Source organism: Pantoea sp. ANP04, assembly GCF_041982285.1.
GTDB classification, from domain to species: domain Bacteria; phylum Pseudomonadota; class Gammaproteobacteria; order Enterobacterales; family Enterobacteriaceae; genus Pantoea; species Pantoea eucalypti.
In genome coordinates this window covers 1-56896 of sequence record NZ_JAUTYS010000020.1, presented here as the reverse complement: position 1 = coordinate 56896, position 56896 = coordinate 1, and the positions used below count along the sequence as shown (strand labels likewise).

General features: G+C 55.2%; 54 protein-coding genes. 14 read left to right on the top strand and 40 right to left on the bottom strand.

Translation table 11 applies throughout. The annotated features are described in order from the left end of the window. The first annotated feature begins 13 nt into the window (after positions 1-13). Positions 14-913, top strand: coding sequence for a LysR family transcriptional regulator (locus Q7C21_RS21195; RefSeq protein WP_003855535.1), 900 nt, complete (start codon positions 14-16; stop codon positions 911-913). 4 nt (positions 914-917) lie between these two features. Here the strand turns inward: Q7C21_RS21195 and Q7C21_RS21190 are convergent, their stop codons facing one another. From Q7C21_RS21190 to pmbA, 11 genes are all read right to left on the bottom strand, one after another. Then, the gene (locus tag Q7C21_RS21190) at positions 918-2828 is read right to left on the bottom strand and encodes a BglG family transcription antiterminator (RefSeq protein WP_375151081.1); all 1911 of its coding nucleotides are present in this window, start codon (positions 2826-2828) and stop codon (positions 918-920) included. Between the two features lie 104 nt (positions 2829-2932). After that, entirely contained in the window at positions 2933-3676 is a 744-nt protein-coding gene (locus Q7C21_RS21185) for a KDGP aldolase family protein (protein ID WP_105100036.1), read from the bottom strand. After that, positions 3673-4794, bottom strand: coding sequence for a DgaE family pyridoxal phosphate-dependent ammonia lyase (locus Q7C21_RS21180; protein ID WP_140034123.1), 1122 nt, complete (start codon positions 4792-4794; stop codon positions 3673-3675). The genes Q7C21_RS21185 and Q7C21_RS21180 overlap by 4 nt, the downstream gene beginning before the upstream one ends. After that, a complete protein-coding gene (locus Q7C21_RS21175) occupies positions 4778-5908 on the bottom strand; it encodes an amidohydrolase/deacetylase family metallohydrolase (RefSeq protein WP_110410969.1) in 1131 nt (376 codons plus the stop codon). Before Q7C21_RS21175 ends, Q7C21_RS21180 begins: the two co-directional genes overlap by 17 nt. 43 nt (positions 5909-5951) lie before the next feature. Then, on the bottom strand, positions 5952-6593 hold the full coding sequence (locus tag Q7C21_RS21170; protein ID WP_008925779.1) for a DUF4310 family protein: 642 nt from the start codon (positions 6591-6593) through the stop codon (positions 5952-5954). Positions 6594-6604: 11 nt separating this feature from the next. Next, complete coding sequence (locus Q7C21_RS21165) at positions 6605-7381, bottom strand: DUF4311 domain-containing protein (RefSeq protein WP_008925780.1); 777 nt, start codon at positions 7379-7381, stop codon at positions 6605-6607. A 127-nt stretch (positions 7382-7508) separates the two neighbouring features. Beyond that, positions 7509-7808, bottom strand: a complete 300-nt coding sequence (locus tag Q7C21_RS21160) for a DUF4312 family protein (RefSeq protein WP_003855530.1) — start codon at positions 7806-7808, stop codon at positions 7509-7511. 2 nt (positions 7809-7810) lie between these two features. After that, positions 7811-8167, bottom strand: coding sequence for an SFCGS family glycine-rich protein (locus Q7C21_RS21155; RefSeq protein ID WP_003855529.1), 357 nt, complete (start codon positions 8165-8167; stop codon positions 7811-7813). 13 nt (positions 8168-8180) lie between these two features. Beyond that, positions 8181-8516: a glycine dehydrogenase gene (locus tag Q7C21_RS21150; protein ID WP_375151080.1), complete on the bottom strand. Its 336-nt coding sequence runs from the start codon at positions 8514-8516 to the stop codon at positions 8181-8183. A 294-nt stretch (positions 8517-8810) separates the two neighbouring features. Further along, positions 8811-9197 carry a cytochrome b562 gene (gene cybC / locus Q7C21_RS21145; protein WP_003855527.1) on the bottom strand — a complete coding sequence of 129 codons (387 nt, stop codon included), beginning with the start codon at positions 9195-9197 and terminating at the stop codon, positions 8811-8813. 62 nt (positions 9198-9259) lie between these two features. Further along, entirely contained in the window at positions 9260-10600 is a 1341-nt protein-coding gene (pmbA, locus tag Q7C21_RS21140) for a metalloprotease PmbA (protein ID WP_375151079.1), read from the bottom strand. Between the two features lie 114 nt (positions 10601-10714). Between pmbA and yjgA the strand changes: the two genes are divergently transcribed. Then, entirely contained in the window at positions 10715-11260 is a 546-nt protein-coding gene (yjgA, locus tag Q7C21_RS21135) for a ribosome biogenesis factor YjgA (RefSeq protein ID WP_003855525.1), read from the top strand. Positions 11261-11390: 130 nt separating this feature from the next. Here yjgA and mpl read toward each other — a convergent pair whose 3' ends face one another. Beyond that, positions 11391-12743: a UDP-N-acetylmuramate:L-alanyl-gamma-D-glutamyl-meso-diaminopimelate ligase gene (gene mpl, locus Q7C21_RS21130; protein WP_375151078.1), complete on the bottom strand. Its 1353-nt coding sequence runs from the start codon at positions 12741-12743 to the stop codon at positions 11391-11393. A 168-nt stretch (positions 12744-12911) separates the two neighbouring features. On the opposite strand from mpl, the gene fbp reads away from it, so the two are divergent. After that, positions 12912-13919 carry a class 1 fructose-bisphosphatase gene (gene fbp, locus Q7C21_RS21125; RefSeq protein WP_003855523.1) on the top strand — a complete coding sequence of 336 codons (1008 nt, stop codon included), beginning with the start codon at positions 12912-12914 and terminating at the stop codon, positions 13917-13919. 62 nt (positions 13920-13981) lie between these two features. Here fbp and Q7C21_RS21120 read toward each other — a convergent pair whose 3' ends face one another. Next, the gene (locus Q7C21_RS21120; RefSeq protein ID WP_187513273.1) at positions 13982-14635 is read right to left on the bottom strand and encodes a hypothetical protein; all 654 of its coding nucleotides are present in this window, start codon (positions 14633-14635) and stop codon (positions 13982-13984) included. Positions 14636-14790: 155 nt separating this feature from the next. Next, positions 14791-16350: a methyl-accepting chemotaxis protein gene (locus Q7C21_RS21115; RefSeq protein ID WP_078805010.1), complete on the bottom strand. Its 1560-nt coding sequence runs from the start codon at positions 16348-16350 to the stop codon at positions 14791-14793. Positions 16351-16518: 168 nt separating this feature from the next. Here Q7C21_RS21115 and Q7C21_RS21110 point away from each other — a divergent pair, with 168 nt between their 5' ends. The 3 genes from Q7C21_RS21110 (at position 16519) to ppa (ending at position 18071) form a co-directional block, all read left to right on the top strand. Beyond that, positions 16519-16929, top strand: a complete 411-nt coding sequence (locus Q7C21_RS21110) for a lysozyme inhibitor LprI family protein (RefSeq protein WP_078805011.1) — start codon at positions 16519-16521, stop codon at positions 16927-16929. A gap of 61 nt (positions 16930-16990) precedes the next feature. After that, complete coding sequence (locus tag Q7C21_RS21105; protein ID WP_003855520.1) at positions 16991-17440, top strand: DUF441 domain-containing protein; 450 nt, start codon at positions 16991-16993, stop codon at positions 17438-17440. A 100-nt stretch (positions 17441-17540) separates the two neighbouring features. Then, the gene (gene ppa, locus Q7C21_RS21100) at positions 17541-18071 is read left to right on the top strand and encodes an inorganic diphosphatase (RefSeq protein ID WP_003855519.1); all 531 of its coding nucleotides are present in this window, start codon (positions 17541-17543) and stop codon (positions 18069-18071) included. Positions 18072-18132: 61 nt separating this feature from the next. On the opposite strand, the gene Q7C21_RS21095 is transcribed toward ppa, so the two are convergent. From Q7C21_RS21095 to Q7C21_RS21085, 3 genes are read right to left on the bottom strand one after another with little or no spacing between them, the layout of a single operon-like run. Beyond that, positions 18133-18486, bottom strand: coding sequence for a gamma-glutamylcyclotransferase (locus tag Q7C21_RS21095; protein ID WP_008925784.1), 354 nt, complete (start codon positions 18484-18486; stop codon positions 18133-18135). Positions 18487-18488: 2 nt separating this feature from the next. Beyond that, the gene (locus Q7C21_RS21090) at positions 18489-22256 is read right to left on the bottom strand and encodes a translocation/assembly module TamB domain-containing protein (RefSeq protein ID WP_375151077.1); all 3768 of its coding nucleotides are present in this window, start codon (positions 22254-22256) and stop codon (positions 18489-18491) included. Beyond that, entirely contained in the window at positions 22253-23992 is a 1740-nt protein-coding gene (locus Q7C21_RS21085; protein ID WP_140916440.1) for an autotransporter assembly complex family protein, read from the bottom strand. Before Q7C21_RS21085 ends, Q7C21_RS21090 begins: the two co-directional genes overlap by 4 nt. A 491-nt stretch (positions 23993-24483) precedes the next feature. Between Q7C21_RS21085 and Q7C21_RS21080 the strand changes: the two genes are divergently transcribed. Continuing rightward, positions 24484-25806, top strand: a complete 1323-nt coding sequence (locus Q7C21_RS21080; RefSeq protein WP_008925787.1) for a hemolysin family protein — start codon at positions 24484-24486, stop codon at positions 25804-25806. Between the two features lie 179 nt (positions 25807-25985). Here Q7C21_RS21080 and Q7C21_RS21075 read toward each other — a convergent pair whose 3' ends face one another. Next, positions 25986-26192: a DUF1107 domain-containing protein gene (locus Q7C21_RS21075; protein WP_003855513.1), complete on the bottom strand. Its 207-nt coding sequence runs from the start codon at positions 26190-26192 to the stop codon at positions 25986-25988. A gap of 314 nt (positions 26193-26506) precedes the next feature. On the opposite strand from Q7C21_RS21075, the gene Q7C21_RS21070 reads away from it, so the two are divergent. Further along, the gene (locus Q7C21_RS21070) at positions 26507-27064 is read left to right on the top strand and encodes a YtfJ family protein (RefSeq protein ID WP_154926744.1); all 558 of its coding nucleotides are present in this window, start codon (positions 26507-26509) and stop codon (positions 27062-27064) included. Positions 27065-27120: 56 nt separating this feature from the next. Here the strand turns inward: Q7C21_RS21070 and cysQ are convergent, their stop codons facing one another. Continuing rightward, entirely contained in the window at positions 27121-27864 is a 744-nt protein-coding gene (cysQ, locus tag Q7C21_RS21065; RefSeq protein ID WP_003855511.1) for a 3'(2'),5'-bisphosphate nucleotidase CysQ, read from the bottom strand. A 295-nt stretch (positions 27865-28159) separates the two neighbouring features. Here cysQ and Q7C21_RS21060 point away from each other — a divergent pair, with 295 nt between their 5' ends. After that, positions 28160-30103, top strand: coding sequence for a bifunctional 2',3'-cyclic-nucleotide 2'-phosphodiesterase/3'-nucleotidase (locus tag Q7C21_RS21060; protein ID WP_154926743.1), 1944 nt, complete (start codon positions 28160-28162; stop codon positions 30101-30103). Between the two features lie 44 nt (positions 30104-30147). On the opposite strand, the gene fklB is transcribed toward Q7C21_RS21060, so the two are convergent. Next, a complete protein-coding gene (fklB, locus tag Q7C21_RS21055; RefSeq protein WP_003855508.1) occupies positions 30148-30768 on the bottom strand; it encodes an FKBP-type peptidyl-prolyl cis-trans isomerase in 621 nt (206 codons plus the stop codon). A 220-nt stretch (positions 30769-30988) separates the two neighbouring features. Between fklB and Q7C21_RS21050 the strand changes: the two genes are divergently transcribed. Next, entirely contained in the window at positions 30989-31663 is a 675-nt protein-coding gene (locus Q7C21_RS21050) for an OapA family protein (protein ID WP_164913074.1), read from the top strand. Positions 31664-31745: 82 nt separating this feature from the next. Here the strand turns inward: Q7C21_RS21050 and rplI are convergent, their stop codons facing one another. The 4 genes from rplI to rpsF are packed head-to-tail and all read right to left on the bottom strand — an operon-like array spanning position 31746 to position 33186. Then, positions 31746-32195 carry a 50S ribosomal protein L9 gene (gene rplI, locus Q7C21_RS21045; RefSeq protein ID WP_003855506.1) on the bottom strand — a complete coding sequence of 150 codons (450 nt, stop codon included), beginning with the start codon at positions 32193-32195 and terminating at the stop codon, positions 31746-31748. A gap of 39 nt (positions 32196-32234) precedes the next feature. After that, complete coding sequence (gene rpsR / locus Q7C21_RS21040; protein WP_002210155.1) at positions 32235-32462, bottom strand: 30S ribosomal protein S18; 228 nt, start codon at positions 32460-32462, stop codon at positions 32235-32237. Between the two features lie 4 nt (positions 32463-32466). Continuing rightward, on the bottom strand, positions 32467-32784 hold the full coding sequence (gene priB, locus Q7C21_RS21035) for a primosomal replication protein N (RefSeq protein WP_010256154.1): 318 nt from the start codon (positions 32782-32784) through the stop codon (positions 32467-32469). Between the two features lie 6 nt (positions 32785-32790). Beyond that, positions 32791-33186 carry a 30S ribosomal protein S6 gene (gene rpsF, locus Q7C21_RS21030; protein WP_003855334.1) on the bottom strand — a complete coding sequence of 132 codons (396 nt, stop codon included), beginning with the start codon at positions 33184-33186 and terminating at the stop codon, positions 32791-32793. A 404-nt stretch (positions 33187-33590) separates the two neighbouring features. Here rpsF and Q7C21_RS21025 point away from each other — a divergent pair, with 404 nt between their 5' ends. Then, positions 33591-33797, top strand: a complete 207-nt coding sequence (locus Q7C21_RS21025) for a hypothetical protein (RefSeq protein ID WP_003855333.1) — start codon at positions 33591-33593, stop codon at positions 33795-33797. Between the two features lie 49 nt (positions 33798-33846). Here the strand turns inward: Q7C21_RS21025 and yjfP are convergent, their stop codons facing one another. Continuing rightward, the gene (yjfP, locus tag Q7C21_RS21020) at positions 33847-34596 is read right to left on the bottom strand and encodes an esterase (RefSeq protein ID WP_187513279.1); all 750 of its coding nucleotides are present in this window, start codon (positions 34594-34596) and stop codon (positions 33847-33849) included. 159 nt (positions 34597-34755) lie between these two features. Between yjfP and Q7C21_RS21015 the strand changes: the two genes are divergently transcribed. Both Q7C21_RS21015 and bsmA read left to right on the top strand, forming a co-directional pair. Beyond that, positions 34756-36687, top strand: coding sequence for a methyl-accepting chemotaxis protein (locus Q7C21_RS21015; protein ID WP_008925792.1), 1932 nt, complete (start codon positions 34756-34758; stop codon positions 36685-36687). Positions 36688-36743: 56 nt separating this feature from the next. Then, entirely contained in the window at positions 36744-37070 is a 327-nt protein-coding gene (gene bsmA / locus Q7C21_RS21010) for a biofilm peroxide resistance protein BsmA (RefSeq protein WP_003855330.1), read from the top strand. Here the strand turns inward: bsmA and Q7C21_RS21005 are convergent. The 15 genes from Q7C21_RS21005 to nnr all read right to left on the bottom strand — a co-directional run bounded on the left by Q7C21_RS21005 (position 37044) and on the right by nnr (position 55337). After that, positions 37044-38672 (bottom strand): isovaleryl-CoA dehydrogenase, encoded by a 1629-nt coding sequence (locus tag Q7C21_RS21005; RefSeq protein ID WP_039659428.1) that lies wholly within the window; start codon positions 38670-38672, stop codon positions 37044-37046. The two genes, bsmA and Q7C21_RS21005, sit on opposite strands and share 27 nt — an antisense overlap. A 220-nt stretch (positions 38673-38892) precedes the next feature. Continuing rightward, a complete protein-coding gene (rlmB, locus tag Q7C21_RS21000; protein WP_003855328.1) occupies positions 38893-39627 on the bottom strand; it encodes a 23S rRNA (guanosine(2251)-2'-O)-methyltransferase RlmB in 735 nt (244 codons plus the stop codon). A 68-nt stretch (positions 39628-39695) separates the two neighbouring features. Further along, positions 39696-42185: a ribonuclease R gene (gene rnr, locus Q7C21_RS20995; RefSeq protein WP_039659429.1), complete on the bottom strand. Its 2490-nt coding sequence runs from the start codon at positions 42183-42185 to the stop codon at positions 39696-39698. 16 nt (positions 42186-42201) lie between these two features. Further along, positions 42202-42645, bottom strand: a complete 444-nt coding sequence (gene nsrR, locus Q7C21_RS20990) for a nitric oxide-sensing transcriptional repressor NsrR (protein ID WP_003855325.1) — start codon at positions 42643-42645, stop codon at positions 42202-42204. A 218-nt stretch (positions 42646-42863) separates the two neighbouring features. Next, positions 42864-44162: an adenylosuccinate synthase gene (locus Q7C21_RS20985; RefSeq protein WP_008925795.1), complete on the bottom strand. Its 1299-nt coding sequence runs from the start codon at positions 44160-44162 to the stop codon at positions 42864-42866. A 164-nt stretch (positions 44163-44326) separates the two neighbouring features. After that, positions 44327-44527 carry a DUF2065 domain-containing protein gene (locus Q7C21_RS20980; protein WP_033743145.1) on the bottom strand — a complete coding sequence of 67 codons (201 nt, stop codon included), beginning with the start codon at positions 44525-44527 and terminating at the stop codon, positions 44327-44329. A 56-nt stretch (positions 44528-44583) separates the two neighbouring features. Next, on the bottom strand, positions 44584-45588 hold the full coding sequence (gene hflC, locus Q7C21_RS20975; RefSeq protein ID WP_003855319.1) for a protease modulator HflC: 1005 nt from the start codon (positions 45586-45588) through the stop codon (positions 44584-44586). Between the two features lie 3 nt (positions 45589-45591). Beyond that, the gene (gene hflK / locus Q7C21_RS20970) at positions 45592-46830 is read right to left on the bottom strand and encodes an FtsH protease activity modulator HflK (protein ID WP_003855318.1); all 1239 of its coding nucleotides are present in this window, start codon (positions 46828-46830) and stop codon (positions 45592-45594) included. A gap of 224 nt (positions 46831-47054) precedes the next feature. Continuing rightward, positions 47055-48335, bottom strand: a complete 1281-nt coding sequence (gene hflX, locus Q7C21_RS20965) for a ribosome rescue GTPase HflX (RefSeq protein ID WP_003855317.1) — start codon at positions 48333-48335, stop codon at positions 47055-47057. Between the two features lie 71 nt (positions 48336-48406). Continuing rightward, positions 48407-48718 carry an RNA chaperone Hfq gene (gene hfq, locus Q7C21_RS20960; protein ID WP_182630137.1) on the bottom strand — a complete coding sequence of 104 codons (312 nt, stop codon included), beginning with the start codon at positions 48716-48718 and terminating at the stop codon, positions 48407-48409. Between the two features lie 103 nt (positions 48719-48821). Further along, positions 48822-49772, bottom strand: a complete 951-nt coding sequence (miaA, locus tag Q7C21_RS20955; protein ID WP_033743148.1) for a tRNA (adenosine(37)-N6)-dimethylallyltransferase MiaA — start codon at positions 49770-49772, stop codon at positions 48822-48824. Further along, complete coding sequence (gene mutL, locus Q7C21_RS20950; RefSeq protein ID WP_375151076.1) at positions 49765-51630, bottom strand: DNA mismatch repair endonuclease MutL; 1866 nt, start codon at positions 51628-51630, stop codon at positions 49765-49767. The genes miaA and mutL overlap by 8 nt, the downstream gene beginning before the upstream one ends. A 46-nt stretch (positions 51631-51676) precedes the next feature. Then, positions 51677-53347: an N-acetylmuramoyl-L-alanine amidase AmiB gene (gene amiB, locus Q7C21_RS20945; RefSeq protein WP_003855309.1), complete on the bottom strand. Its 1671-nt coding sequence runs from the start codon at positions 53345-53347 to the stop codon at positions 51677-51679. After that, positions 53344-53820, bottom strand: a complete 477-nt coding sequence (tsaE, locus tag Q7C21_RS20940; RefSeq protein ID WP_003855306.1) for a tRNA (adenosine(37)-N6)-threonylcarbamoyltransferase complex ATPase subunit type 1 TsaE — start codon at positions 53818-53820, stop codon at positions 53344-53346. The genes amiB and tsaE overlap by 4 nt, the downstream gene beginning before the upstream one ends. Then, complete coding sequence (gene nnr, locus Q7C21_RS20935) at positions 53817-55337, bottom strand: bifunctional ADP-dependent NAD(P)H-hydrate dehydratase/NAD(P)H-hydrate epimerase (protein WP_003855303.1); 1521 nt, start codon at positions 55335-55337, stop codon at positions 53817-53819. The genes tsaE and nnr overlap by 4 nt, the downstream gene beginning before the upstream one ends. Between nnr and queG the strand changes: the two genes are divergently transcribed. Then, positions 55336-56475 carry a tRNA epoxyqueuosine(34) reductase QueG gene (gene queG / locus Q7C21_RS20930; RefSeq protein WP_033763336.1) on the top strand — a complete coding sequence of 380 codons (1140 nt, stop codon included), beginning with the start codon at positions 55336-55338 and terminating at the stop codon, positions 56473-56475. The genes nnr and queG overlap by 2 nt on opposite strands. Positions 56476-56896 lie beyond the last annotated feature (421 nt).

Genomic DNA, 56896 nt, shown 5'->3' with positions numbered 1-56896 from the left:
ACAGAGAACCGGGATGGCCAAAGAGCGTGCGTTAACCCTTGAATCTTTACGCGTTATGGATGCGATTGATCGACGTGGCAGTTTTGCAGCAGCAGCAGATGAACTGGGGCGTGTCCCTTCAGCCCTCAGCTACACCATGCAAAAGCTGGAAGAGGAGCTGGATGTGGTGCTGTTTGACCGCTCCGGTCACCGCACTAAATTTACCAACGTGGGACGCATGCTGCTGGAGCGTGGCCGGGTACTGCTGGAAGCGGCCGATAAGCTCACCACCGATGCGGAAGCGCTGGCGCGTGGCTGGGAAACCCATCTGACCATCGTTACTGAAGCGCTGGTGCCCATTGATGCACTGTTTCCGCTGGTGACAAAGCTGGCTGACAAAGCCAATACACAATTTTCGCTGGTTACCGAAGTATTGGCAGGCGCGTGGGAGCGGCTGGAACAGGGCCGTGCCGATATCGTGATCGCCCCCGATATGCACTTCCGTGCCTCCACCGAGATCAATACCCGTAAGCTCTACACCATGATGAGTGTTTACGTCGCCAGTGCTGACCACCCGATTCATAACGAGCCTGAACCTCAGTCTGAAGTGACGCGGGTGAAATACCGGGGCATTGCAGTGGCAGATACCGCGCGTGAGCGCCCGGTGCTGACCGTGCAGTTACTGGATAAACAGCAGCGCCTGACCGTAAGCAGCATGGATGATAAGCGCCGTGCCCTGCTGGCGGGGCTGGGTGTCGCAACCATGCCCTATTCACTGGTGGAGCAGGATATCGCGGAAGGCCGTCTGCGCGTGGTGAGTCCGGAATACACTCGCGAGGTTGATATTATTATGGCGTGGCGGCGCGACAGCATGGGCGAAGCCAAATCCTGGTGCCTGCGCGAGATCCCCCGCCTGCTGGCGAAGAAAAACTAAAAGCCTATGGCCGACTCAGGCAATCCATCGCCACCGCCCTGAAGCAGGTGAAATCGGTGCAGTCCCGCAGTCGGGTCATCGCCCTTTCACGCAGGAACGTCACAAACAGATCGTATATCGCCATCGCCTCTTCATATTCACTTTTGCTGATCGCCAGCAGGAAGATGACATAGGCGGTATCGTCTCCCCAGGGAATACCGTGTGGGGCCAGCACGGTATAGACCACGGTTTTCTTTGCCAGGAGTCCCAGCGAGTGCGGCAGCGCAATGCCTTCGCCCAGCATGGTGCTGACAATCGCTTCACGCTCTTCGACCGACGGATAGAACGCCTCATCCACAAACCCCTCCTCCTGCAGCTGATCGCTCAGCTGGCGAAACAGCTCAGACCGGGTCGTCGGCTGGTCGACAATATGAAAGTGCTGGACATCAAAAAATTTCGCCAACATATAGGGCCGGGTACGATCGACCAGCACCAGCTTGCCAATCTGCTCCAGCTGAAAACCGGTGGGAAACGGTGACATCACCACCACGGGTTTCTCTTTTTCGCTGAGCCGGATGGTTGAGATGACAAAATCTTCGTCAATGCGACTGCGCGCCTCATACTCGCGCTGTGACAGGCGGGCCGTGACCTGCAACTGCGGATATTTTCGCAGCAACATCGCTTCAATCATGCGCAGCGTGGAGTTACCGCTGTCGCACACCAGCAGCACCTGTGGATGACGCTGATAGCCCACGTCATAGTGGCGCTCCAGTCCGACACCAATATGCAGCACCAGAAAGCCAATCTCATTCTCGGTAATGACGTAAGGCGTATATTTCCCCCAGCTGGTCACCGCCGCCAGGGTGACATCATAGGCCATCGGATAGTGCTGCTTGATGTTGCTGAGCAGCGGGTTAGGGATGTGAATCTGATAGCGCACCCGGGTAATCATGGTTTTGATGTGGGTAAGCAGATCGGCTCGCAGCTGTTGATCGTTTTGCAGATTGAAGTTGTAGTGCGTGTTGATAAAGCTGAGCAGGTAATCCACCAGCGCGTCGGCATCATCGGCATTGATGGCGCTGGGAGCGATCGCCTGAATGCGCCGCGCGGCAATGTTAACCCGCAGCCAGTTTTCTTCAGCGGGTGAAATTGGTTTGCTGACCAGTGGACGCATCAGATTAATCAGCTGATGTGCCGCTTCACGCACCTCATCGCCAATCTCCTCAGCACCGGGATCGTTAAGCGGATAACCTTCGCTGATGCGACGCACAGCAACGGCGCAATAGAGCCGCAGATAGCGCTCGCCCTCATCACTGAGGCGAATGTTGTGCTGCGCAAAACAGCTTTGCAGCAGCGGACGCAGCGTCTCCAGCATGCCGCTGTTCAGCGCTTCAATAGTCAGCAGCGGACTCTCTGGCATCGCCTGATCGATTTGCCATAACAGGTCGGTGAGACAGGTCCGAATCGCCACTTCGCTGCCAAATAGCTTCATGCCGTAGTGCGGTTTACTCTCAATGGTGAGGTGATAGCGCCCCAGCCACTCGCGCACCTCGGCCATATCGTTCTGCAGGGTCGCGCGGCTGACAAACCACTCTTCCGCCAGCTCTTCAAGTTTCAGTGAATAGGCAGCGGTAAGAAAACGGGTCAGGAGGTAGCGAACCCGGTCCTGCGAGGTACGCGGCACCCGCAGCGGTGAGGCAGTATGCTGCTGCAGATGCTGAAAGCGCTGAGCATCCTCGATCTTCAGCTGATAACCCGCGCCACGGCTCAGGATAAACTGCGCACCATGATCTGCCAGCAGCGCATTCAGCGCCGTAATATCGGTACGCACGGTGCGTGTCGAGACAGCAAAACGCCGCGCCAGCTCATCCTGAGGCAGCGTTTCGTTTTGCAGGGCATCGAACAGTTGCGCAAGGCGCTGATTGGGAAATCTCACAAGCGTTACCTGTTTGCTGGCAGAGAGTGAAAACTTCAGCCTACGGCGTTCGTCACGCAACGTCCATGCTGCACGATCTGCCTGTCAAAGGCAGATCGTGTCGATCACCGGGCCAGTACTGTTTTACAGATGGCCAGCAGCTGCTTCACATCGTCAATGCGGGTCTCTCCGCTGGCTTTGTCAATGATCGAACTGTAGACGTGCGGGATCACTTTGCTGACGCCCGCGTCCAGCGCAATGCGCACGATCTCGCCGACGTTTTCCAGATCGATGCCGCCGGTGGGCTCCAGCCAGAAATCCTGTTTTGCACAGGCTACCGCCACAGCGCGGTACTCATCCACCGCCTGCAGACCGCCCATCGGGAAATATTTCACCGAGCTACCGCCCATATCCTGCAGCATCGCAATCGCCGTTTCGATGGACACAATCCCATCCTGCCGTTTTGCGCTGCGCGGTCCGGTAGAAATTTTTACCTGACCTGGCGTGCCGGTTGGCGAGACCAGACCGTTCACAATAGTCTGTGACTGACCCAGCAGCGCACGACTGGTGGCGACACCGGTAAAGACCTGATTCACATGCTGCGGTTGCAGCACCGCCGAAATCTCACTGACCATCTGTGACTGATTTGGATCGCCCGCGCCCAGGCCCACCGAGAGTGCATTATCGATCAGCGCAGCATATTCATGCATATCAGCGATAGCGGCGTCATTGCTGGTGTAGTTTTTTGACAGCACGCCGACCAGCACGTGTCCTTCTGCTGCCTGCCAGATAGCGCGCGCATTCTCTTTTGATCCCGCAAGGACGTTAAGGCAGAGACGATCCTGATAAAAATTAGGTGTCAGCGTCATGCGTGTTTCTCCCCGTTTAACAGTGCCTGAATGCGGGTAAAAATAGTGTGCAGTTGATCGGCGCTGACGCTGCGCACATCCGCTTCAATGATTCCTTCGTTGGCTTTATAGCCGCGGAAATAGATCGCTACATCGCCCTTTTTCAGCGCCTGCACCAGATCGCCGGTGCGTTGCTGAATCGCGGCTTCATCGAACTTAATTTCAGCGCGGGCGATATCGCGTCCGGCACTGTCCCACACGACGCGGGCCGTCACGCCGTTCAGGCTGTTAAGCTGTTCAATAAACGGCGTCATTTTTTCCACCATCTGCGCGCCGCTGATTTTTGGCTGTGACAGATAATTTTCAATCGCCTGGGTCAGCCCCAGAATCCCCTCTTTGCCCACTTTCATTGCGCGGCCAATGCCGTTGGTCTGGCGTTTGACCCACTCAACGTAGTGGTGTCTGCCAATCACCAGCCCGCTGGTCGGCCCTTCAATCGCTTTTGCGCCGCTGTAGATCACCAGATCGGCGCCCGCCTGGTAGTAGCATTGCAAATCCTCTTCTGCTGCCGCATCGACGATAAGCGGGAGGCCATGCTCACGCGCAACCGTCGCGGCCTGCGCCACATCAAGATGGCTCTTCTGTACGCAGTGGTGCGATTTCACATAGAGGATCGCCGCCGTCTGTGGCGTGATCGCCGCCGCCAGCTGGGCAGGTGAGCATTCGTTGCTGTAACCCGCTTCCACCAGTTGCCCGCCACCCAGCGCCACCATGCTGCCGACCGGCGCGCCATAGTTCACGTTGTGCCCTTTCGGCACCACAATCTGGTGCGGAACGGTCAGCGGCGCGGCGTGCAGGTTATCCACCAGCCAGTCGTTGTCTTTTACAATCACCGCCGCCACGCACTGGGCGATTCCGGCCGAGGCGCATGAGACCACCAGCGCGTTCTCCACTTTCAGCAGACCGGCGATATACGCACCGGTCTTATCCACCAGATCTTTCATTTCGAAGTAGTGATCGAGGCCATACTTCACCGTATCGACCACGTCACTCGATGGGGTCGATACGCCGAGGATCGTCATACGGCCAGAGGCGTTAATCACCGGCTTCAGGCCATACTTTTCATAAACCGAGGTCATGCGCTATTCCTTCTTCAGTGGCGATCCACGTACCAGCGACCACCGCCGCCAGCGGAACCAGTTGCTTCTCACCGGCGACCTCTTCACCTTCGGAATCGATAAAGGGCCGGGTTTCCTCTTTGATGCTAAAAACAGTCAGATCGGCGTCGTAGCCGACTTTCAGCTGGCCTTTACGCAGCAGGCGCAATCCGGCGGCCGCGTTTATCGTCACGCAGTCGATGACCTGCGGCAACGTCATGCCGACGCTGAAAAATTTCGACATCACATGCGCCAGGCTGTGAACCGGCCCGGCCAGACGATTGCGGCAGTAAATGTCAGAGCTGATGGTGTCGGGCAGAATGCCCTGCGCAATCGCCACCCGGGCGACCTCAAAGCTGAAGCTGGCGCTGCCGTGGCCGACATCAAGTTTTACGCCGCGCGCAATGGCATGTTTAACCGCTGCTTTGAGTTCACCCTGCGGCGTCAGAATGCGGTTGGGTTTGCCATTAAAGCAGTGCGTGATGATGTCGCCCGTGGTGAGCAGATCGGCAATCTGGTCAAGATTGGGCGGATTATTGCCAATATGAACCATCAGTGGCAGACCGCCGCTCGCCTGTTGAATAGCCTTCGCTTTTATCAGTGGCTGGACGCCGTTCTGACCGACCACGCTGCTGCTGATGCGCGCCTTAAGGCCGACGATAAAATCCGGCAGTCGCGCTACAGCCTGCTTCACCGCCTCCCCGTCGATCTGCGTCATGTCGGCCAGCTCATTCTGAGTGACGATGCCGGTGCGGGCGATATTAATCAGCGCATACACCTGGGTCTGTGCTGCGCGCGTCAGCTGGTAGAAATCATCGATGTGCTCTGCGCCGGTGCTGCCTGCATCGACCACCGTGGTGACACCGTGCGCTACGCCAATCGCGTCCGCTTCATCATGATAAAGGGGAGATTTGGGATAGCAGTGAACGTGGGAGTCGATCCAGCCCGCACTGAGGTAGAAGCGAGCCGCCAGATCGCGCTCGCGCCGTGCCGTGCCCTGCACGTTGCCCACGGCGGCGATGCGGCCATCCTGCAGCGCAATGTCGACCACCTGCTCATCGCTAAGGCGCGCATTGCGGATAATCAAGTCGTACATGGTTTCTCCTTAACGGCAGCCCGCTGCCGGGCTGCCGGTGAGATCAGAGAGCAATCGGGAACAGCGCACCCAGGATCATCGCGCCGAGAATCGCACCGCCGGTGATCGGCTTGTTCCAGAGATAGAACAGCAGCGCACCCAGCAGCGAACCCAGACCAATCGGAATCGAGGCCGCCATGGCGGACAGGATAATCAGCGGACCCAGAAAGCGCCCTGAGGCATTACCGGCTCCCATCATCACGTCTGCGCCGTAGGTGGAGTCGCTCTGATTGATGGTGAATTTACGCGCCAGAATAATCAGGTAGCCAATCGCCACACCAATCACCAGGCCCGTCACCAGCGAGGCCGCAAAATTCGCTACCGGAAAGACGATGCCCGCGCCCAGCAGCAGTGCCGGCACGCCCAGGCCGACGCCGGTCTGAATCGCCCCGCCGATATCCAGAATGCCCACCAGTGAACCTTCAATAATGCGGGCAAACAGGAAACTGGCACCAAAAGCGGCGACTGCGCCGTAGACGCCGGTCTCCATGCCTGCGCGCAGCATCGACACAAATGCCACCTCGTTGAACGCGCCGATGCCGTAGAGGTAATACATGTGCGTCCCGGCAAAGACGCCCGAGGAGAGCAGGCCAACAAAGATCGGGAAAGACCAGTCGGCATACCAGAAGCCTTTATTTTCGTTCATCGCATCGCCTCTTATTTGCCGCTGACTGAGTTGTGGATCATGTCGAGCCAGCCGGGAATGCCGAGCTGGAAGGACTGCAACAGCTTCATATCGAAACCACGGAAGAAGCCGCTCAGCACAAACAGCAGCACGATAGCGGTCATCATCACTTTGGTAACCCGATTCCAGCCGCTCTCTTCCACCCCTTTGCCGATCAGGATACCCAGCACCAGCCCAGGCACGGCATTGCCCATGATTAGCTGTGCCAGACCGCCAAAAATGGTGGCCCAGAAGCCTGACTTTTTACCTGCGTCGATTGCTGCCAGCCAGAAGATTACCGGCATCACCGTGTTCACCAGCAGGTTAGCGGCGGGCACCAGCACTTTGACTGCGGTAACCTGCAGCGCTGCGGGAACAGCTGACGCGGTAGAGTTGAGAAAGGCAACGACGATCATGCCGATAATGCCGCAGGCGATGGCCATTTTTTTCGGGTCGTGCAGCGTCTCTGCCACATTACGATTCTTCACCATCAGCGCGGCCGCGCCCCAGTTTGGGATGATGCGGTGATCGACATCCTGCGTGAATGAACCGGCTGCAACCGACGATGCCCAGGCATTGAAAAAGAAGCCAAGACCAAAGGAGAAATGAGAGGCCGGATCGCCTTCGCACGAGTTCAGCTCGCCCAGCGTACGAAAGGCGCCCATGCCCTGGGTGGTGGGCGCGTGGAACATGCGTGCAGCACCCGCCCCCACACCCACACCGACCAGTCCGCCAATGATCAACGACTTAAACAAAATGATTAAAAACATGTTGTTGTACCTTGTTGTCGTTTTTACCCATCCTGCCTCAGCGCCCGCGTCGCTCCGGTCTTAGCGTCGCGCTATCGCGACAGCTGAGATTCGGTTCAGTAGCGGGCTGATGTAAACAGGGTCTGTTTTACGATGCCGCCGTAAACGTCACCCGTTCGGTGTCGAAAACGGTGACGCTGACAGTGATCTCCAGGGTGACGCTGAAGCTTCGCCGCTGACGTGCCAGAAAGAAGAAGAGAAACTTCTCGGTTTTGACGCTCTCCTGCGCGCACAGCACCCGGACATCCTGCGGTTCGATGCGCAGCAGAATTTTTTGCGTCGCGCGCAGAACCTGGTTTTGCACCCGACTCAGCGCGTCTGCAAAGGCTTTCGCTTTGGTATCGCCTTTGCCTTCGACCGTCACCTGAGTAACGTATTGTTCTTTCATAATCAGCTGCCGTGCTTCTTGTTCCAGGCCTGCACCAGCCGCTCGCCTAACTCTTCTTTATCCATGAAACCAAAACCCAGTACCGTGGCACCTTCATTAATGGCGGTGACGCCCTCATCGATAGAGCGCATACCATGCTTTGCTTTGTAGCCATATTTGTTCTGGGCGGTAATGGCGCCAGCGCCGCCGCTGCCGCAGAAGGAGATACCGAAATCGGCATTTTCTGCCTTCATCACGTCACCCAGTTTCATATCAGCCGCCACACCGGGTACCACAACAGCACGGCCACCCGCTTTTTCGATGCCAATAGCCACTTTCTGGCCTTTACCTAAACGATCGCCAATCACTACTGTTACCATGTTGTCTTCCTCTCTAGTTGTTGGATCGCGCGACTTCAATATGCACTGACAGCAGCCAGGCCTCTTCCCGGGGCAGATTGCCAAACAGATCGACCACCTGCTGCGCCAGTGCCACGGTTTCCGGTGGAATATCTTCAAACAGCTCCGCTTCCACGTCCGGCAGCGGCTCTCCGCTCAGCGAGCGTGACGCCATGGCGCCGACATGGGATTGCAGCATCTGCTGCTGGACCGCGTTGGACTGAATGCCATGCTGCTGATAGAGCGCCGCAATCTGCGTCATTACGCTGTCAGCCAGTTGCTGCACTTTCTCCGGTGACGCTTCATACACCGGGACGCCCTTATTGCTCACCTTGCTACTCCTGTTAAACCGGATAATTCGCGTTAAAAATAAATTAACGGTCATCACCCCGACTGTGGAGAGGCAACATTTCCAGCAGTAAGTGGAAATTGACGTGAAGGTTGTGCGTCAGATCGCAGCCTGCACGCTTTGTGCGACAGGCGTCGCATAATGCGCAAAATGCGGGTTTTAACAGGTAAAGACGACGATGTTGTGCGGCAACAGGCGCGTTGCAAGAGGCTTTACGGCGCGGTAATAAGCAGAAGTGATGGTAAAAATCGCCGGTCAGGGTGACCGGCGATCTGATTAACGGAATTTCTTATGGTTGGTATTGCGGATGTCATCAAATTTAGCAGCTTCGCGCTTAGCGCCATCCACGTTGTTGGCTTTCGCCAGTGCACTGACCACGTCGATCTGCGCAATCAGCGAATCGAGGCCCGCCTGATAATCTTTGACCTGCGCGCTGTCAGCAGGCTGACCTTCCAGCTTATCCGGCGTTGATTTTTTGGCATCCTGCGCCGCGGCACGCATTTTGGTTAACGCCTGCTGCATCTCCTGAGCATTGTCACTTTTCTTGACGATTTTCAGGTTCGCATTCAGCGTGTCCATATCCTTTTCCAGATCCGCCGCATAGAGGCTGACGCTGGAGAACAACAGAGAAGCCGACAACATTGCAATCACATGCTTACGCATCATTATTTCCTTTTTATTGTGATGAAAAAAAAGCAGCCTGCAGGCTGCTTCAGAAATCCATCTTATTGTCCCGCTATTTTCATCTCAGGCAGTAACACGGAACCGCACTGGATATTACTGCGGGTTTCAATATCGTCACCAATGGTCACCATGTTGCGCCACATCTCTTTGAGATTTCCGGCGATAGTGACTTCGCTGACCGGGTACTGAATAATGCCATTCTCGACCCAGAAACCGGCTGCACCGCGTGAGTAGTCCCCAGTAATGGCGCTGACGCCCTGGCCCATCAGTTCAGTCACCACTAATCCGGTGCCCATCTGCTTCAGCAGTTCGTCAAAGCTGTGGCCCTGGCCCGCAATGCGCCAGTTATGGATGCCACCAGCATGACCGGTGCTGGTCAGGCCCAGTTTACGGGCTGAATAGCTGGTCAACAGCCAGGTCTGCAGCACACCATCTTTGATGATGTCGCGCGCCTGAGTCCGCACCCCTTCGCTGTCGAATGGCGTGGAGGCGAGCCCTTTCAGCAGATGCGGCTGCTCATTAATAGTGAGCCACTCCGGCAGGATCTGCTGCCCCATGGAATCCAGCAGGAAGGTCGATTTACGGTACACGCTGCCACCGCTGATCGCGCCCACCAGATGACCAAACAAGCCGGTCGCCACTTCAGAAGCAAAAATCACCGGGGCTTTCATGGTCGGCAGTTTACGCGGAGCCAGACGGGAGAGCGTACGGCGTGCGCACTCTGCACCTACCCACTCCGGGCTTTTCAGATCCTCAAACGCACGGCCAATGGTATAAGCGTAATCACGCTCCATATTGCCATCCTGCTCGGCAATGACGCTGCTGGAGAGCGAGTGGCGGCTTGAGCAATAGCTCTGCAACATACCGTGGCTGTTGCCAAAGACTTTGATGCCGACGTGGCTATTGAAACTGCCCCCTTCGGTGTTCGTAATACGCTTGTCTGCACGCAGCGACGCCTGCTCCGCCTGTGCCGCCAGTTCAATGGCGCGGTCGGCGTCAATCTCCCACGGATGGTAGAGATCCAGGTCCGGCGCATCATACGCGAGTAACTCCGCGTCAGCCGGGCCGGCAAACGGATCGGGCGACGTGTAGCGCGCAATATCAATCGCCGCCTGCACGGTGCGTTTGATGGCGTCCGGACTGAGGTCGGTCGATGAGGCGCTGCCTTTACGATTCTGATGATAGACGGTGATGCCCAGCGCACCATCGCTGTTGAATTCGACGTTTTCCACTTCGCCATAGCGGGTGCTGACCCCGATGCCGGTAGTTTTACTTACTGCCACTTCCGCGCTGTCAGTGCTTGCTTTAGCCAGTTCAAGTGCCTGCGCAATGGCCTGCTCCAGGACTTTTCGCTGTTCTGCAACCTGAGTAGATACGTTCATCGACCTGCCCATAATCTTATGTGTGAATGATTTGAGTCTATCAGAGTCAGAGAACAATTTCGCAGTCACCCGATAAACTGGTACGATTAGCCTCTTTTTTTTGGGAGCCCGGAAATGACCAAACAGCCCGATGAGTGGCTCGACGATGTGCCAGATAATGACGAAGAAGAAGATGAAGAGATTATCTGGGTCAGTAAGAGTGAAATTAAACGCGATGCAGAAGAGTTAAAGCGCCTGGGTGCCGAACTGGTTGATCTGGGTAAAAACTCGCTGGATAAAATCCCGCTGGATGAGCGCCTGCGTAACGAAGTTGAACTGGCGCAGCGCATTAAGAAAGAGGGTCGCCGCCGTCAGCTGCAGCTGATCGGTAAACTGCTGCGCAGTATAGATGTGGAGCCGATTCGTGTTGCGCTGGACAAGCTCAATAATCGCCACAATCAGCAGGTTGCACTGTTCCATAAACTGGAAATGTTGCGCGATCGTCTGATTGAGCAGGGCGATGAGGCGATGGGCGATGTGATCGCGCTCTATCCCGAAGCCGATCGTCAGCAGTTACGCAGCATGATTCGTAACGCGCAGAAAGAGAAAGCGGGCAATAAGCCGCCGAAGTCTGCACGTCAGATTTTCCAGTATCTGCGCGAGCTGGCCGAAGCGAAGTAATGCCATGGCAGACGTGCTCAGACGGCGCACGGCCAGGGCAGGAAGTCTGAGCGGATTTGTAACGGCAAGAGATGAAAGGATTTACCAGGATTTTCCTGCAAAATAAGCGCCCTGTCGGGCGCCTGTCATATCAGGCCAGCCTGTCCAGCAGCTTCTGATGAATACCGCCGAACCCGCCGTTGCTCATGACCAGAATCGTGTCGCCTGGCTGAGCGGCTTTGACCACCATTTCGACCAGGGTATCGATATCCGCACTCCAGTGCGCAGGCGGTATACACGCTTCTGCCACGTCTGAAACCTGCCACGGAATATGGTGAGGCTGGAACAGGAAGACCTCATCAGCCCGCGCCAGAGACGGGGCCAGATCGTTTTTGCTGACGCCCATCTTCATCGTGTTGGAGCGTGGCTCCAGTACCGCCAGGATACGTGCTCTGCCGCCCACTTTACTGCGCAGCGCAGCCAGTGTTGCCAGAATCGCGGTCGGATGATGCGCGAAGTCATCATAGACTTTGATGCTGTTCACTTCACCGCGCAGCTCCAGCCGGCGACGTGCATTGATAAAGGTGTTCAGCGCCTGGCCTGCATCTTCCGGCTTCACACCGACATGCCGCGCGGCCGCAATCGCCATCAGGCCATTGTGCATGTTGTGTTCGCCAACCAGGCCCCAGTTCACTTCCCCGACTTTTTCGCCGTCGAGCCAGATTTCCCAGTGAGAGGCATCGTTGGTCAGCTTCTTCGCCTGCCAGCGCCCGTGCTCGCCAACGCTCTCCTGCTCACTCCAGCAGCCCATCGCCATTACCTGTTTGAGGTTAGGATCATGTTCCGGCAACAGGATCTTGCCCTGACCCGGCACGATCCGCACCAGATGGTGGAACTGCTTCTGGATCGCCCGCAGATCATCAAAGATGTCAGCATGATCAAACTCAAGGTTGTTGAGGATCAGGGTACGCGGACAGTAATGGACGAACTTGGAACGCTTGTCGAAAAACGCGCAGTCATACTCATCCGCTTCAATGACGAAGAATGGACTTTTTCCTAATTTTGCTGAGACATCGAAGTTTCCTGGTACACCACCAATAATGAAGCCGGGTTCAAGGCCGCATGCCTCGAGAATCCACGCTGCCATGCCTGCTGTGGTGGTTTTACCGTGGGTTCCGGCCACTGCCAGTACCCAGCGATCGCGCAGCACAAAATCGTGCAGCCACTGTGGGCCAGAGAGGTAGGGAATGTTGCGTTCCAGTACGGCTTCCACGCAAGGATTACCCCGCGTCATCGCATTGCCGATGATGACTAAGTCAGGCATCGGATCCAGCTGGCTGGCGTCATAACCTTCCGTTAATTCAATGCCTTGCTGTTCGAGCAGGTTACTCATTGGCGGATAAACGTTGGCGTCTGAACCGGTCACCTGATGACCAAGTGAACGTGCCAGCATCGCCAGACCGCCCATAAAAGTGCCACAAATCCCGAGGATGTGAATGCGCATAACATGATCCATTACTCAAAAGTTCGGCGCACAGTGTAACGCCGCTCGCAGACGGAAGAAACGGATTAGGACTATGGTTTTTGAAGTTCATTCGGCTAAACTGCGTACGCATCCGTTGGCAGACTGTTACGCGTGCTGCCACTCCATCGAAGATTCAGGGAATGTGTTATGAAAACGTTGGGCGAATTTATCGTCGAGAAGCAGCACGACTTTCCGCACGCCACAGGTGAACTGACGGCGCTGATTTCAGCTATCAAGCTGGGTGCCAAAATTATCCACCGCGACATCAACAAAGCCGGTTTAGTGGATATTCTCGGTGCCAGCGGCGTGGAGAATATTCAGGGTGAACAGCAGATGAAGCTTGATCTGTTTGCCAACGAAAAACTGAAGGCAGCACTGAAAGCACGTGGCATCGTCGCCGGTATCGCTTCTGAGGAAGAAGACGAGTTCGTTATCTTTGAAGGTGAGGAAAACGGTAAGTACGTGGTGTTAATGGATCCACTGGATGGTTCTTCTAACATCGACGTTAACGTTTCCGTCGGCACCATTTTCTCTATTTATCATCGCGTTAGCGAGCCCGGCACGCCAGTGGTTGAAGCGGACTTCATGCAGCCAGGCAACAAGCAGGTTGCTGCCGGTTACGTGGTCTACGGCTCATCCACCATGATGGTTTATACCACCGGCGCAGGTGTGCATGCGTTTACTTATGATCCGTCACTGGGTGTATTCTGCCTCAGTCACGAACGTATGACCTATCCGCCAACCGGATACACCTATTCGATCAACGAAGGTAACTACATTCGTTTCCCGCAGGGTGTGAAGAAATATCTGAAGTTCTGTCAGGAAGAGGATCTGCCAACGCATCGTCCTTATACCTCACGTTACATCGGCTCGCTGGTTGCGGATTTCCACCGTAATCTGCTGAAAGGCGGTATCTACCTCTATCCAAGTACCGCCAGCCATCCTCAGGGCAAGCTGCGTTTGCTGTATGAGTGCAACCCGATGGCGTTCCTGGCCGAGCAGGCGGGCGGTAAAGCGACCGACGGTCAGAGACGTATTCTGGATATTCCACCGGTCACGCTGCATCAGCGTTGCCCGTTTTACTGCGGTAATGAGGCGATGGTGAACGACGTTGAGCGTTTCCTGGCTGAGTTCCCGGATTGCCGTCAGGGTTAATCAAACTCTGACCTGATAATCTTCATAAAAGCCTGCTCAATGCAGGCTTTTTTATTATTCCGCTAATTTCGCGTGTCAATCGCATCGCGATGCTGGTAATAATGGGCTATCTCTTTTTCAGCACGTTTGCGCATACCTGAATTAGCGGGAAAATGAACTAATCCTGCAAAATATGAAAGCAGCCCCAGGAAACTGATGAGTAAGCCAAAAAAGGATCCAGCAGAAATTATGAATATTCCCAGTGCCAGTGCTGCCAGACCTGTAACTAAGAGCATAGAAGCAGTGAAAATTCGGGATATTATCTTTGATTTGTTAAAATATAACTTACCATCTTTGTCGACGCTCAAAACATATTGATGGACAGCAAAATATTTAAAATCTGTTATTTCACTCGAACAGTTAATTACGCCGATAACTTCCCGCTGAATAATCCTGTTTTTTATACCGTAAACCCTCTGGTTTAGCAGCGTCGCATAACGTTTTTTTAGATGCTCCGCTTCTTCCTCTTCAATAAATTCGTTATTAATTTCATTTTTCAGAAGTTTAATTTTATTGCTAAGTGTATGCTGAAAAACATGTTCAATCTTAATGTTTTTAGCAATCCGGCGAATCACATAAAATATAGTAAGTAATATCACAGCCATCACGACATCCAGAGGCGAACGTTCCAGCAGGGAAGTTAGCCTTTCAATGCTTTCAACGAATAAGGTATCCATATTCTCACTCCTGAAAATTTATAATAATCATTAAAGATCCATGGTAACTAAAAAGCATATGAGATAAACATATTTAGACTTGAAAAAAATTTAATATGTCGACTTCAGCAAAAATGAGAAAAAGAATGAGCGCATCATAAATGCGCTCACCATTTTTACGCCGTCTGCAATCTGAACTGTGCCATAGTTGCCTGAAGCTGATCGGACTGCGCTTCCAGCGACTGGGTCGCGGCGGTTGCCTGCTCAACCAGCGCGGCGTTCTGCTGCGCCGCCGCATCCATCTGAGTGACGGCCAGATTGACCTGCTCAATGCCACGGCTCTGCTCGTCGGAGGCCATCGAGATCTCTTTCATCAGTGCGGTTACGCGCATCACTTCACCAGAAATCTCATCCATGGTTTCCCCGGCGCGCGTCGCCATCTCGCTGCCCTCTTTGACCCGCGACTGTGAATCACTGATCAGCGTACGGATCTCTTTAGCCGCGTTAGCACTGCGCTGTGCCAGCGTGCGCACTTCATTTGCCACAACCGCAAAGCCCCGGCCCTGCTCGCCTGCCCGCGCCGCTTCCACGGCGGCGTTGAGCGCCAGAATGTTGGTCTGGAAGGCAATGCCGTCAATCACGCTAAGAATGTCGCCGATGCGATTGGCGCTGTCGGTAATCTCATTCATTTTTTCCATCACGTAGCTGACCACCTCAGCGCCGCGATCGGCGGTCTCGGAGACCGCGCTAGCCAGCTGATTCGCTTGCTGAGCATTCGTGGCGTTAAGGCGCACCGTGGCCGTGAGCTGCTCCATGCTGGCCGCCGTCTGCTCCAGCGAGGCGGCGGACTCTTCGGTGCGCTGCGACAGATTGACGTTACCGGCCGCCAGTTCACGGCTGCCGATGTCGATCTGCATACTCGCTTCGCGCACCTGATTCACCGAAGTGCGTAACGACTGCTGCATCCCGCTCAGGGCATGGTTAAGCCGACCCAGCTCATTGTTGCTGGACGGTGGCAGCGCCTGGGACAGATCGCCCGCCGCGATCTGCTCAAGATGGACAATCGCCAGGTTCAGCGGCTGCAGCAGCATCCGGCGTAGCAGTTGCCAGGCGAGCACCAGCAGCAAGAGGGTTAAGACTCCCGCCACGGCGATCAGGATTTTCATTTTGGTCTCGTTGTGGGCCGCCTCTGCCAGCTGGGCCTGGGTGATTTGATCCGCCAGTTGACTGAAGTCATTGACCGCCTTATCGTAACTGGCCGCCAGCGTTGCCAGGTTGCCTTCCAGCAGCTGGTAATATTCGTCGGTATATTGCTTGTCCAGCGCGTCCATCATCGGTTTGATGCCCTGGTCGAGATAGGCTTTATAACTGGCTGAAACCGCATCCGCCAGCATTTTGCCGTGCGCCGTCACCGTTCCGGCGTCCACAAAACGCTTCAGGTGTTTCTGCGATGACACCACATCCGCCTGCGACAGTTTTGTGACTGCCGCGCCCTCTTCCAGCATACCAATTTCAATTTTACGTACCGCCAGCGCCGCGTTAGCGCGGGCCCGCATCAGGTCTGAATTACTCTTATAAAGGCTGTTCAGCTCGATCCCCTGAATGCGGTTGATCACATCCAGCGAGCGATTCCCTTTGTTAATAGCCACGATACCCATAAAACTCACCGCCAACAGCAGCAGTGTCATAAATGCCAGCAATGCCAGCAACCCCGTGCGAAGTGATAACTGTTTCATCCTGATAGTTTCCGTGTATGTGAAAAGGCGAATTTCAAGCGGCCCTAAAGCGGAGGAGTTATCGGCAGTAACGGTCTGAAACTTTAACTGTGATGAGTGTTAACAACTTGATCATCACAGAAACATCCATCAAGCTGATCGTCGCCCTTCCGTTACCCCGAGAAAAGAATGAAATCAGGATTGTTTTTGATGCTGCTGTGCCTTAGCACATCGGCGCTGGCAGAGGATATGCCGTCAGATGCCTCACCTGATCGCTGCCTCAATAATGCCTCGACCACCCTTACCATGAACCAGTGCTACGCGGCGGCAAACAAGGTCTGGGATCAGGAGATGAATAAGCAGTACAGCAAGCTGATGAAAACGCTCTCCGGCGAACCGAAAAACAAACTTCGTGCCGCTCAGCGTGCCTGGCTGCGCTACCGCGACAGCTGGCTTGAGGCGAGCCGCAGTCAGCTTAGTTCTCAGGGAACGCTGGGTAGCGTAGCCCTGAGCGCCCAGAGTCTGAGCCTGGTGCGTAATCAGGCGCTGATGCTGCAGTCATGGGCTAAAGGCAGCTGTGCTAACCCCGATGACTGCTGATCGATAACCGGCTTTTACGCTGGCGGAAGTCAGTGCTTTCAATAATCTTCAGGGAGAAACCATGGCTGCATATGCCTCGACCATCATTCTGATTTGCCTCGCCGTGCTGAGTTATTTCGTGCACAACAACGCGGTCACGATTTCGATTCTGGTGCTGCTGGCGATTAAAATTACCCCGCTGGCTCAGTTCTTCCCCTACGTCGAAAAACAGGGCATTACCTTAGGCATCATTATTCTTACCGTGGCGGTGATGGCTCCGCTGGCCAGCGGCTCATTGCCCGCCTCTGCCCTGATCAAATCCTTTGCTAACTGGAAATCGATTGTGGCGATTCTGGTAGGGATCTTTGTCGCCTGGCTGGGTGGTCGTGGCGTGAATTTTATGAGCGTGCAGCCTTCGGTGATCGGGGGTCTGCTGATTGGTACAGTGATTGGGGTGGCATTCTTCCGGGGCGTGCCGGTAGGGCCACTGATTGCCGCAGGCATTGTTTCGCTGTTTGTGGCGGCTAAGTAGCGTTTGGGCGCATTCCGAAACGCCAAAAAGGGGGCATACATTCAGAGTCAGTTGGCTATAATAGCCGACACTCAACATACGACTATTGAAGGAATGCCAGATGAGTTTGAACCAGGTGCCAGCAGGTAAAGACCTGCCAGAAGATATCTACGTTGTCATTGAGATCCCGGCGAATGCTGATCCGATCAAATATGAAGTTGATAAAGAGTCTGGTGCCCTGTTTGTAGACCGTTTCATGTCTACCGCCATGTTCTATCCGTGCAACTACGGCTACATCAACCATACCCTTTCTCTGGATGGTGATCCGGTTGACGTACTGGTTCCGACCCCGTACCCACTGGTCCCAGGCTCCGTGATCCGCTGCCGTCCGGTTGGCGTGCTGAAAATGACCGACGAGTCTGGTGAAGATGCCAAACTGGTTGCCGTTCCGCACACCAAGCTTTCTAAAGAGTACGATCACATCAAAGATGTGAACGACCTGCCAGAACTGCTGCGTGCACAGATCACCCACTTCTTTGAACACTACAAAGATCTGGAAAAAGGCAAATGGGTGAAAGTGGATGGCTGGGATAACGCCGAAGCCGCTAAAGCTGAAATCATCTCCTCTTATGAGCGCGCACAGAAGAAGTAATTCTGCTGCCGGTTTGTAAGTCGAAAAAAAAAAACACCGTCCAAATGGACGGTGTTTTTGTTCAGGCCTCTGGCTCCTCATCACGCTTTAGCCAGTCACCACTCATAATGCGCTGGCGTCCTGCCACTGAGCGTTGATAAACATAAAGCCATGCACTGCCAAACGGCGTCTGAGTCAGAAATCGTTTGTACTCTCCCCCTTTGGTGCGAAGCGCATCCAGCTCCGCCAGGGTTGAGGCATCAATGCGGTACACCTCACAATGTACCGCTCCATTGCCCTCTATAACGCCGGGATAATGGCCCAGACTATAAAGCTCAAAGCCTTCAATCTGGTGATCACCCAGCCACTGCGCATTGGTCATCCAGTGACTGTTTCCCTGTTTGCGCCGTAAACTGCCGTAGACAATTATTCGCATTGCTAAAACTCAAACTGATAGAGCAAATCGAGAGCCTGATCCACACCGGACACGGCTTCCAGATAGAGCTTAGGCATCAGGCGGTAACGCAAGGTTAACGTCGCCAGTGAATCAAATATGCCAACACCGTATTTTACCTGCAGACCCGGTAGCACGTAGCCGCTGACCTGCACCTGCTGGCTATCGCCAACACCGGCAGTATCAACGGCGAGATTGCTGACACCGAAGGTCTCTCCGATTTTACCCACAACCTGACCACTTTGTGCAACCCCTAAGCCAACAAGTGCCGACGTTAGAGCGTTACTGTCGCCGTCGCTGCCTAATCCCTGACCACGCAGCAGGTAGGAAAGCGCTTCCTGTTGCGACATCGCCGGATCGGAGAAGACTTCCGCTTTAGGTTCATCGGCAAGGCCGGTCACGCGCAGACCGGCAGTGACGCCATCTTCCGTCGCATCCGGGTTACGAATGGCTTCCAGGTTAACGTAAGGCTGATCAGGCGGCCCGGCAAACTGCAGCTCACCTTTACGCACAATCAGATCCTGACCATAGGCGTGGAAGCGACCGGATGGAATGTTGATCTGGCCGTTTAAGCCCAGTCCTGACTTATCCTGCACCATTTTCAGATCGCCATTCAGCTTCGCTTTCAGACCAAATGCAGACAGGCGCACATCGTTGCCGACGTGGATCACCAGGTTACTGTTAATCGGAATCGCAGCGGTTTGCGGTGCAATTGGCTTCAGCTGTTTATCCAGCATCACCTCATCTGACGAGACGCCCGTCGCGCTTTCCGGCACTTCCTGCACCGTGATGCGCGCCCACGGAATATCGACGCTGCCATCAAGGTTAAAGGCGGCTGGCGTCGCTTCAAATACCAGATCCGGCGAGACATCCATACGCACCATCGGCGGAACGGTGACGCGAACCCGACTGCCCTGCGCCGCGATGCGCGCACGCCAGTTATCGAGCTGGCTCCAGTCGGCGTTACCGCTAAGATTGATGTTGCCCTGTGCAGTCTGGACCAGTCCGTTCAAAGTAGAACTCATACCGTTGAACACCAGATTCAGGTTGGCGGCGGTCAGATCGACCGGCATAAAGTTGCCATCCACATCCACACCCGTCAGACCCAACTGCCCAAACACCTGCGGCTGCTGCACACTTCCCCCCAGGCGAAGGCTGCTGTTCAGGCTGCCTTTGATCTTCTCGCCCTGCATCAGCGCAGGATTGATCATCGCCAGCGAGATATTGCGGATGTTCACGTTACCGCCCAGCGTGCGGCGATTTTGCGGATCGTCGATCTGCACGTTGCCATCCAGCTGCCCGTTTTTGGCAATGCGGATCAGCCAGTCGAGCTGTGCGCGACCGTTTCGCAGTGCGGCATTCAGGTTAAGCGTGTCAAAGGCGATCGGCAGGCTGTTGCCCTGAACATCCTGCACCACTTTTACGCCGTTACCCTTCAGCGCCACAGTACCGGTTGGCAGGCTGCCATCCGCCGTCCAGTTAACGCGTACATCGCCACTGAACAGGCCGCTGAGCTGGGTTGCCTCCGGCATAAATGGCTTGACCATCGCAAGGTCAAAACGGTTCAGCACCACATGCGCCTTACCTGCCGGGCCCGCTTCAATCGGCTCCGGTACACAAATTTGTGCATTGGGGTTCTGCCAGCAATGCGGCCCGATGGTCGCCGTCTGACGGCTGTTCAGATAGTCGATGGCCATGGCGCGGGTCAGACGCCACTCGCCCACGGGCGTGTCAAAGCGGGTATCGTTTAGCGAGCCTTTCCAGCGCTCGGTCTGGCGATCAAAGCTGCCGTTGAGCGCCAGCTGACCCGAGACCGGTTTGCCCTGCACAATCAGCTTCATCTGATGCTGACGCTCATTCCCCTCTGCATTCAGCGTCAGCAGGCCGATGTTCAGCGCATCCTGCTTCAGTTGCTCAACGCGAAGTTGCAGTTTACCGGCGACCTGTTCGCCGGAGCGGACATCGCCATTCAGGGTGACGCGATTAATCTGCATCTGCTGCCAGCGCAGACCACGGGCATTGAGATCGGCCAGCAGCTGCGGTGTCTTCAGAGTGCCACGCGCTTTAATCGTGCCGTTGACCACGCCGCCCAGACCCGGCAGCGCATTATCGAGCTGTGGCGCATCAATACTGGCATCAAGATCCAGACTGTCGCCCAGCGCCCCTTTGACATCCAGATGGTTGCGTCCCAGCGCCAGCTTAATACCCGGCACCGTCCACTGGTTGTAGCTGTTACCGGTCAGTGAGCCGTCAGCGGTTACGGCATTCTTTTTCACGTTACCTTTTAGCTGAAGCTGCGGCACGCTCAGCTGCCAGGTGCCGCCATACAGACTGCCGCGCGTGGTGATTTTGCCATCCAGCCGCGCGGGCCAGTCAGGATACTGTTTCGCAGTATTGATCCCTGCCAGCGTCAGCTCACTGCGCCAGCTGATTGCCTTACTCCAGTCCAGCAGCGCGGTGAGATCGATATTGCCCTGCAGCGCGGCTACGCGCAGGCGATCGAGGCTGAACTGCTCAACGTTACCTTTACCCGTCAGCGAGACATTGGCCGGTGGCACAGATTCGCCCTTCACGGCGGTCTGCAGTGACATCACATAGTCGGTGGCTTTGCCTTTGAACTGATAGTCCAGGTTATCGGCCTGATACTGTATCGGTCCGGTTAGCGGCCAGCGCAGTTGCGGACTGGTCAGCTGAAGTGACAGCGGCAGTCCCGCGACAGCCAGTTGGGTCGTCGCATCCAGCTGCGCATTGACCGGACCTGAGAGATTCAGGCCCAGCTTCAGCGTGTCGCGCATCGCGCCGTTAAGTTTCAGCGCCAGCTTTTCGCCTTTAATCGGATCGGTATTGACCGTGCCATTCAGGGAGAAATCGACCGGCCAGTTATCCGCCAGCGTCGCCTGCCCACTCCCCGTCAGATTGCCCAGATTCGAGTCCACTTCCAGCGTCGTTAACTGCATCTGCCGATCGGCGGTTTTGGCTTTCAGCAACAACCGGCTGACAGCGATATCGGTGTCGCCGGTCACGCGCAGCTGCTCGCCCAGAATCTGCTGTACGTCAATATCCAGCGGCAGACGGAAATCAGGCAATGCCGGTAGCAGCGGTTGCGCAAACATCGCCTGCAGCGTTTCGCCCAGCGGTTTCTCAGCGGGATGCGGCTGCTGAACTTTCGGATCGACCACCTCTTCCTTCACCACTTTTGCCGCTTTTGGCAGCGCAATCAGCAGGCTTTGGATATGGGTCGGATTCAGCGTCAGCGCACGATCCTGCCACTGCAGGCCCGTGGTGAAATCAAGCAGCGAGATCGCGGTGTCATCAACCTTCACATTGATGTTGTGCAGGCCAAGATGACGCAGCGTGATGGGGTATGGTGTGCTGAGGTTAGTGTTGCTACTCTCCTCTTCCGGTGCGGCGGCGGCAGGTGCCATTTTCTTGCTGTCGACGACCACGCTGATATCGCGCAGGGAGACATCGTTGACGCACACGGAGGAGTGCAGCAGGCAGTTGAGATCCACCGCCAGGTGAATCTGCCCGGCATCAACACTGACGCCGGGCATCTCAAAGCGCAGACCGTTAAGGGTCAGGTTACGCCAGCCGCCATCGACCTGTTTGATCGACAGGCCAGGCACCCAGCGCGATGCGCCCTTGAGCACTAAATGCAGTCCCGGCGTGGTCCCGATTAAAAATGCCACGCCACCCAACAGCACAACCAGAAAGATCAGAATACCGATCAGGACCTTTTTCCACAGCTTCATAGTTCAGGCCCCAGTCCTACGTAAAATTGCAATCCATGCTCCTCGTCATCCCCGATAGGTCTGGCGATATCAAATTTGATGGGGCCAACCGGTGAAGACCAGCGCACACCGACACCCGCACCGGTTTTGATATTGCTCTGTTTAATGTCGTTAACCGCTTCGCCTGAGTCGACAAACACCGCGCCCCACCATTTACCGGTGACGTTGTACTGATATTCCAGCGATCCGGTGGCGAGTTTTGATGCCCCGGTGAGTTTGCCGTCGTCGTCACGCGGTGAAATATTTTTGTATTTGTAACCGCGAATACTGCGGTCACCACCGGCGAAGAAGCGCAGATCCGGTGGCACCTTGTCGAAGTCGTTGGTTTCAATCCAGCCAAGATTGCCGCGCGCCACAAAGCGATGACTGTCACCGAGAGTGCGAATCCAGACGTTTTGCGCCTGCAGAATCAGGAAGTCGACGTCGGAGCCCCATGTCGTATCGGAAACGTCGACGGAGTAGCGCTGTGAGTCGCCCCAGGTCGGCATCAGACCGCCGCGCGAGCGGGTGCGGTTTACGCTGACGCCGGGATAGAGCAGCATGGTGGTATTGGTCACACTGCCCTGCGTAAAGTGATCCAGGCTCCAGCGCAGGTTGACCGCCTTCTGCCAGCCGCTGCTGCTGTCCCAGTTGCGCGACATCGCAAGCGTGGTGGTGTCGGCTTTGGTGTCGTTAAGGTCGGTACGCTTGAGGCCTCCGGAGAAGGTGTAGTACTGCTCCAGTGGGCTCTTCAGTAACGGGACTTTATAGCTGAGGTCGACCTGCTGTTCCGGCGCAGACACGTAGGCGCTGGCTGTCAGGCTGTGGCCGCTGTCGTTGATCCACGGTTTTTTCCACGTTCCTTTCAGCCGCGGACCGACGTCAGTTGAGTAGCCGACGCCGGTTTCAATAGTGTTTTCGGTGCGGGGTGACATCACGGCACTCAGCGGCAGCACTTTAGTCTGTCGTCCCTTGCTGAATTCCGGCGCGACCACCACCGAATTAAACCAGCCGGTGGCGGAGAGGCGGCGATTCAGTTCGGCCAGATCGCGTGAGCTGTAGTAATCCCCTTCTTTAAAGGGCACCAGATTTTGCAGATACTCTTCACGAATCTGCGATCCCTGAAAAGTGACGTCCCCAAAGCGATAGCGCTCGCCGCTGTCGTAGTCGATATCCCAGAACGCTTCATGGCGCTCAACCGAAACGCCGAGCTGACTTTTTTTAAAGGTGCCGTCGAAGTAGCCGTTACGCAGCGCAAGATTAGAGAAGCCGCTTTTAAATTTGTCATACTGCCCATGGTTAAGCTGCGTGCCCACTTTGGGCCGTCCCTGCTTCACCCAGGCTTTGTAATCAGGATCATTGCGCGCATCACCTTCCACCACAATGGTGCTGCCGCCAATTTTGACAGCCTCGCCCGGCGTCACATGTGCGATTAATACCGGCCGTCCTCCCTTCGCAGGCGCGGGGCGGGATTCGAAGTCGATGGTCGGCTCGTAATAACCAAGGGCGCGCAGCCCCTCTTTTATTGCAACAGAGACACGTGCACGAAAACGGCCATCATTCGAGACCTCGTCGCTGCCGATGGTGGAAAGGCGCGCTCTGACATTCTTTTGCAGATCCCCGGTTAAGCCATCTACCTGTAATCGCACGGTCGCCGCCTCAAGGGCGGGCGCGGCAAGCAGCAGGCCAGCTATGCAATAAACATAAAATCGTGGCACCTGTACTCCTGTTAATCATGCCGGCCCCTTTTCCGCGGGGCACTTATTAATCATCTTTGCCCGCACTACCGCAACGGCAACATCCTCATCATAGCCGCACTTTATGGCAAACGGCGGCGCAAAATCGACTTCTAACTCAAATAACGCGGCTATTGTCGGTAAATGGGGGGATTGATACAACTCCTGCAGGCGGGAATGAGCGGTCCAAAATGATTCACTCAGATAAATCTGAGTCGATAACGTACCATTCTGCCTGCTAATCCTGAGGGAAGCGGCAGATTGCCCTCTGGCGGCCCGATGAGCGCTCCTGCTATAATCTGCCACCACAGGCATTCCGCCTGTTTTCATTTCTGCCCCGACATGTACGTTGTCGAACTGGCGCAGACATTTTTGGCACGGATAGCTCTGTTTCACGGATAAACCAACTCTGTTTGCGCTTACCCACGCTGCCCAGGCCAAAAATGACAAGTGGATAACCCTTTGGATCTCATATGTTAGATAGCTTGCTTGTCATTTTATTGCTGATTGTAATCAGTGCCTTTTTCTCCCTGTCGGAGATCTCGCTGGCGGCCGCCCGTAAGATCAAACTGAAACTTCTGGCCGACGAAGGCAACGTCAATGCCCAGCGTGTGCTGAAAATGCAGGAAACGCCGGGCATGTTCTTCACCGTGGTGCAGATTGGCCTTAACGCTGTCGCCATCCTGGGCGGTATTGTCGGCGACGCGGCATTTTCACCGGTTTTCAGCGGCCTGTTTAACCGCTTTGTTTCGCCGGAACTGGCGGAACAGCTCAGCTTTATCTGTTCATTCACCATCGTGACCAGCCTGTTTATCCTGTTTGCCGACTTAACACCAAAGCGGGTTGGCATGGTCGCACCGGAAACCATCGCGCTGCGCATCATCAATCCGATGCGTTTCTGCCTGTTAGTGATGCGTCCGCTGGTATTTCTGTTTAATGGCCTGGCCAACGTCTTCTTCCGTATTTTCAAGCTGCCGATGGTGCGTAAAGATGACATCACCTCCGACGATATCTACGCGGTGGTGGAAGCCGGTGCGCTGGCGGGCGTTCTGCGCAAGCAGGAGCATGAGCTGATTGAAAACGTGTTTGAGCTGGAGTCACGTACCGTTCCCTCTTCAATGACCTCACGCGAGAATATTGTCTGGTTTGATCTGCACGAAGATGAGACCAGCCTCAAGACCAAAATCGCCCAGCATCCTCATTCGAAGTTTCTGGTGTGCAGCGGCGACATCGATCATATCGTTGGCTATGTCGACTCAAAAGAGCTGCTGCTGCGCGTACTCGGCAATCAGAGCATGGCGCTGAACAGCGGCCTGCAGATTCGCTCTGCGCTAATCGTGCCGGACACGCTGACGCTCTCAGAAGCGCTGGAAAGTTTTAAAACCGCTGGTGAAGATTTCGCGGTGATCATGAACGAATATGCGCTGGTCGTGGGCATCATTACGCTGAATGACGTCATGACCACACTGATGGGCGATCTGGTCGGTCAGGGCATGGAAGAGCAGATCGTGGCGCGCGATGAGAATTCATGGCTGGTTGAAGGCGGCACACCGATTGATGACGTAATGCGCGTGCTGGACATCGATGATTTCCCGCAGTCAGGCAACTACGAAACCATCGGCGGCTTTATGATGTATATGCTGCGTAAGATTCCAAAGCGTACCGATTTTGTGAAGTTTGCTGGCTATAAGTTCGAAGTGGTAGATATCGATAGCTACCGTATCGATCAGCTGCTGGTCACCCGCATTGATGAACGACCACCCGTGCTGAACCTGACCAAAACCGAAGAAGAGTAAATGACTCAGAGCGTGTCCCGGCGGCTATTATTGTCCCAGGCAGTCCTGGATACAGAGCGGGCGGAACAACCGGAACGTTTACGTAGCAGGTGGGGATTGTGGGCACCGTCCGTGTTCGGACAGGCAAAGGGAATAGCCTGATAGGTCATACACTAAGGGCGCCATCGGCGCCCTTGTTATTAGTTGAACTCAAGTTTGAGACGAACGACCTGGCGGTTAATTTCTGACATCACGCTCAGGTGCTGTTTGTCTTTGACGCGAGGGATTAATACTTTCCCTTTATCGAACTCGAACGCGCCCACGTCCTTGATATACAACCTTCCTTTGAACAGCGTTTTTACATATTTCGCTATTTGTAGCGGATTATAGCGCTGGAAGATCTTCATGCTGTTTAACTCCTGTACATTTTTAAGCACGCTTCGCCGTTTCCAAATTTGGTTCCAGCCCATGAAGCGCGAATTCGCGATAACTATAGAACACTAAAACTGACTGATGTTCCTAAAAGTGAATTTTTTTACTGAATTGACACATCATTACAGAACACTCTGTTATCAGGCTCACACAACACAGTATAAACCTTCATTGATTAAGGAATTGTGGCGGCCATAACAAACCTGACACCTTTCCAGGACAGGCGCATCATCCCCGCTTACTATTGCAGTAAAATGACTGACTGGTCTGATCACCTTAGGAAATAACAATGCGTATAACCCTGGCAGCTGTGGCGTTGTCTCTGTTGATACCGGCAGGCGCGATGGCTCATAACCTCAGACTGGATATGCGGGTACCGGCTGTAGGCGTGAATGACAAAGGCGAGCTGTTATTGCAACAGGAGAAGTTTAGCTACAAAAACTGGAATAGCGCGCAGCTCAGCGGAAAAGTTCGCGTCATCCAGCATATTGCGGGTCGCTCATCTGCGAAAGAGATGAACGCGGCACTGGTAGAAGCGATCAAAGCCGCGAAGCTGCCGCATGATCGCTATCAGACCACCACCATCGTCAATACCGATGACGCGATTCCGGGCACGGGCATGTTTGTGCGCAGCAGCGTCGAGACCAACAAGCAGCAATATCCCTGGTCTCAGTTTGTCGTAGACAGCAAAGGCAACGTGCAGCACAGCTGGCAGTTACAGCCTGGTGGTTCCGCCATAGTGGTGCTGGATAAGCAGGGCAAAGTGAAGTTTGTGAAGGATGGTTCGCTGACGCAGGATGAAGTGACAAAAGTTATCGCGCTGGTCAACTCACTGCTGAAAGAGTAATGCTGAACACCCGGGAGCGAGAGAATCGCTCGCCGGGCATTTATGCCAATATCGTCTTAAAAGAGCGAAACGCGAAAGCCGGGATTCAGGAAGGATTCGCGCGGCGCATAGTCCAGGGTTTTGCCCTGCCAGTCATGTACATGCGCACCCGCAGCCATCGCCACGGCATGACCCGCGCCGGTATCCCAGATATTGGTTGGCCCGAAACGGGGATAGAGCTGAGCTTTACCTTCTGCCACCAGACAGAATTTCAGTGAGGAGCCGGTCGCAACGGTCTGATGCTCACCCAACTGCTTCAGGTACTCTTTCATCTCGTCGTCGTCACCATGTGAGCGGCTGACCACGACCAGCGGAGGACGTGCGTCACGGACATGAATCTGTTCGCGATGACCGCCCTCTTCTTTCCACGCTTTACCCTCTGCCGCGGAATACATTACGCCCAGCACTGGCGCATAGACGACGCCCATCACCGGCTTGCCCGCTTCAATCAGCGCAATATTGACGGTAAATTCACCGTTACGCTTGATGAACTCTTTGGTGCCATCCAGCGGATCAACCAGCCAGTAGCGTTGCCAGTGCTGACGGACATCCCAGGCTGGCGGATCTTCTTCTGAAAGTACCGGTATGTCAGGCGATAGCTGTTTCAGCCCCTCCATGATGACTTCATGCGCCGCGATATCCGCAGCGGTCACCGGCGAATCGTCCGATTTGTGAGAAACGTCAAGCGGCGCGGCACCGTTATAGACCTGCATAATCGCGTCGCCAGCTTCGCGTGCCAGTTGGCAGATTTGCTCTAACATTTTTCACCTCGTTTTTGTCTGTCTGCTGCAGGATCAGCCCATCTTCAGATAGTGACATTTTAGCAGTTCCGCCTGACCAGCCTGTTTACTGGTCCGGCGGCAATTCAATTTATAGATATATCAATACCATAGTTATGTGCTTATCGCCATGCTGGCGCCAGTGAGCCTTTATCGTATAAGAATGAGTCGCAGGCCGATGCATCAAAACGTTATACCCATCACGATTTAAAATGACTATCTGTCATGCTTTTACATTATTTTGAGAGCCTGAATTTAATTTGCAGCAGGAGCAAGCATGTTTAAGCCCGGAATGATGTTACTGGCCCTGAGCGTTTCCGTCGCCACACAGGCCGCGACGGTCGATTTACGCGTACTGGAAACCACCGATCTGCACAGCAATATGATGGATTTCGACTACTACAAAGATACGCCAACCGAGAAATTTGGTCTGGTGCGCACCGCCACGCTGATTCACGCCGCCCGGCAGGAGGTGAAGAACAGCCTGCTGGTTGATAACGGCGACATCATTCAGGGCAGCCCACTGGGCGACTACATGGCGGCTAAAGGGCTGCGTGAGGGCGAAATCCATCCGGTCTACAAGGCGCTCAATACGCTGGATTACGCTGTCGGCAACCTCGGTAACCATGAATTCAATTATGGCCTGCCCTACCTGAAAAAAGCGCTGGCGGGTGCGCGCTTCCCTTATGTGAACGCCAACGTGATTGATGTGAAGAGCGGCAAACCGCTGTTTACCCCTTACCTCATCAAATCCACGACGGTGGTTGATCGCGAGGGCAAATCGCAGACCCTGAAGATTGGCTATATCGGCTTTGTGCCGCCGCAGATCATGGTGTGGGATAAAGCCAATCTGCAGGGCAAGGTACGGGTGGATGACATCACCGAAACAGCTCGCCGCTATGTGCCTGAGATGCGCGCGCAGGGTGCCGATCTGATTATTGCTATCCCTCACTCCGGCCTGAGCAGCGAGCCGTATCACGCAATGGCAGAAAACTCGGTTTACTACCTCAGCCAGGTGGAAGGTATTAACGCCATCCTGTTTGGTCATGCGCATGCCGTCTTCCCCAGCAAGGAGTTTGCTGGCATCAAAGGCGCAGACATTGCTAACGGCACGCTGAACGGGGTTCCGGCGGTGATGCCAGGCATGTGGGGCGATCATCTTGGCGTGGTCGATCTGGTGCTGAACAATGAGGGCGGACGCTGGCAGGTGAGCAGCGGCAAAGCAGAGGCGCGACCGATCTACGATACTGCCGCGAAGAAATCGCTGGCGGCGGAAGATCCGGCGCTGGTGAAAGTGCTGGCTGACGATCACCGCGCCACGCGGGAGTTTGTGGCGAAGCCCATCGGCAAGTCGGCTGACGTAATGTACAGCTATCTGTCGCTGGTTCAGGACGATCCAACGGTGCAGATCGTCAATAATGCGCAGCGCGCTTATGTGGAGCATTTCATTCAGGGCGATCCGGATCTGGGCCGTTTGCCGGTGCTCTCTGCTGCCGCGCCGTTTAAAGCGGGCGGACGTAAAAACGATCCTGCCAGCTATGTCGAAGTGGAGAAAGGTGCCCTGACTTTCCGTAATGCGGCCGATCTCTATCTCTATCCCAATACACTGGTCGTGATGAAAGTCACGGGTGCGCAGGTGAAAGAGTGGCTGGAATGCTCAGCAGGCCAGTTTAACCAGATCGATCCGCACAGCAGCAAAACGCAGTCGCTGATTAACTGGGATTTCCGCACCTATAACTTCGATGTGATTGATGGAGTCAATTATCAGATTGATGTGACCCAGCCCGCGCGTTATGACGCAGAGTGTCAGTTGATCCATCCTGACGCCTCACGCATCCGTCAGCTTACCTGGCAGGGTAAACCCATCGATCCGCAGGCTCTCTTCCTGGTGGCGACCAATAACTATCGCGCATATGGCGGCAAGTTTGCCGGCACCGGAGATAAGTACATCGCCTTTGCCTCGCCAGATGAGAACCGTTCGGTGGTAGCAGCCTACATCAGCGCGGAAACCAAAGCGCATGGCGCAGTTCAGCCGAAGGCGGACAATAACTGGCGTCTGGCACCGATTACCTCATCCACTCCGCTCGATATTCAGTTTGAAACGGCACCGGGCGATAAGGCGACCGGATTTATTAAGCAGCATGCGCAATATCCGCTTCAGCCCAAAGGAACAGATGCGATTGGCTTTGCACTGTGGCAGGTAAATTTACAGCAGAAATAAGGCGGGAGAAAACGCTGCAACCGGGGTGGTTGCAGCGTCTTATCTTACAGGATTTCCAGCAGCTCAACTTCGAAGAGCAGCGTGCTGAATGGTGGGATAGAGGCACCCGCACCGCGCTCGCCATACGCCAGGTTCTGTGGGATCACCAGTTCCCATTTTGAGCCAACCGGCATCAGCGTCAGCGCTTCAATCCAGCCAGGGATAACGCCGCTTACCGGGAATTCTGCCGGTTCGCCACGGGCAACTGAGCTGTCGAACACGGTGCCGTCGATCAGTTTGCCGGTGTAGTGAACGCGTACGCGATCCTGACGTGATGGGATTGGACCTTCACCCTGAGTAATCACGCTGAACTGCAGGCCTGATTCGGTGCTGCTCACGCCTTCACGCTGCGCATGTTCCTGCAGGAATGCCTGACCTTCTGCGGCCATAGCTTCGGTACGCTCACGACGCACGCCTTCCGCGCGTTCGTGCACTTCACGCAGTGCGCGATGAACCACATCAACCGGTACGGCCGGCGAGTTCCCTTCCAGCGCGTCGCGCAGACCCGCGAGCAGTGCTTCTGGTTGCAGACCCTGCAGACCAGATTCCAGCAACTGCTGGCCAACCTGTAAACCAATACCGTAACTTGCTTGTGCTTCGACGCTGTCGAAAGAAGGGGTAGTCATCTTCGTTCCTTTCACTCTCGGATAAATTCGAACCGGCAGCATAGCAGCGCAGGCCGCTGGCGTAAAATGCCCTGCGTCGCAGATGACTTTTGCTGATGAAAGAGAAACAATAGCCACGTCAAATTTATCAATGCTGGCAGGCACTTCGCGCCGGGATTGCCCATACTATAACTATCGATGGGGATCACCTCATCTGTAGCACCTGAATAAGAGAGCAAACATGGGCCAGATTGCCCCACGCCGCCGCAGGATGCGTGCAAAACAAATGGTATCCCGGCTGCAGACCTGGCTGGCCGCACGCAGGCTACAGCAAACTGCCGGAGAGGAGGAAACCCCAATGGCTTCAGACACGTCATCCCGCCTGCCGACATGGCTTCAGCGTATCTGGCATTTTACCGACCATATTCGCTGGATGGATCCGCTGCCTGCGCCGCACCGTCGTGGCATTGTGGCGGCACTGCTGGTGATGCTGGTGGCGTTTCTCTGGCCCACCAGTACCCTGCGCTATCCGGTCGAGCAGTCTTCGCCTTCTGCGGAGAAAGAGGTGCCGATGCAGGCGGATATTTATGATAACAACCGTGCCCGTCAGCCTTCATCCTCAGCGTCTCAGCAGACGCCAAAAGCTGATTCTCAGGGCGAATGGCGCAATATGACCATTGCGTCGGGTCAGACGCTGGCGCAGCTGTTTCGTGACAACAGTCTGCCGGTCAATGATGTGTTTGCGATGGCGCGGGTGGAAGGCAGTGACCAGCCGCTCAGCTCACTGAAAAGTGGTCAGCAGGTGAAAATCCGTCAGGATGCGCAGGGTGTGGTAACCGGTCTGACCGTTGATGGCGCAAATGGCCCGGTGCTGTTTACGCGTCAGCCAGATGGCAGCTTTATTCGCGCGCAGTAAGGCCAACAGCAGTTTATTGAAAGGCATAAAAACAAAAACGCCGGCACAAGGCCGGCGTTGATGTCGTGCTCAGTTAATAAAATTAACCAGCAACAACTTTCACGTTCAGTTTAGCGAAGACTTCGCTGTGAACCTGGAAGCTTACTTCATGCTCACCGGTAGTGCGCAGAACGCCGTTCGGCAGACGAACTTCGCTCTTAGCGACTTCAACGCCAGCTGCAGTAACTGCATCAGCGATGTCGCGGGTACCGATTGAACCGAACAGTTTACCTTCATCGCCCGCTTTAGACGTGATGGTTACAGTGCCCAGTGCATTGATTTTCTCAGCGCGTGCAGTTGCTGCAGACTGAACGTCAGCCAGTTTGGCTTCCAGTTCAGCACGGCGTGCTTCGAAGAACTCAACGTTTTTCTTGGTAGCAGGAACAGCTTTGCCCTGTGGTACCAGGAAGTTACGAGCATAGCCCGCTTTAACGTTAACCTGATCACCCAGGGTGCCAAGGTTTGCTACTTTATCAAGCAGAATAACTTGCATTACCTTATCCTCTTAAAGTCGTTAATGGACAGTTGCCGATTACTGATGACGATCAGTGTACGGCAGCAGAGACAGGTAACGCGCACGCTTGATGCAGCGAGCCAACTGACGCTGGTATTTTGCACGAGTACCGGTGATACGGCTCGGGACAATTTTACCGCTTTCGGTAATGTAGTTTTTCAACGTTGCGATGTCTTTGTAATCGATCTCAACAACGCCTTCCGCGGTGAAACGGCAGAACTTGCGACGACGGAAATAACGTGCCATTAGGCTAGTCTCCAGAATCTATCAATTCAATCTGCTCGGCATGGAACACCACTTTGCTCTGGCCATTTCGTGCCTGATGGCAACTAATGAAACCGTCGAGTGTGAGTTGCGTGCCGACCGTTATATGTTGAGTAATCACCTGATGGGCGCTGCCGCTAATAATAACAGGCATACGACACCAGGCTTGCCGGTGAAACCCGGCCTCCTCCTGCACTGAGCGGTGCTCAAGCACAAACTGACAGTGAGGAATTCCTGACGGGCTAACTCTTCGAACCGGTGTCTTGCACACAGTGCCAGACAGGCGAAGTCGATTGACCGTCACGATGGATTACTCTTCAGAATCCCCAGCATCTGACTCATCAGCGGATTCGTTAGCAAAATCTTCGCGACGATCACGACGCTCATCTTTCGCTTTAACCATCGGTGATGCTTCAGTTACCGCGTTTTTAACGCGCATAACCATGCTACGGATAACGGCGTCGTTGAAGCGGAAGTTCGTTTCCAGCTCATCGATCGCTTCCTGCGGCGCTTCAACGTTCATCAGAACGTAATGCGCTTTGTGCAGTTTATTGATCGGGTAAGCCAGCTGACGGCGGCCCCAGTCTTCCAGACGGTGAATCGTGCCTTCAGCACCAGTGATAGCACCAGTGTAACGCTCGATCATGCCAGGAACCTGTTCGCTCTGGTCAGGATGAACCATAAATACGATTTCGTAATGACGCATCGAAATTGCTCCTTACGGATTATTCAGCCTCCTGTCGGGGTCAACCGCGGCCCATGGAAGCAAGGAACGTTATAGGCTGTGTCCCACAAAGGTTCGCAGTGACGAGCGTTTGTGGGACACAGCCTGAGAATGCGGCTGAAAAATTGACGCGTAATCATACCGGCGAAGGTGCCTGAACTCAAGCGCACATTTAAACAAATCGCAGGCGTCGTGCCAGATATCGGGGCTTTTTGTGCTAATGACGTAAATACAGCAGGTTGGGCGGCGAAGGTTCAAAAATGCTGACAAAGAGGTTCAGGTGGATGATCTGGCGATAATTTACTCAGTCGCTAAACTGATTAGAGACGTCACGGTTCGCTTAGTGGCGTCACGCAGAGTGTGTTCCCTGAAGTGAGGAGTCGGGCATGAAAACGTTCGTCATCGCCACTTTACTGGGTCTCTTCCTGTCTCCACCCGCTCTTGCCAGCCATGCTGACTGTGCGCAGCAGATGAGAAGTCACAGCAGCGAAGCGGCATCGGGTTATGTTTACGTTAACCGGCTGGATACGCCGGAAAGAAACCCGGTTAATGCGCCTGCCAGCGCAGCAGAAAAAGCGTCTGCGTTCTGGTAAGTGCTGGTAACTTTACGGGCGGCAGAGTCCTTCTCCGCCCGTTCATTATTTATAACTGCTGTCTAAAAAAGCTGACCAGCGCCGTTAATGCAGAGGGCGTGATCTTATGCCCGATCTGTTTTTCCGACAGTGAGGTCAGATGCTGCGCCAGTCCATTGTCACGCAGCGCCCTCTCCAGCCGGACACTCTCCGCCCAGGGCACAACCTCATCCGCTTCGCCATGCCACAGCAGTAGCGGACGGTTAGCCAGTGCCTCCAGATGGTTGCAGGGATCATAGTCCGTCAGGGGAGCCATGCGGGCCGCAAACTGCGCTTTCTGCTCCGGCGTATCCGCCACCAGTGGTGGAAACAGCGATTCGCTCAGTTGCATAAAATAGCCCGATCCCATCATACAGGCGACGCTCTGGATCTGCGGATAACGCGCCATCGCGCCCAGTGCTGTCATGCCACCCATCGACGCACCCGCCACTGCGAAACGCCTGTCAGCGATCAGATTGTCTCTACGCAGCGCAGCCTCCAGCAATGGCAGCTCATCAATGTTCTGTTTCAGAATCTCCCAGAAGCGGCCCAGGCGTGCATTGGCATCACCGTGATAACGCGCGCCGTGCAGCTCCGCATCCGGCATCACCGCCCGAAACCCCGCCTGTGCCAGCGCCACGGCGAAATAGGCGTAGACCTCTTTTGATGAGGTAAAGCCGTGATACAACAGCACGGTTGGCAGTGGCTGATGCCGTTGTCCGGCAGGCGTGGCGTGCAGGCATTCGATACCGGCCAGTGTTTCTGTAGTGAGTTCAATCATGGTCTCTCCTGAGAGGCAGCAAGGCATGCCGATCAAGTCTGTGTTCTGCGGGTTGATTTGCGAAATCACCCGCTCCGCTTAGCTGTCTAACTTCTCCCTAAACTTTTCCCGCACTCTGCCGTTGATCGTGTACTCCCTTAACTTGATCAAAGGTAATTTATGAAGCGTCTCTCTCTCAGCGGACTGAGTCTCGGAGTTAAGCTGTCTGTACTGACGTCTCTCAGCGTTGCACTGCTGTTGCTGGTGCTGACACTGACTCAAAGCCACAACGCCTCGCGCCAGCTGGAAAATCTCGCCATCGATGACATGCACAACCAGGTGCAGGGCATCAGTGAAATGGCCACTATGTTTAATGCCACCCTCACCGAAGAGGTGGCTCACTATACCGATCTGTTTACCAGCTTCCTGCCTAAGCGCTTTAGCCTGGATGAAAGCTCGCGGGTGCAGGTCGGTGCCTTTTCGACGCCAGTGCTGCGTGCCGGGTTGAAAACACTGAATCTCGATCAAACTGCCGTAGACGATTTCACCGAGCGCACCGCCGCCGTGGCGACCATTTTCGTGCGCGATGGCGATGACTTTGTCCGTGTTTCAACCTCGCTGAAAAAAGAGGATGGCAGTCGCGCAATCGGTACGCAGCTTGACCGCACCGGGGCGGCCTGGAAACGTGTTCACCAGGGCGAAGTCTACCGCGGGCTGGCGACGCTGTTCGGCCATCGCTATATCACACAGTATCAGCCGATAAAAGATGAGAGCGGTAAAGTCGTTGCCATTCTGTTCGTCGGTGTGGGTATTGATAAACAGTATGCGCTGATGCGAGAAAAAATCCTGGCGCGTAAGCTGGGTGATAGCGGTCATTTCTTCGTGCTCAACGGCACGCCCGGTAAAACGCAGGGAGCGTATCTGTTCGATCAGCACGACGAAGGAAAACGCCCCGACTGGGATGATGCAACGCTGAAACCGCTGCTGACGGAGCCGAAAGGTATGCAGCAGGTGGAGATCAATGGTGAGATGCAGATTCTGGCCTGGGAGCAATTGCCGGACTGGAACTGGGTGATTACCGGCGAAGTTAACCGCGACAGCCTGCTTGCACCCATTACGCATAGCCGTAACCTGTTCCTGATTACCGGACTGGTTCTGGTAATCGTCTTTGCGCTGGGCTTTGTCTGGTACAGCCGTCGGGCGATTACCCGTCCGCTGCAGCAGGTGATTCATCTGGCGGAGCAGTATGCCGCCGGCAACCTGCAGGTCCATATGGATACGCTTCGTCGCGACGAAGTTGGCCAGCTGATCATTGCAATTAACGGCATTGGCGATGGCCTGGAGAAAATTGTCGGCCAGGTGCGCGGTGCGGCGCAGGAGATCAGCGACGGCACGGACACCATCGCGGCCAGCAGCCATAACATCAGCGAGCAGATCGGGCGTCAGGCCAGCAGCGTCGAGCAGACCTCTGCCAGCATGGAGCAGTTTGGTGCCACGGTTGAACACACCGCCGAAAGCCTGCGTCAGGCGATGTCACTGGTGGCCGAAGCCAGCAATATCGTCAGTCACGGCAGCAAAACCGTGGTGCGCTCTGTCAATACCATGTCAGCAATTAAGGTTTCATCGCAAAGCATTGCGGATATCACGCATGTGATTGAGTCGATCGCCTTCCAGACCAATATCCTGGCGCTGAATGCTGCGGTTGAAGCGGCGCGTGCTGGCGAACAGGGCCGGGGTTTTGCCGTGGTAGCCGCCGAGGTGCGCGCGCTGGCTCAGCGTTCCGCGCAAGCCGCTAAAGAGATCGACGGACTGATTGCGACCTCTATCAGCAACGTGGCAGAGGGCCATCAGCTCTCTGAGCAGACGCGCGATGCAATGACCAACATTGTGACGCACATCGAGCAGGTGCAGGCACTGATGGGCGAGATCAACGTGGCGGCGCAGGAGCAGGCGGCAGGTATCGGTCAGGTTAATATTGCGATGAACCAGATCAGTCAGGCGACGCACCAGAACAGCGAACTGGTGGCACAGGCGGAAAACAGCGCGCAGAACCTGAGTGATAAAGGGCACCACCTGACCCAGCTGGTCAGCGTATTCAGCCTGAAATCCTGACGTCTTTCAGGGCGATGACGTACACTCATTGTCTCGTCCTGAAAAAGGGTTTTGCTATGCGTTCTGCTTATTTACTGGTGTTCAGCCTGCTGCTGGCAGGCTGTTCGGCGTTTGACACCACGCCAAAAGCCCCGCCTGCGCCGACTCAACAGGCACAGGAGATTTCACGGGCGCAGAGTGGCGGTTTGCCGAAGCTGGGCAATATTACCGTTAACGTACACGGCTCACCGGATGATGCCCAGCGTGCCGTTGCCGCCCAGGCCAATCAGGCCGGAGCCGCTTACTATCAGATCGTGATGGTGAGCGAAACGGTCATGCCGGGCTTCTGGTACGCCAGTGCGATTCTGTACGGCGCATCACCTGCCGCAGGCACGGTCCAGTAAACGATCGGTAATCGCGGCCTCAAGCGGGCGCGAGCCACGCTGGTCGAGCCACTGCTGGCACCATGCATCCGCCAGCGGAGGTTCGGCATATTTCAGTAGCTGTGCACCCATTGCCAGCAGCAGCAGCGTGCGGGTAACCTCACGCGCCTGCTCTTCAGGAACGTGGTTAAGCCTCAGACGCAGCTGACGCCAGCGCGTATCAAAATGGCGGTTACTCCCCTTCACTGCTTCAAATTCCTGACTTAGCATCGCGGTAACCTCTGCCTGACGGGCAAGCACGCGCAGCACATCAAGGCACATCACGTTGCCCGATCCTTCCCAGATGCTATTGACGGGCATGTCACGATAGAGGCGCGGGAGCTCACTGGCCTCGCAATAGCCGATCCCTCCCAGCACCTCCATCGACTCCGCAACGAACGGCGCACCCGCTTTGCAGATCTCATATTTTGCCGCGGGCGTAAACAGGCGGGCAAAGGTGACTTCATGCGGTTTTGCCGGCTGTGACCAGGCGCGCGCCAGCCGCATCAGCAGTGCAGTTTGCCCCTCCAGCTGCAATGCCTGCTGAGCCAGAACCTGACGCATCAGCGGCTGCTCCACCAGATTTTTCCCCATTACCTGACGCTGATGGGCATGCGAGACGGCTACCGAGAAAGCGCGGCGCATCTGACCGTGACTGCCAAGGGCGCAGTCGAAACGCGTCATGCCGCCCATCTTCAGGATCAGCCGCACGCCTTCGCCCTCCTCACCCAGCAGCCAGCCAGTCGCGTCGCGAAACTCCACTTCACAGCTGGCATTGGAACGATTACCCAGCTTATCTTTTAGCCGCTCCAGCTGGATGGCATTGCGTGACCCATCGGGTAACAGCCGCGGCAGGAAGAAACAGCTTAATCCGGCAGGCGTCTGAGCCAGCACCAGATGCGCATCACTCTGTGGCACGGAGAAAAACCATTTATGGCCCGTCAGGCGGTAGGCTTCACCTGCGCCACGCGCGCCCAGCGGTTCAGCGTGGGTGGTGCTGGTGAGCAGATCGCTGCCGCCCTGCTTTTCCGTCATACCCATTCCGATTAGCAGACCCCGCTTCTGGTCGCCGGGCTGTGCATGGGTGTCGTAGCGATCGCTGAGCAGCGGATCGAGCCAGCCTTCAAAGGCGGCCGGCAGATAAGTCTGTAGCAGGGGAATGGCCGCGTGTGTCATGGTCACCGGGCAGAGCGTGCCCGCCTCAACCTGCGCATGCAGAATAAAGCGCGCAGCGCGCGCCACGCTGGCCTGTTCACGAACCGTGGGCTGCCAGCTCAGGTTGTGCAGGCGACTGGCGCAGACACCCTGCATCAGCAGATGCCAGGCGGGATGGAAACGAACTTCATCCATGCGTTCGCCACGGGCGTCGTAGCGCAGCAGTTCAGGCGGCTCAGCATTGGCGAGTCGGCCCAGCTCCAGAGACTCGGCGCTGCCCAGCTGACGACCTACCGATGCCAGCCATTCCCGATCCCATCCGGCACCTTCGCGTGACAGTGCCTCGCCAAGCGGCGTATCAGACAGAAACAGATTGCTGTTGCTCAGAGGATGAGGCTGATTAAAAACAGTGTGTGTTGTCCAGGTCATAACGGCTCCTCGCGGATGTCACTCAGTAAGTATACCCGTCGTCTTTCAGGCTGCATGTTTGTTGGCTGCGTTCGCTCACCCGAATCACTTACTCATGTAAGCTCATCGGGATTCGTTCTCTTGCCGCCTCAATGCAACCCGAAATTCTTTGGGTATATACGAATGACGTGCAGTTATGCCTGGTACAGAAACTAATTTGTGGCGAGGATCACATCGGGGATCAGGCGTTGCGCTGACGCACCGCTTCAAACAGGCAGACGCCGGTGGCGACCGAGACATTCAACGAAGAAACGCTGCCCGCCATCGGAATGCTGATCAGCTCATCGCAATGCTCACGGGTCAGACGACGCATGCCTTCCCCTTCTGCGCCCATCACCAGCGCCATCGGGCCGGTCATTTTGCTCTGGAAGACGGTATGGTCCGCTTCACCTGCGGTGCCAACGACCCAGATGTTATATTCCTGCAGCAGACGCAGAGTACGCGCCAGGTTGGTCACGCGGATCAACGGCACATTCTCTGCCGCGCCACTGGCCACTTTTTTGGCGGTGGCGTTCAGGGGAGCGGAACGATCTTTTGGCACGATGATGGCGTGAACACCGGCAGCATCAGCGCTGCGCAGGCAGGCACCCAGGTTATGGGGATCGGTGACACCGTCCAGCACCAGCAGGAACGGTTTGTCCAGGCTCTGCAGCAGATCCGGCAGATCGCCTTCCTGATACTGACGGCCCGGTTTCACCCGGGCTACGATACCCTGATGCACACCGCCTTCAACCTGGCTGTCGAGCCACTTGCGCTCGGCCAGCTGAATAACAATCCCCTGAGCTTCCAGCGCGGCGACCACGGGTTGCAGGCGACGGTCGTCGCGGCCTTTGAGGATAAAGACTTCCTGGAAACGTTGTGGGTCACGTTCCAGCAACGCCTGCACGGCATGGATACCAAAAATAATTTCGCTCATCGATCTGCTCAGTGTTTGGAAATGAATAAATGACCGCCCTTTCTCAGGAGAAAGGGCGGGTGCGCGCATCAGTCAGGCTGCGCCTTTTTTCTGGCGCGCTTCGCCCGGGTGGCGGCGGCGATTTTACGGGTTTTTTCCGAGACATTTTTACTTTTATTCGCGGAATCCGCAGCGGCGGGCTTGCCTTTATCACCCCGGAACGCAGAATCCGGCTCGAAGTTAGACTTCCTGCTCGCATTGCGACGGCGTTTCGTTGGGGCGTTATCGTCACGTTTTGCCCGGTCACGCGCGGTTTTACCTTCACCACGGACCTGACGCTGGCTGGAGATCAGAGCAAAGTCGATTTTACGCTCGTCCATGTGGACCGCTTCAACACGCACTTCAACCGTGTCACCCAGACGATAGGTGCGACCGCCCGATTCACCAATCAGACGCTGACCAACCGGATCGAAACGGTAGTAATCGTTGTCGAGCGTTGAAACGTGCACCAGACCGTCGATGAACAAATCGCTTAAGCGGACAAAGAAGCCAAATCCGGTGACGCTGGAGATGACGCCGTTGAAGACATTGCCAACCTGATCCTGCATAAAGTCACACTTGAGCCAGTCCGCGACGTCGCGGGTCGCTTCATCCGCACGGCGCTCGGTCAGGGAGCAGTGCAGACCCAGCTGCAGCATCTCCGGCATCTCGTAGTGATAGCCGCCGGTTGCCGTAGTGAGATCTTTGGCATTTTTATCTTTAGGCATCAGGTACTTGATGGCACGTTGAACCAGTCCCTTGCCTTCACCCTGCTCTTTCGCCAGCAGATACTTGATAGCGCGGTGCAGCGTCAGATCCGGGTAGCGGCGAATCGGCGAAGTAAAGTGCGCATAGGACGAGAGTGCCAGACCAAAGTGACCGCGGTTTTCCGGATCGTAAACGGCCTGCTTCATCGAACGCAGCAGCATGGTTTGCAGCATTTCCGCATCAGGACGATCGGCAACCTGCTTCAGCAGCGCTGCATAATCAACCGGCTGCGGTTTATTGCCGCCAGGCAGCGTCAGTCCCAGCTCATTAAGCACGGTACGGAAGCTCTTGATGCTCTCGTCGGTCGGGCGATCGTGATCGCGGAACAGTGCCGGTTCCTGATTTTTCTCAACGAAGCGTGCCGAGGCGATGTTCGCCAGGATCATGCACTCTTCAATCAGTTTGTGGGCGTCATTACGTGATGCACGCTCAACACGTTCAATACGGCGCTCGGCGTTGAAGATGAACTTCGCCTCTTCCGTTTCAAACGAGATTCCGCCACGCTCTTCACGGGCAGCTTCCAGCGCATGATAGAGGTTATTCAGCTCTTCGAGGTCTTTGACCAGCGGTGCATACTGCTGACGCAGCTCTTTGTCGCCCTGCAGGATGTTCCAGACTTTGTTATAGGTCAGACGCGCATGGGAATTCATTACCGCTTCGTAGTGCTTAAAGCCTGTCAGCTTGCCCTTGGTCGAAATGGTCATCTCGCACACCATACAGAGACGATCGACCTGCGGGTTAAGCGAACATAAGCCATTCGACAGTACTTCGGGCAGCATCGGAACAACCTGCGACGGGAAGTAAACTGAGGTGCCGCGCTGATGCGCTTCGTCATCCAGTGGCGTGCCAGGACGGACGTAGTAACTCACGTCGGCAATCGCCACCCACAGACGCCATCCGCCACCGCGCTTCTTCTCACAGTAGACAGCATCATCAAAGTCACGGGCATCTTCACCATCGATGGTGACCAGCGGCAGTTTACGCAGATCGACGCGGCCTTTTTTGGCCTCTTCCGGCACTTCTTCTTTCAGCTTACTGATCTGCGCTTCCACTTCTGGCGGCCAGGTGTGCGGAATTTCATGGGTACGCAGCGCCATATCTACGGCCAGGCTGGTGCCCATATCATCGCCCAGAATCTCTGCAATTTTACCGATCGCCTTGCTGCGACGGTTCGGACGCTGGACCAGCTCAACCACCACCACGGAACCCATACGGGCATTCATCGTCTCTTCAGGCGGGATGAGAATATCAAAACTCAGGCGACTGTCGTCCGGTACCACAAAACCTGCGCCAGCGTCGGTAAAGTAACGGCCAACGATCTGATTGTTGCGGGGTTCCTGCACGCGAACCACACGCGCTTCGCGGCGGCCTTTGCGATCGGCACCCAGCGGCTGCGCCAGGATCACGTCACCGTGCATACAGAATTTCATCTGTTCTGCGGAGAGGTAAAGGTCATCTTTCTGGCCTTCTGCCCGCAGGAAGCCGTAGCCATCACGATGGCCAATGACTTTACCGCGCAGGAGATCAAGGCGTTCTGGCAGGGCATAACACTGACGGCGGGTGAACACCAGCTGACCATCACGCTCCATAGCGCGAAGGCGGCGACGCAGTGCCTCAAGGTGCTCTTCTTCCTGCAGATTCATCTCTTCAGCCAGCTCTTCACGGCTGGCCGGTTTTTCACGTTTTTCTAGCAGAGCCAGAATAAATTCACGGCTCGGAATAGGGTTTTCGTATTTTTCAGCTTCTCTATCCTGAAATGGATCTTTTGACATAGCGGTTCCTCCGATGTCATTTAATATTTATTGCCACTGGCGATCTGGACAAGATGATCTCATAAAGTGGTGTATTGCCTTCGACCAGGTCTGCCAGGGTATAGTTATCCAGCTCCTGCAAAAATCGCTGCACTGCATCATGTAATGCCTGCTTCAGACGACAGGCTGGCGTGATGGAACAGGAGGCGCAGTCAACCAGTTGTAGTGGCTCCATCTTACGTACCACGTCGCCAATGACAATCTGGCGCGCTGGCATACCCAAACGAATGCCGCCGTTTTTACCACGCGTGGCGGCGACATAGCCCGCCCGGCTCAGCTGATTGATGATTTTGACCATATGATTGCGGGACAAACCATAGGTGTTTGTCACTTCCGTAATATTGGTCTGCTGACCTTCTGGCAACGATGCCAGATAAATCAGGGCGCGTAAGCCATAATCAGTAAAACTCGTGAGCTGCACAGTAACCTCGGTGAACCTTCAGGCGTGGCATTAGGTTATTCGCCTTACGATTGATGTCAGGATTGAATCGGATCGCCATTCGATTAACTACGATGATAAACCAGAGTCTGATCAGCCGTGCGTTTTTTTAAGCCAGCACAAGGTTTGACAAGCGAAGGGAGATTAAGTGGCATCTGAGAGTGGAAAAACAAGGGCCGGACAGTGTCCGGCCTGAATGATTATGCGTCAAACGGGTCGCGCAGAATCATCGTTTCACTACGATCGGGACCGGTTGAGATGATATCAATCGGCACACCTGTTACCTCTTCAACACGCTTGATGTAATCACGCGCGGCCTGAGGCAAACCTTCCAGCGTCTTCACGCCAAACGTTGTCTCGCTCCAGCCTGGCAGGGTCTCGTAAACCGGCTCAATGCCTTCCCAGTTCTCTGCCGCCAGTGGCGTGGTGGTCACTTCGCGACCATCAGGCATACGGTAAGCCACACAGATTTTCACCTCTTTCAGGCCATCCAGCACGTCCAGCTTGGTCATGCAGAAACCTGACAGGGAGTTGATCTGAACCGCGCGGCGAACCGCTACTGCATCCAGCCAGCCGGTACGGCGGCGGCGACCGGTGGTCGCACCAAACTCATTACCCTGCGCACAGAGGAATTCGCCGGTTTCGTCGAACAGTTCGGTCGGGAACGGGCCTGCACCAACGCGGGTTGAGTAAGCTTTCACAATACCCAGAACGTAGTCGACATAACGCGGACCAATGCCTGAACCGGTTGCAACACCACCTGCGGTCGTGTTGGATGAGGTCACGTACGGATAAGTCCCGTGATCGATATCCAGCAGCGTACCCTGCGCACCTTCAAACATAATCAGATCGCCACGCTTACGCGCGACATCCAGCAGTTCAGAGACGTCAACCACCATGCCAGTCAGGATGTCAGCGACTTCCATCACATCGCTCAGCACTTTATCGAAGTCGACTGCCGGCTCTTTGTAATACTCCACCAGCTGGAAGTTGTAGAAATCGACGACTTCTTTCAGTTTGGCGGCAAATGTTTCTTTATTAAACAGGTCGCTGACGCGCAGTGCACGGCGGGCAACTTTATCTTCATAAGCAGGACCGATGCCACGGCCAGTCGTACCAATCGCTTTGGCACCACGGGCACGTTCACGCGCCATATCCATCGCAACATGATATTGCAGGATCAGCGGACAGGCTTCAGAAATCAGCAGACGCTCGCGTACCGGAATTCCGCGCGCTTCCAGGCCTTTCATCTCTTTCATTAAGGCTTCAGGAGAGAGCACTACGCCGTTACCAATGATGCTGGTCACGTTATCGCGCAGAATGCCAGAAGGGATCAGGTGGAGGACGGTTTTTTCACCGTTGATGACAAGCGTGTGGCCCGCATTGTGGCCGCCTTGATAACGCACAACGTAATTCGCGCGCTCAGTCAGAAGGTCTACAATCTTACCTTTACCTTCGTCACCCCATTGGGTGCCCAGTACGACGACGTTCTTACCCATTTCTCAAAATCACCGATTGCTTAAAAAAGGATTCTACCATCTGATCCTATGCTTTTCAGCACTTTTAGCATACGATTGCGCGCTTTTTTGCCTGCGTTTTGATCACTACAACATATTGGGGATAACGGCGCAAAGAGGCACAATTTAGCCGATCTTCTCCCGGTTTACAGGTTGCCGTGCAGACTCAGCATGCAATAGATCACCATGCCAGCCACCACCAGTCCACCACCAAATCGGTGCAGCAGGCGATCGGGTAAACGGCTCATCGTCAGGATCATGCGTCGCCAGGCGCGTGGCATAAACATCGGTCCCAACCCTTCCAGCACTAATACCAGCGCCAGTGCCATCCAGATGCTCGTTTTCATTCTGATACCCAAAAAAAAGGCCGACAACATTGTCGGCCTACAGGTTATATCAGTTCTTAACGTGTCGCGTTAGAGGGCGCCTTCATATATCGGAAGAAGTCGCTATCCGGACTTAACACCATCACATCCTGATTTTCACTGAAGCTGTTTTCATAGGCGCGCAGGCTACGAATGAAAGCGTAGAAGTCAGGATCTTTGCTGAACGCATCGGCAAACAACCGCGCCGTTTCCGCATCACCATCACCACGTGTAATCAGCGCTTCACGCTGGGCTTCAGCCAGAGTACGTGTCACCTGATAATCGGCCTGAGCACGCAGTTTTTCAGCCTCTTCCTGACCCTGCGAACGCTGGCTACGCGCTACCGCTTCACGCTCGGCACGCATACGGTTGAAGATCGCATCGGAAACCTCAGTCGGCAGGTTGATCTGCTTGATGCGCACATCCATCACCTGAATACCTAATGCCGCCATACTGTTCGGATTGGGTGCCGGCTCGCTGCTGTTGGTTTCACGCTCTACACGAGCCGCTGCACTGGCAATAGCGTCATCGGCCGCAGGCGTTGCGATTTCATCATCGCTGCCAGCAGAACCGGTGTTCAGCGCATCACGGACATCCGTCGTCAGGCGACCACGAGAGTCCGTTACGATATCTTTCACATCCAGACGGCCCATTTCAGAACGCAAGCGGTCACTGAACTTACGTTTCAGCAGCACTTCCGCCTGAGAGACATCGCCGCCGCCGGTAGCCAGGTAGTAGCGACTGAAGTCGCTAATACGCCACTTGATGTAAGAGTCGACGATCAGATCTTTCTTCTCTTTAGTGACGAAGCGATCGGCCTGGTTATCCATGGTCTGAATGCGCGCATCCAGCGTTTTAACCGTTTCCAGGAATGGGATCTTGAAATGCAGGCCCGGCGCAAACACCTGCGGTTTGTTTTCACCATCGCGCAGGACTTTGCCGAAGCGCAGAACAATGCCTCGCTCCCCTTCCTGCACCACAAACAGCGACGCATAGAGCGCCACCAGCACGACAATGATCAAAAATACTATTGGCTTACGCATCGATTACTCTCTCCCTTCGCGCTGGCTGTCGCTGCGCTGAGCATTGGCCCGGCGCTGATCCATGATGTTGTCCGGACTGTATGACGACGTGTCATTGCGGCTGGCGCCGCGATCGGAGATAGCCGGCAGCGAAGAACTGTTACTGCCCTTCTGACCGCTCTGGCCCGGTGCAGCCTGGGTGCCACGCATCAGTTGATCCAGCGGCAGCACCATCAGGTTATTACCCCGATCGTTAACCAGGACTTTGCGGGTATGGCTCAGCACACGTTCCATCGTCTCGATATAAAGACGCTCTTTGGTGATTTCAGGCGCGGCTTTATATTCCGGCAGAATCTTGGCAAAGCGCGCCACTTCACCCTGCGCTTCCAGAACGGTACGCTCTTTGTATGCACGCGCCTCTTCCAGAATACGTTGCGCACGGCCGTTAGCTCGAGGCTGAACTTCGTTGGCGTAAGCTTCTGCTTCACGGACGTACTGCTCACGGTTTTCGCGTGCCGCAATCGCGTCATCAAAGGCAGACTTCACTTCTTCCGGCGGACGGGCAGCCTGGAAGTTAACGTCCACAACCGCGACGCCCATGTTGTAAGGACGAATCGTCTCATCGATTTCACGCTGGGTTTCGCTACGCACCACGGTACGGCCTTCAGTCAGAATGCGGTCCATGGTGGAACGACCAATCACGCCGCGCAGCGCGCTGTCAGTTGCCTGACGCAGGCTGTCGTCCGCGCTGGTGACTGCATAAAGATAACGTTCCGGATCGGTCACGCGATACTGCACGTTCATTTCGACACGCACAACGTTCTCGTCCGAGGTCAGCATGACACCTGAAGCCGCCAGTTCACGTACTGATTCAACGTTAACCGCACGAACCTGATCAATGAATGTAGGTTTCCAGTTCAGGCCCGGTTCGACCAGGTGACTGAACTTACCGAAACGCGTCACTACGCCACGCTCCGCTTCTTTGATGGTGTAGAAACCGCTTGCAGCCCAGATGACTACAGCAGCAACAGCCACGATGCCAACAATTTTGCCACCGCTGCCGGAGCCGCGTTGACCGCTGTCGCTCTGTTTGCCACCGCCCAGTCCACCAAGCTTCTTGCTCAGCTTACGGAAGATATCATCCAGATCAGGAGGCCCGGATTCCCGTCCTCCCTTATTTCCCCCAGAGTTGCCGCCTTGATTATTGCTGCTTCCCCACGGGTCGCGGTCCTGTCCGTTATTTCCGGGCTGATTCCACGCCATGTCTCTACTCCATTTATTGTAATTACGGTTTTTACCCTTCATCTTTCGGATTGCAGCGATGTTGGCTGCCTTCGCTCACCCCGGTCACTTACAGCAGTAAGCACCCAGGGATTCACTCAGTTGCCGCCTTGCTGAAATCCGAAATACCCGGGTAAATCCTGCGTATCTGGCCTGCAACGAAAATGCGACAATCTTCAATTTTGAGGTAAGTGCGTCGGGCAATATCAAACGATGTAACTGGTCAGCGACGGTTCCTGCTTACATAAACGCATCCATTCAATGATGGGCATACGTATCTGCAATCCTACACTGCCGTCTTCTTCATTCCACTCTTTCTCAATCGCCTGCAACTGATAGAAACGGCTACGAAGTCGCCCCGCTTCCGGTGGCAGACGTAACGCATGCTGGGCAATTTCACCCGCCAGACGTTCAGAGAGCGCCTGCCATAGCAGCGGAATACCCACACCGGTCTGAGCGGAGAGCCAGACGCGAATGGGCAGATTCTCTTCGTTACGATCGATACGCGGTTCAAAACCGTCAAGCATATCGATTTTATTCATTACCAGTAACGTCGGGATTTCATCCGCTTCAATCTCTTCCAGTACGGCATCAACAGCGGCGATATTTTCTGTCACGCGCAGGTCCGCGCCATCAATCACGTGCATTAACAGCGTCGCCTGACGCGTCTCCTGCAGTGTGGCTTTAAAAGCGGCAACCAGATCGTGAGGAAGATGGCGAATAAAGCCGACCGTGTCTGCCAGCACCACATCTCCGACATCGGCAACATTCAGGCGGCGCAGTGTGGGATCAAGGGTCGCAAACAGCTGGTCTGCGGCAAAGACGTTGGCAGAAGTCATGGCGTTAAAGAGGGTCGACTTGCCGGCGTTGGTATAACCCACCAGCGAAACCGTTGGCACATCCGCTTTGGCACGAGACTGACGTCCCTGCTCACGCTGTTTTTCAACCCGCTCAAGACGAGACAAAATCTGACTGATTCGTCCGCGCAGCAGTCGTCGGTCTGTTTCTAACTGTGTTTCACCCGGACCACGCAAACCGATCCCGCCTTTCTGGCGTTCAAGGTGAGTCCAGCCACGTACCAGACGTGTCGCAAGATGGCGTAACTGTGCCAGCTCAACCTGCAATTTACCTTCGTGGGTACGTGCACGCTGGGCGAAGATATCCAGAATTAAACCAGTGCGATCTATGACGCGGCATTCGCACAGGCGCTCGAGGTTTCTTTCCTGAGCGGGCGTGAGGGCATGATCGAATAACACGACCGATGCTCCAGTTGTTTTTACCGCATCGGCAATTTCAACGGCCTTTCCTTCACCGACAAAATACTTGGGGTGCGGCGCTTTACGGCTGCCAGTAACCACTTGCAGCGCCTCAACGCCAGCAGAAGAAACCAGGGTTTCAAACTCCTGTAAATCTTCTACTTCTTTGTCTTGGGAGAACCAGATGTGTACCAGTACGGCCTGCTCACCGGCTTCATAACGGTCAAACAAGCTATAACCTCGCTAAATAAAGACCAGGACGGAAAACGTTTGTCTTCCGTGCCTGGCTGTACGATGACGCGTTATTCTGCGCTATCACCGTCTTGTTGTGGCTGTGGCTGCGCAGTTGTGTTGCTGCCGCCCTGATGATAATTGTTGCTGCCGCCGCCGGTATTATTGCTATGGTGAGAAACCGGGCGCGAAGGAACAACGGTAGAAATGGCATGCTTATAAACCATCTGACTTACCGTGTTTTTCAACAAAATGACGAACTGATCAAATGACTCGATCTGACCCTGCAGCTTAATACCGTTAACCAGATAAATCGAAACCGGAACACGTTCACGACGCAGTGCGTTCAAAAACGGGTCTTGTAATGATTGCCCCTTAGCCATTCTATCTTTTCCTTATATGCTTGTTGTTTGTTGCTAGTAGAACCTATGGTTCGAAAAATACTGCGTAAAAATTTGCGCACGATAACCCATCAATTGTACACAATCACCCATGCTTCGCACTAAGAACCTGTAACACTGTATCAAGCGCCAGCCGGGGCTCGTCACTGTCAAGCCAGTGAACATTTTCCCAACCGCGTAACCAGGTTATCTGTCGCTTAGCAAGTTGCCGGGTCGCGCAAATTCCCCGATAAACCATTTCGCTGTGATCGATTTCGCCCGATAAATAAGACCACATCTGACGATAGCCAACACAACGAATGGAAGGCATGTCCGTATGCAAATCACCTCGTGCAAACAGGGCCCGAGCCTCCGCTTCAAATCCTGACGCTAACATCTGCTCAAAACGCAACGCGATGCGCTGGTGCAGCAATTCGCGGCTCGCGGGGGCGATGGCAAACTGTTGCACGTCGTAGGGTAACGCTTCACCGGATGTTTTTGTCAGTTCCGTTAAAGTTTTACCCGAAATAAAAAAAACTTCCAGTGCTCGCGAAAGTCTCTGCGGATCATTCGGATGAATACGACTGCCGGCAACCGGGTCGATTTCACACAGCTGGCGGTGTAAAGCATCCCAGCCTTTTTCACGCGCCGTTTGCTCTATCCGCTGACGAACATCAGGATCGGCCGAGGGCAACGGCGACAATCCTTCAAGTAACGCCTTGAAGTAGAGCATGGTTCCACCAACAAGCAACGGTATTCGTCCGGCTGCAACGATTTCCGCCATTTCTGCTAAAGCATCCCGCCGGAACTCCGCTGCCGAATAGGCTTCTGCGGGATCGCGGATGTCGAGCAGACGATGGGGCGCCACTGCTAACTCTTCAGCCGACGGTTTCGCCGTACCAATATCCATCTGACGATAAATAAGGGCAGAATCAACGCTGATAAGTTCCACGGGTAAGTGCTTACGCAACTCAATCGCTAAAGCGGTCTTACCCGAAGCTGTAGGTCCCATCAAAAAAATAGCCTTTGGCCGGCCAGCCTGGTTTAATTCACTCATGCTTCAACGCGTTGACCGCGCTCTCAATCTCTATGGGCTGTAATAAGCCTGAAGGCGGCGATTTCAGCAGCTGTGGGCAAAGCCGTTCAAGCTCTGCCAGCAGGTTGATCGCCTGTGAGTGATTCCAGTCGGAGGACGCTGTTTCCTGACGCTGCGCCAGCCACTGGGCCAGTTGCGTCGCAGTGTTCTCCTGCTGCCGGGCGAGATAGCCTAACAGCTCAGGAATCAAGATTTGTAAATTTTGTGTTCGTAACGGTAAAGGCACCGCGCGCAGCGTCACGTGGTCACCATCGATCTGAAGATCAATACCCATCTGATTGAGCAGACTACTGTTTTCTTTTGCTGCCTGTCGTTCACCTGGCGCAATTTTCAGCCTGACCGGAATCAGTAGCGGCTGCGGCTTAAGCCCCTCTTCACCCGGTTCAAGCTGAGCCAGTTTCAGCCAGCGTGCCGCAACCGGCAGCGACATCAGCATTAATGTCTGGTCCTGCTCCAGCAGCGCAAAGTGATTGTGCAAAATCGTCAGCACCCGGCCAAAACTCTGGGCATGGGGGGCCAGCGGCGAGGGTTTCGCGGCCGGACGCGGTGCTGGCTCGCGGGCGCTCAGCGGCGGTGTGGTGCCGGAGGAGGGGGGGCCGGAAGGGGTTTTCAGCAGTTGCTGATAAACCGCGCCTTCGCGTTGACGATAAACATTCTCTTTGTTTTGCCAGACAGGCGGAGTTTCACGCGCGGACGAGGGTTTTGTCTCACTGGCAGACGCTGCAGGCTGCGCAAAATGATTTCCCCCGGCCGCCTGACGGTTTTCAGGCTGCCAGCGTGGCGCGGGTTCTTCGGCCTGCAGCGCGGGTAAGGTGGGTGCCGCCATCGCCTGAAGCGCGCTGACCACGCCCTGATAAATAAAGTCATGTACCAGACGTGACTGGTGAAAACGTACTTCATGCTTGGCCGGGTGAACGTTGACATCCACCTGATGCGGATCGATCTCCAGATAAAGCACGTAAGCGGGCTGCTGGTCATCCTGAAGCTGTGTCTGGAATGCCTGACGGATAGCATGATTGATCAGCTTGTCGCGCATCATCCGGCCATTGACGTAGCAATACTGCAGATCGGTGACCTGTCGCGACCCTGCGGGATCGGCGACCCAGCCACGCAGCGAGAGGTCATCATGTTGCCAGTCAATTCGCAGCGCATGCTGCATAAAGGTGGTGCCGCAGATTGCCGCCAGTCGCCGTTCACGCTGACTCTCCTCACTGACAGCACGGTACTGACGCATCATTTTACCGTTGTGACTTAATGATATCGCCACGTCAAAACGTGCCAGCGCAATACGACGAATCACTTCGTCGATATGGCCGAATTCGGTTTTCTCCGTGCGCATAAACTTGCGGCGTGCCGGGGTGTTATAAAAAAGATCCAGCACTTCCAGCGTGGTGCCGCAGGGATGCGCTGCCGGTTTAACTGTCACCGTCATGTCACGCCCTTCCGCATAGGCCTGCCAGGCTTCAGTTTGATCGGCGGTACGTGAGGTTAAGGTCAGGCGGGAGACCGAACTAATGCTGGCCAGCGCTTCACCGCGAAAGCCCAGACTCATAATCGCTTCCAGGTCATCCAGTGAGGCTATTTTGCTGGTAGCGTGCCGGGCCAGCGCCATCGACAGCTCAGCTTTAACGATGCCGCAGCCGTTGTCACGGATCCGGATAAGCTTTGCGCCACCCTTTTCAATATCAACTTCAATGCGCGTAGCGCCAGCATCCAGACTGTTCTCCACCAGCTCTTTGACCACCGATGCAGGACGCTCAACGACTTCACCCGCCGCAATCTGGTTAGCCAGTTGTGGCGGTAAAATTTGAATCGGCATGGTTTTCCTTTTAACTGGTAGCCCGGCGCAGCGGCCGGGCAAGCAATCAGGATGCAGGAATTTTCAGGTTCTGCCCCAACATGACGTTGGTCGACTTGAGATTATTAGTCTGCATTATCGCTTTCGGGCTGACGCCGTAATGTGCGGCAATGCCAGTCAGCGAATCACCGACCACCACTTTATGGCGTACTACACCGCGTGGTGCCGCGCGCGCAGTTCGACTGGCCACTGCACTGGCCGGGACTTTTAATCGCTGTCCGACCCACACCACATCACGCTTCAGCGCGTTCATCCCACGCAGCGTGTCCATGCTGACACCATACTTTGCGGCAATGCCGGAAAGTGTCTCCCCGCGCGTCACCGTATGACGCTGTGTCACACCGGTGTATTGCGGTACACCGGTCGCCGGATTACTGGCTACGCTGACCGCTGGCGACGAGCCCAGCGGCCGGTTTTCCTCCTTTGGGATGGATTGTAGCGGGTGCGCCAGGAAATAAGTGCGCAGACCTCTGTAGATCGACTGCGCAATCTTATCCTGGTGTGCGCTACTGCCAAGCAGTCGCTCCTCCGAGGAATTACTGATAAAGCCGGTTTCCACCAGCAAAGAAGGGATATCTGGCGAACGCAGCACGCCCAGGCTGGCATGCTCAGGCAGACGTTTATGCAGCGACGTTACGCTGCGTAGCTGCTGTAACACTTTCTGGGCGATGTCATAACCCACGCGCTGCGAGTGACCAAACTGCAGGTCCAGTACCGCCTGGCTGAGGTAAGGATCGGCCTGACTGTTGGCCAGCAGGTCACCTGCGCCGCCCAGCAGCTCAGACTGTTTCTCTTTCTGCTCCAGCCAGTTAGCCATCTCGTTATTTGCGCGACGGTTGGATAATACCCAGACCGATGCGCCAGTCGCCGCATGGCTCGGCGCGGCGTCAGCGTGAATTGACACCAGCACGTTGGCATTGGCTTTACGCGCGACATCAGAGCGGCCCATGACCGAGATAAAATAGTCGCCATCACGCGTCAGCACGCCTTTGAACATCGGATCATTGTTTAGCAACACTCGCAGTTTGCGGGCAATGGCGATTGTGACGTTCTTCTCTTTCAACCCGCGCTGCCCGATAGCGCCCGGATCCTGACCGCCATGTCCGGCATCAATCGCCACAATCACGGTGTCATTCTGGCTGACCGCACGACCTGGACGTACGGTGCTGGCCGTGCTGGTCACTGAGGTCACTGGATTGGAATTAAATGGGTTAACCGCGTCGGCACTCTGTGTCGGCACAGGTCTCGGGGCCGTGACCGGCGCAGGCGCACTGCGCGTAATAGCAGGCGCCTTACCGGTAATGGTGAAGACCACGCTATAGCTATTGCCATTGCGCTGGGTGACCGCTCGGGTTTTACCCGCCTGCGTCAGTTCAAACACCAGCCGCACACTCTGTTTATCTTTAGGGGTGCTGGTACGAATCCGCTTTACGATATTTTCGCCGCTGAAATTGAGTGGCAGTCCCTGAACCACGCCGCTTTGGTTAACATCAAGCACCACACGATTCGGGTTGTGCAGTGAGAAAAAGGCATAGGCAGGCTGTCCTGCAAAGTTCAGGGTGATGGTGGCCTGACTGTCGCCATTGGCCACTTTGATATCTGACAGAGTAGCGGCAAAAAGAGGCGTACAGACCAGCAGCAGCAGTGTTACCAGCGCTATTTTCATCCGTGACATCATGTCTTATCCCTGCTCTGATCAAACAGTTCCAGCCATTTCTGGCCCGATGCCGACTGTGCCGTCAGCTCTGCCTCACGCGCTTCGCCCACGTAGCGCAGCGTTAACGTAAGGTCGGGCGAGGGCAGAAAACCGGCACCCTGCTGCGGCCATTCCACCAGACAGATGGCATCGCCACTGAAGTAGTCACGGATGCCCATGAACTCAAGCTCTTCAGGATCGGCAAGTCGATAAAGGTCGAAATGATAGAGCGTATGGTTGTTAAGCGAGTAAGGCTCAACCAACGTATAAGTGGGGCTTTTGACGTTGCCCTGATGGCCCAGCGCCTGCAGAAAGCCGCGGCTGAAGGTGGTTTTACCCGCCCCCAGATCGCCATAGAGATAAATGACTGCCGCGCTGCCACAGGCGCGCGCCAGTTGAGCGCCCAAATCGAGCGTAGCCGCCTCATCGGGCAAAGAAATAACACAGGTCTTCATGCTTCTTTATTCATCTCAGGATTAACAAATTGCCACAGCAGATCCAGTAAATCAGTTGCCAGCATACCGCGTGTTCCGCGTTCTGCAGCCACCGCATCGGCCGCTGCACCATGTGCCACGCAGCCAGCGCAGGCTGCATCAAACAGCGTGAGTTTCTGACCCACCAGCGAGGCGATAATTCCACTCAGGAGATCGCCCATACCACCAGAAGCCATGCCGGCGTTGCCCACATCCGCAAAGGCCAGTTCGCCCCGCTCACTGGCAATGATCGTGCCGGCACCTTTCAGAACCACTACGCCACCATAATGCTGCGCCAATGTCTGCGCTGCATGTAAGCGGTCACTCTCAATTTCACTGGTCTCGATATTCAGTAAACGCGCCGCTTCTCCAGGATGCGGCGTAATAATGCGATTCTGACGTTTCTCCGCACTGATTGCCAGCAGGTTAAGCGCATCCGCGTCCCAAAGCATCGGCTTTTCACTACGCGCGACCTGCTCCAGCGCCCGCTTGCCCCATTCACGCTGACCCAGACCAGGCCCAATCGCAATAACATCGGCCCACTCCAGCGCCTCAGTCAGCCGTTCATCGGTCAGCTCATCGACCATAACTTCGGGCCGGGCGGTAAGAATCGGAATGATATTATCTTTGTGAGTAAGTACTCGCACTAATCCGCTGCCGCTGCGTAGCGCGGCTTCTGCGGTCATTCGTACCGCGCCCGCGGTACCGGCATCGCCCCCGACGACCAGCAGCCGCCCATGACTGCCCTTGTGCGAGGTCGGCTTACGCGGTTTTAGCCAGCGGGTTAATGCACTGGCGTCATAACGCGCGATGGGCGCCGCTTCGCCCGCCAGAAAGGTGGCCAGGCCGAGATCGGCATAGCAGAGTTGTCCGATGTAGTCTCGCGCCTTGCCGGTGATCTGACCCGGTTTCAGTGCGACCATACTCAGCGTATGGCTGGCATTAATCACCTCACCAGGTGCGGTGCCGTTGCGGGCGGATAAGCCGGAAGGCATATCAATGGCGAGTATGGGTGCAGCGTGGGCGTTGGCCCGCTGGATAAGTGAGGCATAGGGTTTCCCGGGCGCACGATTACAGCCGGTTCCCAGCAGCGCATCAACTATCACATCCACCCGCTCTGGCCAGGCGGCATCGGCCGCATGAATTTCACCGCCCGCATCCAGCCATGCCTCCCGCGCGCGCTGCGCCTCTTCCGGCAACGCTTTTTCACTTTCGCACGCCAGCAGCGTAACGGTTTTCCCAGCCGCCTGCCCCAGTCGCGCCACAACATAACCGTCACCACCGTTGTTGCCGTGACCGCACAGAATCAGCCAGTGGCTGGCATCAGGCCAGTTCGCATTCAGATGGTCATAAGCAGACTGCCCGGCTCGCAGCATGAGCTCATACAGGGTAATTCCGAGTTCATCGGCGCCCTGTTGCTCAAGCGTTGGCACAGCCTGCGCAGGCCAGACAGAATATGGTAAACTACGGCTGTTTTTCTTCGAATCCTGGTCACTCATGTCATACCCTCTCGATCTTCATCAACTCGCACAACAGATTAAACAATGGGGATTGGATCTCGGCTTTCAGCAGGTCGGCATCACCGACACCGATCTCAGCGCAGAAGAGCCGCGCCTGCAGGCGTGGCTGGACAAACAATATCAAGGCGAGATGGCGTGGATGGCGCGACACGGCATGATGCGGGCGCGTCCTCATGAACTGCTACCCGGCACGCTGCGTGTCATCAGCGTTCGCATGAACTACCTTCCGGCCAAAGCCGCCTTTGCCAGCACGCTGAAAAATCCTCAATTGGGCTATGTCAGCCGTTATGCACTCGGTCGTGATTACCACAAAGTATTGCGCAATCGACTGAAAAAGCTCGGAGAAATGATCCAGCAGCATTGTGGCGAGCTGAATTTTCGACCGTTCGTGGATTCGGCGCCGCTGCTTGAGCGCCCACTGGCGGCTAAAGCAGGACTGGGGTGGACGGGCAAACATTCTCTGATTCTGAATCGGGAAGCGGGCTCGTGGTTTTTCCTCGGCGAACTGCTCATCGATATTCCGCTACCGTCAGATGCCCCGCAGGAGGAGCAGTGTGGTCGCTGTGTCGCCTGCATGACCATCTGCCCCACCAGCGCTATCGTTGAGCCTTACGTCGTCGATGCCCGTCGCTGTATCTCCTATCTCACCATTGAGCTGGAAGGGGCTATCCCGGAAGAGTTTCGTCCGCTGATGGGCAACCGGATTTATGGCTGCGACGACTGCCAGCTGATCTGTCCGTGGAATCGCTATGGACAACTTAGTGACGAAAGCGATTTTTCACCGCGAGCGGCGTTACATGCACCGGAACTGATCGATCTGTTTCAGTGGGATGAGGCGAAGTTTTTACGCATAACAGAAGGCTCAGCGATTCGTCGCATTGGTCATTTACGCTGGCTGCGTAACATCGCTGTCGCGCTGGGCAATGCGCCCTGGTCACCCGAAATTATTCAGATTCTGGAGCAACGATTGGGTGAGAGTGAACTACTGGATGAACACATTCTGTGGGCAATCGCACAGCAGCAGCAGAAACGCGAGCAAATCGTGGTTGAAGTGCAGCCTGCCCAGCAGAAGCGGCTGGTTCGTGCAGTAGAGAAGGGATTACCGCGTGATGCGTGATTGTACAGCCCGATCGTGAATTATCGTTTTCCACATGCTGTGAATAAAAATAAAAAGCTGTTGTCATTCAAATGCAATAACACTGATTTCGCTGCGAAATAACACATTGAAATATCTTCATTTATCTAAATATCAATAACTTATGTAAAAGTTGTGTTTATTTGATAATGAGGCTATCGTTTCGGTTAAAGCACAAAGCTGTGGATAACTCTGTTCAAAAACAATTTACAGATCGCCGTAAAGGGCGCAGATGATGGGATGCAGTGTTGTGGATAACCTTCAGGAAAAAATCAAAACCCCGCGGCGTAAAACAGCCGGAAAACGGACTGAAACAGGGTGATGTAAATCTGGAGCGGGAAACGAGACTCGAACTCGCGACCCCGACCTTGGCAAGGTCGTGCTCTACCAACTGAGCTATTCC

Bases quoted from the DNA above. Each gene is read 5' to 3' on its own strand.
- Q7C21_RS21110 (WP_078805011.1), top strand. From the start codon at position 16,519: ATGAAATCAGGATTGTTTTTGATGCTGCTGTGCCTTAGCACATCGGCG.
- Q7C21_RS21170 (WP_008925779.1), bottom strand. From the start codon at position 6,593: ATGAACGAAAATAAAGGCTTCTGGTATGCCGACTGGTCTTTCCCGATC.
- Q7C21_RS21195 (WP_003855535.1), top strand. From the start codon at position 14: ATGGCCAAAGAGCGTGCGTTAACCCTTGAATCTTTACGCGTTATGGAT.
- rnr (WP_039659429.1), bottom strand. From the start codon at position 42,185: ATGTCAAAAGATCCATTTCAGGATAGAGAAGCTGAAAAATACGAAAAC.
- Q7C21_RS21075 (WP_003855513.1), bottom strand. From the start codon at position 26,192: ATGAAGATCTTCCAGCGCTATAATCCGCTACAAATAGCGAAATATGTA.
- Q7C21_RS21090 (WP_375151077.1), bottom strand. From the start codon at position 22,256: ATGAAGCTGTGGAAAAAGGTCCTGATCGGTATTCTGATCTTTCTGGTT.
- bsmA (WP_003855330.1), top strand. From the start codon at position 36,744: ATGCGTTCTGCTTATTTACTGGTGTTCAGCCTGCTGCTGGCAGGCTGT.
- cysQ (WP_003855511.1), bottom strand. From the start codon at position 27,864: ATGTTAGAGCAAATCTGCCAACTGGCACGCGAAGCTGGCGACGCGATT.
- fklB (WP_003855508.1), bottom strand. From the start codon at position 30,768: ATGACTACCCCTTCTTTCGACAGCGTCGAAGCACAAGCAAGTTACGGT.
- Q7C21_RS21120 (WP_187513273.1), bottom strand. From the start codon at position 14,635: ATGGATACCTTATTCGTTGAAAGCATTGAAAGGCTAACTTCCCTGCTG.
- Q7C21_RS21060 (WP_154926743.1), top strand. From the start codon at position 28,160: ATGTTTAAGCCCGGAATGATGTTACTGGCCCTGAGCGTTTCCGTCGCC.
- Q7C21_RS21005 (WP_039659428.1), bottom strand. From the start codon at position 38,672: ATGACCTGGACAACACACACTGTTTTTAATCAGCCTCATCCTCTGAGC.
- Q7C21_RS21165 (WP_008925780.1), bottom strand. From the start codon at position 7,381: ATGTTTTTAATCATTTTGTTTAAGTCGTTGATCATTGGCGGACTGGTC.
- rpsF (WP_003855334.1), bottom strand. From the start codon at position 33,186: ATGCGTCATTACGAAATCGTATTTATGGTTCATCCTGACCAGAGCGAA.
- Q7C21_RS21180 (WP_140034123.1), bottom strand. From the start codon at position 4,794: ATGACCTCGGTTTATGAAAAGTATGGCCTGAAGCCGGTGATTAACGCC.
- Q7C21_RS21175 (WP_110410969.1), bottom strand. From the start codon at position 5,908: ATGTACGACTTGATTATCCGCAATGCGCGCCTTAGCGATGAGCAGGTG.
- fbp (WP_003855523.1), top strand. From the start codon at position 12,912: ATGAAAACGTTGGGCGAATTTATCGTCGAGAAGCAGCACGACTTTCCG.
- ppa (WP_003855519.1), top strand. From the start codon at position 17,541: ATGAGTTTGAACCAGGTGCCAGCAGGTAAAGACCTGCCAGAAGATATC.
- Q7C21_RS21070 (WP_154926744.1), top strand. From the start codon at position 26,507: ATGCGTATAACCCTGGCAGCTGTGGCGTTGTCTCTGTTGATACCGGCA.
- Q7C21_RS21095 (WP_008925784.1), bottom strand. From the start codon at position 18,486: ATGCGAATAATTGTCTACGGCAGTTTACGGCGCAAACAGGGAAACAGT.
- rplI (WP_003855506.1), bottom strand. From the start codon at position 32,195: ATGCAAGTTATTCTGCTTGATAAAGTAGCAAACCTTGGCACCCTGGGT.
- Q7C21_RS21160 (WP_003855530.1), bottom strand. From the start codon at position 7,808: ATGAAAGAACAATACGTTACTCAGGTGACGGTCGAAGGCAAAGGCGAT.
- Q7C21_RS20980 (WP_033743145.1), bottom strand. From the start codon at position 44,527: ATGAAAACGAGCATCTGGATGGCACTGGCGCTGGTATTAGTGCTGGAA.
- Q7C21_RS21080 (WP_008925787.1), top strand. From the start codon at position 24,484: ATGTTAGATAGCTTGCTTGTCATTTTATTGCTGATTGTAATCAGTGCC.
- mpl (WP_375151078.1), bottom strand. From the start codon at position 12,743: ATGCGCATTCACATCCTCGGGATTTGTGGCACTTTTATGGGCGGTCTG.
- rpsR (WP_002210155.1), bottom strand. From the start codon at position 32,462: ATGGCACGTTATTTCCGTCGTCGCAAGTTCTGCCGTTTCACCGCGGAA.
- yjgA (WP_003855525.1), top strand. From the start codon at position 10,715: ATGACCAAACAGCCCGATGAGTGGCTCGACGATGTGCCAGATAATGAC.
- rlmB (WP_003855328.1), bottom strand. From the start codon at position 39,627: ATGAGCGAAATTATTTTTGGTATCCATGCCGTGCAGGCGTTGCTGGAA.
- hflC (WP_003855319.1), bottom strand. From the start codon at position 45,588: ATGCGTAAGCCAATAGTATTTTTGATCATTGTCGTGCTGGTGGCGCTC.
- yjfP (WP_187513279.1), bottom strand. From the start codon at position 34,596: ATGATTGAACTCACTACAGAAACACTGGCCGGTATCGAATGCCTGCAC.
- hflK (WP_003855318.1), bottom strand. From the start codon at position 46,830: ATGGCGTGGAATCAGCCCGGAAATAACGGACAGGACCGCGACCCGTGG.
- pmbA (WP_375151079.1), bottom strand. From the start codon at position 10,600: ATGAACGTATCTACTCAGGTTGCAGAACAGCGAAAAGTCCTGGAGCAG.
- queG (WP_033763336.1), top strand. From the start codon at position 55,336: ATGTCATACCCTCTCGATCTTCATCAACTCGCACAACAGATTAAACAA.
- cybC (WP_003855527.1), bottom strand. From the start codon at position 9,197: ATGCGTAAGCATGTGATTGCAATGTTGTCGGCTTCTCTGTTGTTCTCC.
- miaA (WP_033743148.1), bottom strand. From the start codon at position 49,772: ATGAGTGAATTAAACCAGGCTGGCCGGCCAAAGGCTATTTTTTTGATG.
- tsaE (WP_003855306.1), bottom strand. From the start codon at position 53,820: ATGAAGACCTGTGTTATTTCTTTGCCCGATGAGGCGGCTACGCTCGAT.
- Q7C21_RS21050 (WP_164913074.1), top strand. From the start codon at position 30,989: ATGGGCCAGATTGCCCCACGCCGCCGCAGGATGCGTGCAAAACAAATG.
- mutL (WP_375151076.1), bottom strand. From the start codon at position 51,630: ATGCCGATTCAAATTTTACCGCCACAACTGGCTAACCAGATTGCGGCG.
- Q7C21_RS21105 (WP_003855520.1), top strand. From the start codon at position 16,991: ATGGCTGCATATGCCTCGACCATCATTCTGATTTGCCTCGCCGTGCTG.
- Q7C21_RS21015 (WP_008925792.1), top strand. From the start codon at position 34,756: ATGAAGCGTCTCTCTCTCAGCGGACTGAGTCTCGGAGTTAAGCTGTCT.
- Q7C21_RS21115 (WP_078805010.1), bottom strand. From the start codon at position 16,350: ATGAAACAGTTATCACTTCGCACGGGGTTGCTGGCATTGCTGGCATTT.
- Q7C21_RS21155 (WP_003855529.1), bottom strand. From the start codon at position 8,167: ATGGTAACAGTAGTGATTGGCGATCGTTTAGGTAAAGGCCAGAAAGTG.
- hfq (WP_182630137.1), bottom strand. From the start codon at position 48,718: ATGGCTAAGGGGCAATCATTACAAGACCCGTTTTTGAACGCACTGCGT.
- Q7C21_RS21185 (WP_105100036.1), bottom strand. From the start codon at position 3,676: ATGACGCTGACACCTAATTTTTATCAGGATCGTCTCTGCCTTAACGTC.
- amiB (WP_003855309.1), bottom strand. From the start codon at position 53,347: ATGATGTCACGGATGAAAATAGCGCTGGTAACACTGCTGCTGCTGGTC.
- nnr (WP_003855303.1), bottom strand. From the start codon at position 55,337: ATGAGTGACCAGGATTCGAAGAAAAACAGCCGTAGTTTACCATATTCT.
- Q7C21_RS21025 (WP_003855333.1), top strand. From the start codon at position 33,591: ATGAAAACGTTCGTCATCGCCACTTTACTGGGTCTCTTCCTGTCTCCA.
- Q7C21_RS20985 (WP_008925795.1), bottom strand. From the start codon at position 44,162: ATGGGTAAGAACGTCGTCGTACTGGGCACCCAATGGGGTGACGAAGGT.